This window comes from Streptomyces sp. CNZ287, from assembly GCF_007827615.1.
Genome location: NZ_VISV01000014.1, coordinates 57672 through 114408, shown reverse-complemented (window position 1 = coordinate 114408; position 56737 = coordinate 57672). Strand labels below are relative to the sequence as shown.

Here is a 56737-nt window from a genome sequence, read left to right as displayed (position 1 = left end):
GTGACCGGCAGACCGGCGGGGGCGCCGTCCTTCTCCTTCGACAGGGTCTTGTCCGCGGGCGTGTCGCCGTTGGCGATGTCGAAGTGCTCGGGACGGACGCCGACGGTGACCGTGCGGTCGCCCTTGTCGGAGGCGGCGGACAGGGCCTCGCGGCTGACGGGCACGACGCTGTTGCCGAACTTGACGCCGCCGTCGGTGATCGGCACCTCGACGAGGTTCATCGCGGGGGAGCCGATGAAGCCGGCGACGAACAGGTTCTCCGGCTTGTCGTACATCTCCCGCGGCGTGGCGACCTGCTGGAGCAGGCCGTCCTTGAGCACCGCGACCCGGTCGCCCATGGTCATGGCCTCGACCTGGTCGTGGGTGACGTACACGGTGGTGACGCCGAGGCGGCGCTGCAGGCCGGCGATCTGCGTACGGGTCTGGACGCGGAGCTTGGCGTCGAGGTTCGACAGCGGCTCGTCCATGAGGAACACCTGCGGCTCGCGGACGATCGCGCGGCCCATCGCGACACGCTGCCGCTGACCACCGGAGAGCGCCTTCGGCTTGCGGCCGAGGTACTCGGTGAGGTCGAGGATCTTGGCGGCGTCCTCGACCTTCTGCCGGATCTCGGTCTTCGGCACGCCGGCGATCTTGAGCGCGAAGCCCATGTTGTCGGCGACGGTCATATGCGGGTAGAGCGCGTAGTTCTGGAACACCATGGCGATGTCCCGGTCCTTCGGGGGCAGGTGGGTGACGTCGCGGTCGCCGATGTGGATGGTGCCGGAGTTCACGTCCTCCAGGCCCGCGAGCATCCGCAGGGAGGTGGACTTGCCGCAGCCGGACGGGCCGACCAGGACGAGGAACTCGCCGTCCGCGATGGAGATCTCCAGCTCGCTGACCGCGGGCTTTTCCGAGCCCGGGTAGACCCGGGTGGCCTTGTCGAACGAAACCGTTGCCATGGTGTTTCCCTTCACCGGCAGGAACGTGCCGGACGATCCGAGTAAAGGATGTGGTCCAGTCCACTGAGTGAACCTTGGCGCTGACCGTACCTGCCGGTCAGGCCCCTTGTCACCACCTGGAAGGTCCCGAAAGCGCATCACCGCGCCACGCGGCGCCCCGGTTACACTTCACGGGCGCGCCTCCTTAGCTCAGCCGGTCAGAGCAACGCTCTTGTAAAGCGTAGGTCGTCGGTTCGAATCCGACAGGGGGCTCCAGAGGGGACCTGACCTGCACGTGTCCGCTCGTCTGCCCGCGGCGAAATGGGGAGGCGGCGGCACCGTCCCGCGTGCGACTCTGGTACGCCGATGAGTTCCGGCGTGCCCGCCGGTCTGTCTTGGTGGAACGACCGAGACATCCAGTCCGCGGCCCCCGGCTGCGAGGTGACTGTGATCAGGAACCCCAGCGAGGAGCTGTCATGCGAGTGGCGATAGCGAAACGTTTCTCCGCAGACGAAGCGGCGGAAGGCCGGACGCCGACCGTGGTGCGGCTGCTGGTGCTGGCGACGTTCGTGGTGATCCTCAACGAGACCATCATGATCAACGCGATCCCGCGGCTGATGGAGTCCATGGACGTCACCGAGCAGGCGGCGCAGTGGGTGTCCACCGCGTTCATGCTCACCATGGCCACCGTGATCCCCGTCACGGGCTGGTTCCTCCAGCGGGTCACCACCCGGCGCGCGTACGCCGTCGCCATGAGCACGTTCCTCGCCGGCACCGTCGTGTCGGCCGTCGCCCCGACCTTCGCCGTGCTGCTGGCCGGCCGGATCGTGCAGGCCGCCGGGACCGCCGTGATGATGCCGCTGCTCATGACCACCCTGATGGCGGTGGTGCCCTCGGAGCACCTCGGCAAGGTGATGGGCCACGTCACCCTGGCGATGTCCACCGCCCCCGCGCTGGGCCCGACCGTGTCCGGGGTGATCCTCCAGGCCGGCTCGTGGCGGCTGCTGTTCGTCGTGGTGCTGCCGATCGCCGCGCTGGTGACCGTCTTCGGGCTGCGCAAGCTGGAGAACATCGGCGAGCCGCAGGTCAGCTCCATCGACTGGGTCAGCGTCGGAGTGGCGACCCTCGGCTTCGGCGGCCTGGTGTACGGGCTGAGCCTCATCGGCGAGCACGACCGCAGGAGCACCGGCATCGGCATCGCCGTGGCCGGCCTCGTGGCCGTCGGCCTCTTCGCCTTCCGCCAGCTCCGGCTCCAGCGCAAGGGCACCCCGCTGATGGACCTGCGGACCCTGCGGTACGGGGCCTTCACCCGGTCGCTCGCCGTCATGTCCGTCGGCTTCCTGGCGATGATGGGGTCGATGATCCTGCTCCCCCTGTACCTGCAGAACGTCCGCGGCCTCAGCCCGCTGGAGACCGGCCTGCTGGTCATGCCGGGCGGTCTGGCGATGGGTCTGCTGGGCCCGACGGTGGGCAAGGTGTTCGACCGCTTCGGCAGCCGCGGTCTGGTGGTGCCGGGCTCGGCCGGCATCGCGGCGGCCCTCTTCGGCTACAGCCAGATCTCCATGACGACGCCGTACGGGCTCATCCTCGCGCTGCACGTGATCCTCATGATCAGCCTGGCGGCGACCTTCACCCCGGTCTTCACCCTCGGCATGGGCGCGCTGCCCCCGCACCTCTACTCCTACGGCAGCTCCATCCTCGGCACCCTCCAGCAGGTCGCGGCGGCCTTCGGGACGGCGCTGGTCGTGACGGTGATGTCGTCCCGCGCCACGAGCCTGGTGGACGCCGGCATGGCCCCGGTCCCCGCCCAGGTCAGCGGCATGAAGCTGGCCTTCGGCGTGGCGGCGGCCCTGGCTGTGGCGATGATCGCCCTGGCCGCGACCCTCCCGCGCCGGGTGGAGACCCCGTCCGAGGACGACGCCGCCCCCGGCACCGAGCCGGAGAAGGCCCCCGCCCCGGACGACCGGGTCCCCGCCTGACGAGCACCCCGCCTGCGCCGGCCGGCGACAAGGTCCGTCGGCCGGCGCAGGCGTGCTCTGCCCGGCGGGTGGGGAGTTCCCGTCCTGGGGAGGGGCGGGAACCCGGCAGGGGCGCCGGTGCGTCGCTCTTCTTGCGGGACGTGACGTACCCGGGGATGGGGTGGTTGGGGTGGATCCGGTTTCTGTGGGGTTACTCGTGGCGCTCGCCGGTGGGGCCGGCGGCGAGATGGGGCGGGACGCCTGGGCGGGGCTCGTACGGTTGGTGCGGATGCCGTTCCGGCGCGACGGCGGGGACGACGCCGGGGGCAGTTCCGCGGAGGCGGAGCTGACGCGGCTCGCCGAGGAGCCGGCGGACGAGGCGCGCGCGCAGGCGCTGAGTACGGCGCTGGCCGTACGGGCCGCGCTGGACGGGGAGTTCCGGGCCGCGCTGCAGACCTGGCACGAGGAACTGCCGCCGCTGCCGGGAGACGGCGCCGACTCGGTGAGCAACAGCGTCAGCGGCCAGGTCTGGTACGGCCCCGTCGTCCAGGGGCGCGACTTCCACGCAGCGGACGGCATTCACATCCAGTCGGGCACCCCGCCACCGGACGCTCCACAGCGGTAGCAGTACGAGTCGGACGATCTGCGGCCCGCCCGACAGCGGCGCCAGGACCGGGCGGACACGGCGACAACCAGATGGCGTCCCACCGCTGATCAACTGCTGACCGCCCGCGTCCGTCGTTCCCGTACGCGCTACGCCTCGCAGATCTCCGGCGCGCGCTCCTTGATCCCCAGCAGGTCGAAGTAGTTCTGCCCGAGCGCGATCCGCCGGAACGCCTCGTCGCCCATCGCCTTGTTGATCCGGCTGGTCACCTCCAGCTCCTCCTTGTAGACCCCGAAGCTCTTGTCCCGCGACGCGACGAAGTCCGTCCCCGGGATCGCCTGCTCCGGATACGCGTCGAAGAGCGCGGCGTACTTCGCCCGCACCCCCGGCTTGCCGAAGTACATGTCCTCCAGCACCCGCCAGCTCAGGTCGAGCGTGAGGTTCGGGTGGCGCTCCAGGAGCCGCGCCATGAGGGCGACGTGCTCGTCCGGGTCCATGGCCGACAGCTCCTTGGAGAGCCCCATGTGCGCCCAGACGATCTTGTTGTGCGGATAGAGCCGCAGCACGCGCTCCATCAGGTGCAGATACCGCGTCGGGTCCCGGTCGTTGCCGAGGTCGGAGTGGATGGTGATCGGCATGTCGCGGCGGCGCAGCTCGGCCATGAACGGCGCCCAGCCGGTGATGTCCGCCTCGTCCGCGGGCTCGTGCTTGTTGGGCAGCAGGGCCTGCTTGATGAGGTTGACCTCGCCCATCCACTGGAACATCCCCGGGAACTCCCTGTCGAGCTGCCGCATCCCGCCCACGACGGTCTCCGGGTGGGCGAGGTCCGGGTACGTCATGGACAGGGCCAGGTCGACGTCCTCCTGCTTGTGCTCGACGACGTTCTCGGCGTTGACGAAGTCGTTCTTGATGCTGGGGAGCACGGGCGTGCCGGGGCAGTCCAGGTAGTAGGTGCAGGGGGAGTCCACCGGCAGCTTCTGCCCGATGCCGAAGACGCCGGCGTGCCGTACGCCGGTGCGCTTGAGGTAGCCGACCACCTCGCGGAACGGGACGGCCTCGCCGCCGAAGGGCCGGAAGTGCAGGTGCCCGTCGACGACCGAGGTGTACGGCTGGGTGCGGCGGTCGAAGCAGTCCTCCCCGGCCGCGGAGGCGGCGGACCCGGCGGTGGGCCCGAGGACGACGACGGCGGCGAGCCAGGTCGTGGCGGTGACGGCGGTCCTGCGACTCACGTACGGCACGCGGATCCCCTTCGGCGGTGGAGCGGGTGGAGCGACGACGAAGGGATTGTGTGATCACCGGGAGGTGAGCGGGAGCCCGCCCCGCCGCGCGGCGGGGCGGATGACCGAAACGGGCTACGACCGCGGGGCGCGCGGTGCGCGTGGGGCGTACGTACGGGGCCGTGCCGTACGTACGCGCGGGGCCGCGGGCGGCAGGGGCGCGGAGCGCGCGCGGGCCGTACGGTACGCGGTCCCGCGCCTCACGTACGGCACCCGCAACCGGCCCGCCCGCGCCCCGCCGCCCTCCTCACGCGCGCGCCGCCGCGTCCGCCAGGACCCGCCCCGCGCCCCGCGCGGCCTGAAGCGCCTCCTCGTGCACCCGCGCGGCCTCCTCGCGCAGCGCCTCCATGCCGGGGGTGCTGGCCGCCAGCGTCAACTCGCGCTCGATCACGGTGAGATCGGCCTGCCACAGGTCGACCAGGACCCGCCGCAGATACGGGGTCGAGTGGTCCCAGCCCGCCCGGGGCGCGCCCGGCTGGTAGCCGCCGCCCTTGCTGGTGACCAGCACGGTGGGCTTCTCCTTGAGCACGGGGGTGGTGGGCCCGGCGGCGTTGATGACCAGGTCGGCCCAGACCTTGAAGTGCTGGGAGACGCCGTAGTTGTAGAGCGGGACGGCGAGCAGGACGGCGTCGGCGCGGTCCAGCTCCGCGGCGAGCGCGGCGGCCAGCTCCATGGCCTGGAGCTGCGCGGGGGTGCGCTCGGGGGCGGGGGTGAAGCCGGCGGTGGTCGCCAGCGCCCAGGCGTCGGCGGGGAGCGGGGCGGTGCCGAGGTGGCGGCGCTCCACCGGGGTGCCGGGGTGGGTGCGGGCCCATTCGGCCTGGACGGTGTCGGCTATCTCGGCCGAGGCGGAGGAGCCGGGGAGGATGCTGGCGTCGATGCGGAAGAGCTTCATAGGGGTTCGTCTCCGTATGCAGGGGGTTGCGCGTGTTGCGCCGGACTCGCGAACCAGCATAAGCGGACTTTACCCCGGTTATATTCCTGACGATACGGTGGCGACCGTGGACGGTGACCTGATCCCCCTGGGGCGACCCCGCGCGGAGCGCGCGGACGCGGCACGAAACCGCAGGCTGCTGCTGGATACGGCCCGCCGGATGATCGCCGAGGAGGGCGCCGAGAACGTGACGATGGACGGCCTCGCGGAGCGGGCCGGGGTGGGGAAGGGCACGGTCTACCGCCGCTTCCGTACGCGGGCGGGGATCTTCGTCGCGCTCCTGGACGAGGAGGAACGCGGCTTCCAGCAGCGCGTGCTCTCCGGCCCGCCGCCGCTGGGCCCGGGGGGCGATCCGGTGGACCGGCTGATCGCGTACGGCCAGGGCCGCATCACGTTCCTGATCGACCACCACGCGGTGGCGCGCGCGGCGCTGGGCAAGAACCGGCCCGTACCGGTGGCGCTGCCGGGGCTGACGCAGGTACACATCCGCCTGCTGCTGGAACAGTCAGGCGTGGCCGCGGACCACCTCGACGCCCTGACCTTGCAACTCACCGGGGCATTGGAGGGCCCGGTGCTGCTCTACGTCGCGACGCCCGCCCCGGAGGAGGGGGAGGCCACGCGCTACCTCGGGGCGCTGGCGGAGGGCTGGAAAGTCCTGGTCACGCGGGTCTGCCGCCCCTGGGCGGAGCCGACCCGCAGCGGCCCGGCCGGTCAGTAGCTGAGGGTGAGGTCGATGTCGATCTCGTACGGGAGCGAGAGCTTCAGCCGGTCCGTGTGAATTCCCGTGAGCATGTAGTTCCGGGTGGCATCGTCCAACTGGTAAACGTGCACGACTGCTTGCTCGCGCTTTCTCTCGACCCGCCAGAAGTGCTGAATGCCCGCCTTCGCGTACTTCAGCGGCTTGGTCTCCCGGTCCCGGTCGACGGATTCGGGCGAGACGACCTCGACGGCGAGGAGCACGTCCTGGGCCTGGAAACTGGTCTGCGCAAGTGTCGTCGCCGCGTCCTCCGGACCACGACGAGGTCGGGCTCGGGCCGCTGCTGCCGGCTGATCACGACCGTCATCTCGCGTAGCACCGCCAGGTCGTCCGGGACTGTACGCAGGAGACTGTTCTCCAGCATGCGAATGGTCACGCTGTGGAAAATGGTCTGCGGCGTCGTGAAAACGAGGCTCCCGTCGATCAGCTCCGTGTGCGGAGGCAGGTCGGGGAGCGTGTCCAGGTCGTCGGCCGTATAGCCGCCGGAAGGCGGCATCGGCCATGCCGGGGTCGTGTGCACCGGCTTCTTCGGTGCCACGCTCATATCAGGTGCTCCCATACGACGGATCCTCGCTCGTACGACCAGCGTATTCATCGGGAACGCGGATCTCGCCCCTCGAACGAGTGACCCACCTTCGCTGCCTTGACGCCGAAGGGGGCGCCGGTCCCGCCGACCGGCGCCCCCGTGCCGGGCCGCCCCCCTCGGGCCCCCGTGCCCGGCTGTCCCCTCCGGCCGCCCCCTCGGGCCGGCGGGGCTGTCAGATGCCGCGGGACGTCAGGATGCGGTCGGCCGCGTTCACCGAGTCGACCAGGGGGTGCAGGGCCACCGCCCGGAGGGCCTTCGCGCGGCTGCCCGTGTCCGCCGCCGCGATCGTGGCGCGCTCCACGTCCTTCAGCGTCAGCATGAGGCCCAACTGGTCCGCCGCCGCCGGGCGCGTCGGGAACGGGTGGGCGCCCTGGGCGTCCACGCGGCAGGGGACCTCGATGACCGCCTCCGCGTCCAGACCCGGGATCGTGGTGCGGTTGGGGACGTTGAGGATCAGGGTGGCGTGCTCGTCGCGGGAGATGGCGCGCATCAGGGCCAGCGCGACCCGGTCGTAGCCGCCGCCGTCGAGGTCGCACGTGTCGCGCTGCCAGCCGCCGGTGCTCTCCCGGCTCTCCGCCATGTACGTCGCCTCGCGCTCCTTGCGCGTGCGCTCCCACACCGCCGCCGCCTCGCCCGGGTCGGCGGCCGCCGCGGCGTAGAACGCCGCCTGCTGCTCGCGCAGGAACTCGCCGCGGGTCGCGGGCGCGTCGCGCAGGGCGGCGATGGCCTCGCGGTTGAAGTAGTAGTAGTGCAGGTACTCGTTGGGCAGCGAGCCCAGCGCCTGCAGCCACTCGGCGCCGAAGAGCTTGCCCTCCTCGAAGGACTCCAGCGTGGCCGGGTCGGCGAGCAGCGCCGGGAGGCGGTCCTCGCCGTCGACGAGGATGCGGCGCAGCCAGCCGAGGTGGTTGAGGCCCACGTAGTCGAGCTCGGTGCGATCCGGGTCGACGCCCAGGGCGCGGGCGGCGCGGCGGGCCATGCCGACGGGGGAGTCGCAGATGCCGATGACGCGGTCGCCGAGGAGGCGCTGCATGGCCTCGGTGACCATGCCCGCGGGGTTGGTGAAGTTGATGACCCAGGCGTTCGGGGCGACGGCCGCGACCCGCTCGGCGATGTGCATGGCGGCGGGTACGGAGCGCAGCCCGTACAGGACGCCGCCGGCGCCGACGGTCTCCTGGCCGAGCAACCCCTCGGTGAGCGCGGCGCGTTCGTCACGGCTGCGGCCCTCAAGGCCGCCGGCGCGGATGGCGGAGAAGACGAAGTCCGTGTCGCGCAGGGCGTCGTCGAGATCGGTGGTGGTACGGACCGCCGGCGGCCGGGCGCCTCTGGCCTCCCCGTCCGCCGCGTGCTGCGCGAGGACGGCGCCGATGGCTTCCAGGCGCCGCGGCTCCGTGTCGTACAGGACGAACTCGGTGCACCGCCCCGACTCGTCACCGCTGTCTTCGAGCAGGGCCCGGAACACCAGCGGCACGCGGAACCCGCCACCGCCCAGCACTGTCAGCCTCATCCGATTACTCCTTGGGTGCAGATCACGGGCTTGCACCGAGACGGGATGTATGCCCGCGGTCGGGTGCCGCCATCTCTTGCGTGTCGCGTTGTCAGTGGGGATGCGTAGGTTGTCGTCATGTCACGGTTCCGGCTTGGTCCGACGCGTGCGCAGGAGGTGCTGCTCACCGAGCACTGCCGGCATGCGCGATCCGTCTGGAACCTGGCCGTGGAGCAGCACTCCTGGTGGACGCCCCGGAGGGGACCGGCGCCCGGATTCGCGGCGCAGGCACGGCAGTTGACCGAGGCGGGGGCAGCGAGTCCGTGGCTGGCGGCCGGGTCGCAGATGGTGCAGCAGCAGGCGCTGCGGGACTTCGCGCAGGCGATGACCGACTCCTTCGCCGGTACGCATGGCAGGCCGACCTGGCGCAAGGCAGGGGTGCACCAGGGGTTTCGGATCGTCGCGGTCCAGCCCCGGGACGTGCGCAGACTGTCGCGCAGGGTGGGCGCGGTGCGGGTCCCGGAGAATCGCGAGAGCCAAGCGACCTTCGCCTGCCGCCGATGCGGGCATCGCGGCCATGCCGACGTCAACGCCGCGGTCAACATCCGTCATGCCGCGGTCGACACCGGCACAGCCGCCGGGCGGGCGGTGGTGCTGCGCGGGGAGGGTACTACCCGGGGAGCCGGGCCTGTGAGCCGCGAACCTCAACGCGATCTCCTCCTTTCCGGGTGAGACGAGCGGCGATCCACGCCGGCCGGGGTGATGGACGTCAAACCGTGACTACCTCCACACCGGCCTCACCGAAGGCGGCGAGGGTCACCGGGTCCGATGACGTGTTCGTGATGAGCATGTGCACGTCCTCGGGGCCGCAGATGCGGACGAGCCCCGAGTCGCCGGGGAACTTGCCCGCACTGGCGAGGAGCACCACCTGCCGGGACGCCTTGATCATGGCGCGCTTGACCGGGACCTCGACGTGGGTGCTGTCCAGCACGCTGCCGTCGGGGAGGATGCCGCTGGCGCCGAGGAAGAGGCGGCCGACGTAGAGCTCACGGAGGTTGGACTCGGTGAGTACGCCGACGACCGAGCGGTAGTTCCGCCGGACCTCGCCGCCGAGCAGGATCAGGGTGACCGCGTGGTCGTCGCGGAGTTCCTCGTAGACCGCGAGATTGCTGGTGACGATCGTCACAGGGCGGCCGCGCAGCCGCTGGGCCAGGGCCAGCGTGGTGGTGCCGATGTCGAGTAGCACCACGTCGCCGTCCTCGATCAGCTCGGCGGCGCGGGCGGCGACCGCCTCCCGGCCGCCGGGGTCGTCGTCCGCGACCTCGGCGAAGGGTCTCTCGTCGTCCGCGCGGGCCGCCACGGCGCCGCCGTAGACCCGGGTGAGGCGGCCGGCGCGGCCCAGTTCGGTGAGGTCGCGGCGGGCCGTGGCCTCGCTGACGCCGAGCCGCTTGGCGATGTCCCGTACGGGCAGCACGCCCTCGTCGCCGAGGATGCTGAGCAGCTTCTCGTGGCGCGTCTCTCGCAGCATGGACCGCAATGTACTCCACGTGAGCGAGTTTGCGCGAGTGTGAGTGACCTCTTGCAAATTCCGTCGCGGCGGTGCAAGGTGTCGCTCAATGTGAACCACGAGCAGGAAGGACACGCCGTTGAGCACACCCTCGGCGGTCCGCACAGCGATCGACCCGCTGGCGGGCACACGCGCTCCCGGCGATCCTGAGCACGACGTTCTCCTCACCGGCACCGTGTTCATGGACATCGTCTTCACCGGACTCGAAGGCGCGCCCGTGCGCGGCAGCGAGAACTGGGCCCGCGGCATGGGCTCGAGCCCGGGCGGCATCGCGAACATGGCCACCGCGCTCGCCCGCCTCGGGCTGCGCACCACGCTCAGCGCGAGCTTCGGCACCGACCTCTACGGCGACTACTGCTGGGAGAGCCTCTCCGAGAGCGAAGGCGTCGACCTCAGCCCGTCGCGGCGGCTGGCCGGCTGGCACTCGCCGGTCACGGTCTCCATGGCGTACGAGGGCGAGCGCACCATGGTGACGCACGAGCACCCCGCGCCGCCCCCCGTCTGCGCCACGCTCCCGCGCGCCCGCTCCGTCGTGGCCTCGCTGGAGGCGGGCCGGGACGAGGAGTGGGTACGGCAGGCGCACGCGCAGGGCTCCCGCGTCTTCTCCGACGTCGGCTGGGACGAGACCGGCCGCTGGGACCTCAACGCGCTGACCGGGCTCCGCTACAGCCACGCCTTCCTGCCCAACGCCGCCGAGGCGATGCAGTACACCCGCACCGAATCCCCGGAGCAGGCGGTACGCGCGCTCGCCGAGCTGGTGCCGATCGCCGTGGTGACCAAGGGCCCCGACGGCGCCGTCGCCGTCGACGGCGTCAGCGGCGAGACCGCCGACGTCCCCGGCCTCCTCGTGGACGCCCTCGACCCCACCGGTGCCGGCGACGTGTTCGTCGCCGGCTTCATGACCGGAACACTGGCGGGCTGGCCGCTCGCCGACCGGCTCGCCTTCGCCAACCTCACCGCCGCGCTGTCCGTACAGCACTTCGGCGGCTCGCTCTCCGCGCCCGACTGGACGGAGGTGGCCGCGTGGTGGATCGAGGCCGCCGCCCGTGCCAAGGCGGGCGACGCGGACGCCGCCGAGGTGGCCCGGCGGTACGACTTCCTGGACGGCCTGGTCCCGGCCCTGGCGCGGCAGCGGCCGCGCCGGCGGGCCATCCCGACCATCGGCTTCCGGGACGAGTAGAACGAAGGAGTTCTGATGGGATTGCGCAACAAGGGCGGCGGTAGACGGCGGACCAAGGCACTCGTGCCCGCCGCGCTCGCCGCGGGACTTGCCGTGATAGCCGCCGGCTGCGTGCCCGGCACCGACGGCTCCGGCGCCGTCGATGGCGGGGGCGCCGGCGGCGCGGGCGGCGTACCGGACCCGGCGAAGGCGGGGAACGTGACGCTGACCGTATGGGACCAGGAGGTCCGCGGCGGCACCAACGCCGAGCTGGAGCAGCTCAACAAGGAGTTCCAGGAGAAGTACCCGAACGTCAAGATCAAGCGGGTCTCCCGGAGCTTCGACGACCTCAAGACGACGCTGAAGCTCGCCCTGTCGGGCAACAAGCCGCCGGACATCGTCCAGGCCAACCAGGGCTACCCCGACATGGTCGCCTTCGTGCAGGCCGGGCTCCTCATGCCGCTCGACAACTACGCGGGCGTCTACGACTGGAACACGCGCTATCCCAACACCCTGCTGAACCTCAACCGGGTCTCCGCCGACGGCAAGCAGTTCGGCACCGGCAGGCTCTACGGCATCTCCCAGACCGGCGAGTTCATCGGCGTCTACTACAACAAGGAGAAGCTGGCCGACGCGGGCATCGAGCCGCCGAAGACCTGGAAGGAGTTCACGGACAGCCTCGCCACCCTCAAGGACGAGGGCGAACTGCCCATCCAGTTCGGCAACCTCGACCAGTGGCCCGCCATCCACAACTTCGGCGTGCTCCATGACCAGCACGGCGCCGCCGAGGCGCGCGACACCGTCCTCGGCCGCGGTGACGGCTTCGACAACGCGTACACGAAGGACGCCGCCGCCGAACTCGCCGACTGGATCGACAAGGGCTACCTGCCCAAGGACGCCAACGGCCGCGGCTACGACGACTCCTACAAGCAGTTCGCCGACGGCGAGGGCGGCTACCTGATCGCCGGCACCTGGCTGCAGGCCGACCTGAAGAAGCCCATGGGCGACAATCTCGGCGTCATGGCGCCGCCGCCCGCCAGCGAGGGCGGCAACCCGACCACCACCGGCGGCCAGGGCCTGTCGTGGTCCGTCACGTCCAAGTCCGCGCACCCCGACGTCGCCGCCGCGTACCTCGACTTCATCACCGACGAGCACGCCGCGGACGTCATGACGGAGAACGGCGTCCTGCCGGCCGTACCCGGCAAGGCGGCCGACGAAGTCGACCCCGACAGCCCCGACGGCCAGATGATCGCCGCCTGGAAGCGGCTCAACGCCGACGACGCTCTCGTCCCGTACCTGGACTACTCGACGCCGACGTTCTACGACACCGTCTCCGCGGGACTCCAGGACCTCATCGCCGGCAAGACGTCGCCCGACGGCTTCGCGAAGAAGCTCCAGGACGACTACGGGCCGTTCATGGAGAAGCAGCGCGGCGACGGCGCCGGCTCCGAGCCTGCGGGGTCGTGATGAAGTCCCTCACCGCCGGCTACGGCCGCCGCGCGCCGGGCGAACCACGCGCGGTCGGATACCTGTACGTCCTGCCCGCGCTCGTCATCTACGCGCTCTTCCTGCTCGTCCCCTTCGGGCAGTCCGTCTGGCTGTCGTTCCTCCACTGGGACGGCCTCACCCGGGCCACCTCCGCCGGGTTCTCCAATTACTCCGACATATTCACCGACCCGTCGCTGCGCGCCCCCTTCGGGCACGCACTCGTGCTGCTGATCTTCTACTCGCTGCTCCCTGTCTGCATCGGCCTGCTGCTCGCGGCCGCCATGTCGCGCATACGCATACGCGGCATGACGTTCTTCCGCACCGTGCTGTTCCTGCCGCAGGTGCTGGCGATGGTCGTCGTCGGCGTCGCGTGGCAGTCCATCCTCGCGCCCGACGGGCTCCTCAACGACGTCCTGCGCGCCGTGGGCCTGGACTCCCTGGCCCGGCCCTGGCTCGGCGACTACGACTGGGCGCTGCCCGCCGTCGGCATCGTCGGCACCTGGGTCATGACCGGTCTCTGTCTCGTCCTCTTCCTCGCGGGTGCCCAGCGCATCCCCAAGGAGCTGTACGAGGCCGCACGGCTGGACGGCGCGGGCGCGTTCCGCGAGTTCTTCGCCGTCACGCTGCCGGCGCTGCGCGCCGAGATAGCCGTCGCGCTGACCCTGACGATCGTCGCCGGACTGCGCAACTTCGACCTCATCTACGTCATGACGAGCGGCGGGCCCGGCGAGGCCACCTCCGTACCGGCGTACGAGGTCTACCACCGCGCCTTCGAGCTGAACCAGGTCGGTTCCGCCGCCGCCGTGGGCGTCGCGCTCACCGTGCTGATCTTCACCCTGACCGTCACGGTCTCCCGGCTCGTCGAAGGGCGGCGCTCATGAGCACCAAGATCGAACGCACCTTCACGTACGGCATCCTGTCGATCTTCGCCGTCATCTCCCTGACGCCCGTCATCGGCATCCTGTCGACCGCGTTCGGCGAGAAGGGCTCGCTCAACACCGGCTTCTCGCTGCCCGAGTCCGGCCTGAGCTGGAGCAACTTCTCCGACGCCTGGAGCCAGGGCAACTTCGGCAAGTACCTCGGAAACTCGATCCTGGTGGCCGTGGTCGTGGTCACCGTCGCGACCGTCCTGTCGATCCTGGCCGCGTACGCCTTCGGGGTGATGCGCTTCCCCGGCTCCAACGTCCTCTTCTACGTGTTCGTCATCGGCCTCACGCTGCCGCAGGAAGCGCTGGTCGTACCGCTCTACTTCGACCTGCGGCACTACGAGATCACCGACACGTACTGGGCGCTGATCCTGCCGCAGACCGCGCAGTCCCTCGCGTTCGGCGTGTTCTGGATGCGGACCTACTTCCGCAACAGCGCACAATCCGTCATGGAAGCGGCCCGCGTCGACGGCGCGAACAGCTTCACGACGCTGTGGCGGATCCTCGTCCCCATGGGGCGGCCGGCGATCACCACCATGATCGTCATCACCTTCATGTGGACCTGGAACGAGTTCCTCATGGCGCTGGTCATGATCAGTGAAGAAGGACTGCGCACCGTACCGCTGGGACTGGCCTTCTTCCAGGGACAGCAGACCTCCGACACCTCGCTGCTCGCCGCCGCGGCCGTGCTCATCGCACTGCCCGTCGTGGTCGTCTACATAGCGCTGCAGCGGCGGTTCATCGAGGGAATGCTCACCGGAGCAGTGAAGGAGTAAGAGAGTTGGGAGTGGCAGTGCCGAAGCCGAAGCCGTACGACGTGGTGACCATGGGGCGCGTCGGAGTGGACATCTATCCGCTCCAGACCGGCGTCGGCCTCGCGGAGGTCAGCACCTTCGGCAAATACCTCGGCGGGAGCGCCACCAACGTCGCCGTCGCCGCCGCCCGCTACGGGCACGGCGCGGCGGTGATCACGAAGACGGGCGCCGACCCCTTCGGCACCTTCATCCGCGACGCGCTGCGCGGATACGGGGTCGGCACCGACTTCGTCGGCACCTCACCGGCACTGCCCACACCCGTCACGTTCTGCGAGATCTTCCCGCCGGACGACTTCCCGCTCTACTTCTACCGCTACCCCAAGGCACCGGACCTGGACCTCGCGGTGGACGAGCTGGACATGGACGCCGTACGGGCCGCCCGCGTCTTCTGGATGACCGGCACCGGACTGAGCGAAGAACCCTCCAGGACCGCGACGCTCGCGGCGCTCGAAGCCCGGGGCCGGACGGCACACACCGTCTTCGACCTCGACTGGCGCCCCATGTTCTGGCCCGAGGGGGCGGGCGCGTCCGCAGACGGACTCGCCCGCGGGCTGTACCGGCAGGCGCTGGCCCACGCCACGGTCGCCGTCGGCAACCTGGAGGAGTGCGCGGTCGCGACGGGGGAGCGGGAACCGCGCGCCGCCGCGCGGGCCCTGCTGGCGACGGGCGTCGAACTCGCCGTCGTCAAACAGGGCCCCCGCGGCGTCCTCGCCGTCCACCGCGACGGCGCGGAAGCGGAAGTACCCCCCGTGCCCGTCGAGGTCGTCAACGGCCTCGGCGCCGGCGACGCCTTCGGCGGCGCCCTCATCCACGGCATGCTGGAAGGCTGGCAACTGGACCGCACCATCGCCTTCGCCAACGCCGCCGGAGCCCACGTGGCGGGTGAACTCGCGTGCTCCGACGCGATGCCCACGGCGGCACAGGTGGAGGCCAGGCTGCGCGCGGCGGAGACCCGGGCGTGACCCCACCCCGCCCCCCACGCCCCCCGCCTCCCCGACGCACCCGCCCCAGGGCAGGCAGCCCCAGTGACAGCACGCGCACGCAGCGTACGCGGCGTTCACGGTCGAGCAGTGCGACGATCGAAGTCCGCACCGCAGCCACGACCGCACCCACGCGCGTACGCGCCCACTCCCCGGAGACCCAGGCATGACCGTTGACAAGACCGGCGACCTCACCGCCACCCGCGTCCACCACCCCGAGGCCATCGCCGCCGCGGCAGCGGCCCGCCGCCCCGCGGCCTCGCCCCTCGGCGACGGCGACCCGGGCCGGGCCATGATCATCGCCGCCGACCACCCCGCACGCGGCGCCAACGCCGTCGGCGGCGACGCCCACGCCATGGCCGACCGCGGGCTCCTCCTCGAACGGCTCTGCCTCGCCCTCGAACGCCCCGGCGTCACCGGCGTCCTCGCCACCGCCGACATCCTCGAAGACCTCCTCCTCCTCGGCGTCCTCGACGGCAAGTCCGTCTTCGGCTCCATGAACCGGGGCGGCCTCGCCGGCTCCTCCTTCGAGATAGACGACCGCTTCACCGGCTACGACGCGGAGACCATCGCCGCCATGGGCTTCGACGGCGGCAAGATGCTCACCCGCATCGCCCTCGACGACCCCGCCACCGCGGCCACCCTCGAATCCAGCGCCCGCGCCGTCGACGCCCTCGCCGACCGGCGGCTCATCGCCATGGTCGAGCCCTTCCTCTCCCGCTGGCAGGACGGCCGCGTACGCAACGACCTCTCCCCCGACGCCGTCGTCACCTCCGTCTCGATCGCCTCGGGACTCGGCCGGCGCAGCGCCTACACCTGGCTCAAGCTGCCCGTCGTCCCCGACATGGAGCGCGTCGTCGCCGCCACCACCCTGCCCGTGCTCCTCCTCGGCGGCGACACCGGCGGCGCCGAAGGACAGCGCGCCGTCTTCGACGCCTGGCGCGGCGCGCTGCGGCTGCCCGGCGTGCAGGGGCTCGTCGTGGGCCGCTCGCTGCTCTACCCCGCCGACGGCGACGTCAGCGGGGCCGTCGACCGGGCGGTGAGCCTGCTGTGACCCACACCGACGAGACCGACGACAGGCTGTACGTCCCCGGCGGCGCCGCCGCCTCCGGCCCGTACCGCACCGCCATCACCCCCACGACCGCCGGCTGGGGCTACTCCGGCCTGCGCATCCTCGAACTCGCCCCCGGCCGGAGCCACACCCTCGCCACCGGCGACGCCGAGCACCTCGTCCTCCCCCTGGCCGGCGGCTGCACCGTCGAAGCCGACGGCACGCGCCTCGACCTCACCGGCCGCGCCGGCGTCTTCGGCGACCCCACCGACTTCGCCTACGTCCCCCGCGACACCGACGTCCGCATCAGCAGCCCCGGCGGCGGCCGCTTCGCGCTCCCCTCCGCCCGCTGCGAACGGCGCCTGCCCGTACGCTACGGGCCGGCCGCCGGCGTACCCGTCGAACTCCGCGGCGCCGGCACCTGCAGCCGCCAGGTCCACAACTACTGCCTCCCCCAGACCTTCGACGCCGACCGGCTCCTCGTCTGCGAGGTCCTCACCCCCGGCGGCAACTGGTCCTCCTACCCGCCGCACAAGCACGACGAGGCGCGCCCCGGCGAGGAGAGCGAGCTGGAGGAGATCTACTACTTCGAGGTCGCCGAAGGCCCCCACGGCGGCCCCGGCATGGCCTACCAGCGCGTCTACGGCACCGCGGACCGCCCGCTGGACGTGCTCGCCGAGGTACGCAGCGGCGACACCGTGCTCATCCCGCACGGCTGGCACGGCCCCTCCATGGCCGTCCCCGGCTACGACCTCTACTACCTGAACGTCATGGCCGGCCCCGGTGCCGAACGGGCCTGGCTCATCTGCGACGACCCGGCACACGGCTGGATCCGCAGCACCTGGGACGACCAGGACACCGACCCGAGGCTGCCGTTCGGAGGAGGGACGCGATGAGCGACGCGACGACCACGGAGCACATGGAGACCGTCAGGCTCACCACCGCCCAGGCGCTGGTGCGCTTCCTGGCCAACCAGTACAGCGAACGCGACGGCGTCGAACGCCGGCTCATCCCCGGCATGTGGGGCATCTTCGGCCACGGCAACGTCGCCGGCGTCGGCCAGGCGCTGCTCCAGGCCGCCCGTACCGGAGAAGCGGACCTCCCGTACCACCTGGCGCGGAACGAGCAGGCCATGGTCCACTCGGCCACCGCGTACGCCAAGATGGCGGGCCGCCTCCAGACCTACGCCTGCACCTCCTCCATCGGCCCCGGCGCCACCAACATGGTCACCGGTGCCGCCCTCGCCACCACCAACCGCCTGCCGGTCCTCCTCCTCCCCGGCGACGTCTTCGCCACCCGCGCCGCCGACCCCGTGCTCCAGCAACTCGAGGACCCGCGCAACGGCGACGTGACCGTCAACGACGCGCTCCGCCCCGTCTCCGCCTACTTCGACCGCGTCGACCGGCCCGAGCAGCTCATCCCCGCCGCACTCGCCGCGATGCGGGTGCTCACCGACCCCGCCGAGACCGGCGCGGTCACCCTCGCGCTGCCGCAGGACGTGCAGGCCGAGGCGTACGACTGGCCCGTGGCGTTCCTGCGCCGCCGCGTCTGGCACGTGCCCCGCCCCGCACCCGAACCCGCGGCGCTGGCCCGCGCCGTCGCGCTGCTCCGCGGCGCCCGCCGGCCGCTGCTCGTCGCCGGCGGCGGCGCGGTGTACTCCGAGGCGTGGGAGGAACTGCGGGCCTTCGCGCTCCGCACCGGCATCCCCGTCGCCGACACCCACGCCGGCAAGGGCGCCGTGCCCTGGGACCACCCCTGCGCCGTCGGCGCGCTCGGCTCCACCGGCACCGCCGCCGCCAACGCGCTGGCCGCCGAGGCCGACGTGGTCCTCGGCGTCGGCACCCGCTACAGCGACTTCACCACCGCGAGCCGCACCGTCTTCGCCCGCCCCGACGTGGCGTTCGTCAACCTCAACGTCGCCCGCCTCGACGCCGTCAAGCACGCCGCCGAGCCGCTGGTCGCGGACGCCCGCGCGGGCCTCGAAGCGCTCGACGCCGCACTCGCCGACTGGCAGGCCGACGACGCCCACCGGGCGCGCGTACGCGAACTCGCCGACGCCTGGCGCCGCACCACCGACGCCGTCTACCACCCCGAGCGCGGCCACGGCACGCCGCCCGCGCAGACGGAGATCCTCGGCGCCGTCAACGACCTGGCCGGCGACGGCGACGTCGTCATCAACGCCGCCGGCTCCATGCCCGGCGACCTCCAGGCCCTCTGGCGGGCCCGGGACCCGAAGGCGTACCACGTCGAATACGCCTACTCCACCATGGGCTACGAGATCGCCGCGGGACTCGGCGTGAAGCTCGCCGCCCCCGAGCGCGAGGTCGTCGTCCTCGTCGGCGACGGCTCGTACCTGATGCTCTCCCAGGAGATCGTCACGGCGGTCTCCGAGGGGCTGAAGCTGATCGTCGTCCTCGTCGACAACGGCGGCTTCGCGTCCATCGGCGCGCTGTCGGAGTCGCTCGGCTCGCAGCGCTTCGGCACCCGGTACGCGGGACGCAACCCCGACACCGGCGAGCTGGACGGCGGGCCGCTGCCGGTGGACCTGGCGGCGAACGCGGCGAGCCTCGGCGCGGACGTGCTGCGGGCGACGACGGTGGCGGAGTTCCGGGACGCCTTCGTCCGGGCCAAGGAGGCGGAGCGCACCACGGTGGTGCACGTCGTCACCGACCTGACCGGGCCCAACCCGCCGAGTTCCGCGTGGTGGGACGTGCCGGTCAGCGAGGTCTCCGAGCTGGAGTCCACGCGCAAGGCGTACGAGGAGTACCGCGACGGCAAGCGCGCCCAACGCCCGTACCTCTGACAGCTCAGCAACCCCCGTACTTCCCCGGCAAGTTAAGCGAGACCCTCATGCACACGATCGAGCACTGGATCGCCGGCGGCGCCGCCGCGTCCGTTTCGGCTGCCTCCCGCACCGCCCCCGTCTACGACCCCGCTACCGGCCGCGAGCAGGCCCGCGTCCTGCTCGCCGAGGCCGCCGACGTCGACGCCGCGGTGAACGCCGCCGCCAAGGCGTACGACACCTGGCGCGACAGCTCGCTCTCCCAGCGGATGCGCGTCATGTTCGCCTTCCGCGAGCTGCTGGTCCGGCACGAGGACGAGCTGGCCCGCGTCATCTCCGCCCAGCACGGCAAGATCATCTCCGACGCCCGCGGCGAGATCGTCCGCGGCCGGGAGGTCGTCGAGTACGCCTGCGGGATAGCCGACGCCCTCAAGGGCGGCTACTCCGACCAGTACTCGCGCGGCGTCGACGTCCTCTCCTTCCGTGAGCCGCTGGGCGTCTGCGCGGGCATCACCCCGTTCAACTTCCCCGCGATGGTGCCCCTGTGGATGCACCCCATCGCCATCGCCACCGGCAACACCTTCGTGCTCAAGCCCAGCGAGCGCGACCCGTCCGCCTCCAACCTGATCGCCCGGCTCTACGCGGACGCCGGGCTGCCCGACGGCGTCTTCAACGTCGTCCACGGCGACAAGACCGCCGTCGACGCCCTCCTCGACCACCCCGGCATCGCCGCCGTCTCCTTCGTCGGCTCCACGCCCATCGCCACGTACGTGCACGAGCGCGGCACCGCCGCGGGCAAGCGCGTCCAGGCGCTCGGCGGCGCGAAGAACCACGCCGTCGTGCTGCCGGACGCGGACCTGGAGTACGCCTCCGACCAGCTCGTCGCCGCCGCCTACGGCTCCGCGGGCGAGCGCTGCATGGCGATCTCCGTCGCCGTCGCGGTCGGGGACGCGGCGGATCCGCTGGTCGAGGTGCTGGAGCGGAAGGCGCGCGCGGTGCGCGTCGGCCCCGGCGACGACCCGGCCAGCGAGATGGGCCCGCTCGTCACCCGCGCCGCACAGGAGCGCGTCAGCGGGGCCGTCGCCTCGGCGGCGGCGCAGGGCGCGACGGTCGTGGTCGACGGCCGGGACCTGAAGGTCGCCGGGCACGAGGAGGGGTTCTTCACCGGACCGACGCTGCTGGACCACGTCAGCGCGGCGATGGACGCGTACCGCACGGAGATCTTCGGCCCGGTGCTCGCGGTGATCCGCGTCGCCACCCTGGACGAGGCGATCGCGCTCATCAACGCCAACCCGTACGGCAACGGCACCGCGCTCTTCACCGGCGACGGCGGCGCGGCCCGGCGCTTCCAGCGCGGGGTGCACGTCGGGATGGTCGGCATCAACGTGCCGGTGCCGGTGCCGATGGCCGCGTACTCCTTCGGCGGCTGGAAGGACTCGCTCATCGGCGACAGCCCCGTGCACGGCCCGGAGGGCGTGCGCTTCTACACCCGCCCGAAGGTCGTCACGACCCGCTGGCCGGCAGGCGGCAACCCGGCGGCCCGCGGCGCGGCGTTCGCGTTCCCGACCGCCAACTGACCCGCCCCGCAGCCCGTTACGAGCCACGACCACCGAGAGGCCGCACCCTCATGACGAACGCACCCGGAGCCCCGCGCCCCGCCGCCGGCAACCTGTGCCTGGGCTCCGCCCCCTGCTCCTGGGGGGTCTGGTTCCCCGAGGAGGAGCACCAGGTCCCGTACACCCGCTTCCTCGACGAGCTGGCCGGGACCGGCTACAAGTGGCTGGAGCTGGGCCCGTACGGCTACCTGCCCACCGACCCGCAGCGCCTCGCCGGCGAACTCGCCGAGCGCGGCCTCCAGGTCTCCGGCGGCACGATCTTCGGCGCCCTGCACCGCCCCGCCGAGTGGGACGAGACGCTGGCCGACGTCCGCCGCGTCGCCGAGCTGACCGCCGCCACCGGCGCCCACCACCTCGTGCTCATCCCGCCGCTGTACCGCGACGAGAAGACCGGTGACTTCACCGAGCCGCCGGAGCTGACGGCCGCGCAGTGGACGGCGCTCGGCAAGGCCGCCGACGACCTGGGCAGGATCCTCCTGGACGACTACGACGTCCGCCTGGTCGTCCACCCGCACGCCGACAGCCACATCCAGACGCAGCCGGAGATCGAGCGCTTCCTGAACGCCACCGACTCCCGCTACGCCAACCTCTGCCTGGACACCGGCCACGTCGCGTACGGCGGTGGCGACAACCTCGACCTCATCCGCCGCTACGCCGAGCGCATCGGCTACGTCCACATCAAGCAGATGGACCCGGTGATCATCGAGCAGGTCCGGGCCGAGAACCTGTCGTTCAGCGAGGCGGTCAGCCGCGGCGTGGCCGTGGAGCCGCCCGCGGGCGTGCCGAACCCGGGGGACATCGTCGAGGCGCTGTCGGGGCTGGACGCGGAGCTGTTCGTGGTCGTCGAGCAGGACCTGTGGCCGTGCGAGCCCGACGTGCCGCTGCCGATCGCGGTCCGGACCCGCGACTACCTGGCGGGTGTCGGCCTGAGCGGCACGCGCCGCCCCCGCTGAAAAGGCCCGCTGAGAACCAGTACCGAGGAGCAAGAAGTCATGACCGTACGCATCGGAGTCGTCGGCACCGGCGCCATCGGCCGCGAGCACATCGAGCGCATCAGCCGCGTCATCAGCGGTGCCCGCGTGAGCGCCGTCGCCGACATCGACGCGGCGCTGGCGGAGAAGGCGGCGGCGGAGGCGGGCGGTGCGCGGGTCGCCGACGCCGCCGACATCGCGGGCTCGCTGATCGCCGCGGACGACGTGGACGCGGTGCTGGTGTCGTCCTGGCACGCCGCGCACGCCGAGCACGTGCTGGCCGCGATCGCCGCGGGCAAGCCGGTGCTCTGCGAGAAGCCGCTGGCGACCACGGCGGAGGACGCGCTGCGCGTGCTGGCCGCGGAGGAGGCGTTCGGGCGGCGGCTGGTGCAGGTCGGGTTCATGCGCCGCTACGACCCGGGCTACCGGGAGCTGAAGCGCGTCATCGCCGACGGCGGCATCGGCCGGCCGCTGATGATGCACTGCGCGCACCGCAACCGGTCGGCGCCCGAGCGGTACACGACCGAGATGGCGGCGCAGGACACGGGCGTGCACGAGATCGACGCGGCCCGCTGGCTGCTGGACGACGAGATCGTGTCGGCGCAGGTCATCCTGGGGCGCGCCACGGAGCGCCGGTTCCCGCACCTGCGGGACCCGCAGTTCATGCTCTTCGAGACGGCCGGCGGGGTCCGTATCGACCTGGAGGTCTTCGTCAACTGCCAGTACGGGTACGACATCCAGTGCGAGACGGTCGGCGAGACGGGCCTGATCCGGCTGCCGGACCCGGCGCGCGCCCAGGTGCGTGCGGCGGCGCGGGTGGGCACGGAGATCGACCAGGAGTGGGGCGGGCGCTTCGCGGAGGCGTTCGACGTGGAGGTGCAGGCGTGGGTCGACTCGGTGGCCGCGGGCGCGGCCACGGGCCCGAGCGCCTGGGACGGTTACGCCGCCACGGCGGTCGCGGCGGCGACGGTCGAGGCGCAGCGGACGGGCGCGGTGGTGGACGTGGACCTCGTGGAGCGCCCGGCGTTCTACGCCTGACGGATACGCCCGCCCGGTTCTCCGGGCCGGGGCACCGTCCCCGGCCCGCCGCGCTTCCCGCGGCCCCGGCCCCACCGCGGGGGGAGGGGCCGGGCCGTGGGAACCCCTTCTCCGTTCGGCACGTCTCCTTGGGGCAGCAGGTGTGTCCAAAGGGGGATACGGATGTCACTGGGGGAGCCGCCGCTGCTGAGCCGCCCGCCGTGGGTGGGCGTGACGACGACGCTGGGGCAGATGGCGTACGCGCTGGGGGCGTTGCCCGCGGCGTTGATGGCGCTGATGATCCCGCTCTTCCGCGGCGAGAGGGAGTACTGCGGGCCGCCGGACCACACGGGCCCGTGCGACCGCATCCAGGAGATGAGCGCCGCCTCGGCGGCGGGGCTGGGCCTGGGGGTGCTGACGCTGCTGGTGGCGGGCGCGGTCGCGCAGTCGGTGGGGCGGCGGCTGGCGGAGACGGGGCGGGAGCGGCGGGGGGTGGCGCTGGTGCTGGGGATGCTGGCGGTGCCGGCGGTGACGTACGCGATGCTGGCGTACGGGTACACGACGGCCTGACGGCGGCGGCCTGCGGGGTGACTCCCGGCCGCGTACGCCCACCGCGTAGGGCGGGAAGGCGGTCGATGCCCGCCGTCAGGCGTCGTCGCCGGCGAGGACGTCGTCCGCGTCCACGATCCGGTACGCGTACCCCTGCTCGGCGAGGAACCGCTGCCGGTGGGCGGCGAAGTCCTGGTCGATGGTGTCGCGGGCGACGAGCGAGTAGAACCGTGCCTCGTGCCCGTCTTCCTTGGGCCGCAGCACGCGGCCGAGCCGCTGCGCCTCCTCCTGCCGGGAGCCGAAGGTGCCGGAGACCTGGATGGCGACCGTCGCCTCCGGCAGGTCGACGGAGAAGTTCGCGACTTTCGACACCACGAGGACGCTTATCTCGCCGCTGCGGAAGGCGTCGAAGAGCTTCTCCCGCCGGGCGTTGGTCGTCTCGCCCTTGATGACGGGCGCGTCGAGGTGCTCGCCCAGCTCGTCGAGCTGGTCGATGTACTGGCCGATGACGAGCGTCTGTTCGCCCGTGTGCCGGGCGACGAGCGCTTCGGCGATCTTGCGCTTGGTGTCGGTCGTGGCGCAGAAGCGGTACTTCTCCTCGGCCTCCGCGGTGGCGTAGGCGAGCCGTTCGGCGTCGGTGAGGTTCACCCGCACCTCGACGCAGTCGGCGGGCGCGATGTAGCCCTGCGCCTCGATCTCCTTCCACGGGGCGTCGAAGCGCTTGGGGCCGATGAGCGAGAAGACGTCGGACTCGCGGCCGTCCTCGCGTACGAGCGTGGCCGTGAGCCCGAGCCGGCGGCGGGCCTGGAGGTCGGCGGTGAACTTGAAGACGGGCGCGGGCAGCAGGTGCACCTCGTCGTAGACGATGAGGCCCCAGTCGCGGGAGTCGAAGAGCTCCAGGTGCGGGTAGACGCCTTTGCGGCGGGTGGTCAGCACCTGGTACGTGGCGATCGTGACGGGCCGGATCTCCTTGCGGGCGCCGCTGTACTCGCCGATCTCGTGCTCGGTGAGCGACGTGCGGCGCAGCAGTTCGCTCTTCCACTGCCGGGCGGCGACGGTGTTCGTGACGAGGATCAGCGTGGTGGCCTGCGCCTCGGCCATGGCCCCGGCGCCGACGAGGGTCTTGCCGGCCCCGCAGGGCAGCACGACGACGCCGGAGCCGCCGTGCCAGAAGCCCTCGACGGCCTGTTTCTGGTACGGGCGCAGCCCCCAGCCCTCCTCGACCAGCGCGATGGGGTGGGCTTCCCCGTCCACGTACCCCGCGAGGTCCTCGGCGGGCCAGCCGAGCTTCAGCAGCGCCTGCTTGATCTGCCCGCGCTCGGAGGGGTGGACGGCGACGGTGTCGTCGTCGAGCCGGGCGCCGACCAGGGGCTGGATCCGCTTGGACCGCAGGATCTCCTCCAGCACCGGCCGGTCGGTGGTGGACAGCACGAGGCCGTGGGCGGGGTCCTTGGTGAGGGTCAGCCGCCCGTAGCGCGCCATGGTCTCGGCGATGTCGACGAGGAGCGCGTGCGGCACGGGGTAGCGGGAGTAGGTGACGAGGGCGTCGACGACCTGCTCGGCGTCGTGTCCCGCGGCGCGCGCGTTCCACAGGCCGAGGGGGGTGACGCGGTAGGTGTGGATGTGCTCGGGGGCGCGCTCCAGCTCGGCGAAGGGCGCGATGGCGCGCCGGCACTCCCCCGCCAGCTCGTGGTCCACTTCCAGCAGGAGCGTCTTGTCCGACTGCACGATCAGGCAGGACATGCGGACCTCCTCCCACTGCTGCCGCTGCTGCCGCGCCCGGTCCGGGGACCCCCGGGGCCCGGGGGATACGCGGGAAACAGGGAAGTCTACCTCGCGGCGGCGACACCGTGCGGCGCGCGCCGGCGGCCTGTGCCACGGGCCACGGGCGGCCGGACGGGCGGGGGGCCGGGCCTCAGCTCATGGCCTTCTTCACCAGTTCGGTGACGGTCTTCTCGTGGGCGGGCGTCAGGTCGGTAAGGGCGAAGGAGGTGGGCCACATGGTGCCGTCGTCGAGGTGGGCGGCGTCGTTGAAGCCGAGGGTGAGGTAGCGCGAGCCGAACTTCTCCGCGGCCTGCACGAAGCAGACGATCTTTCCGCCCTTGCCGTTCCTGGCGCCGGCGGCGTACGCGGGCATCCCGTACCAGAGCCGCGGCGACAGATCGGGAGCCGCTTCGGTGATGAGGGTGTGCAGCCTCCCGGCGAGGACCCGGTCGGACTCGGGCATCTCGGCGATCTTCTCCAGCAGCTCTGCCACCGGGTCGGCCCTGGGGCCGCCGCGCCTGGTCTTCCTGATCTCCTTGGCGCGCTCCTTCATGGCCGCGATCTCCGCCTCGGTGAAGCCTTCGCCGGACTCGCCGCCGTCGGCCGTGGCTGCCTTCTTCGCGTCCGCCATAGCAGTACCTTTCTCGGGTCCGACTGGTCCTGATCTCAGCCTACGGAGAATCGGCGGCGACGCCTCCTCCGTGACCGGCCACGCGGACGACCGCCGGGACGACGTCGAAGGAGGCCGGCCGTGGCACGCAGCCGCCGTCTGATTCCGACCCCCCGAGCGGGTCTGCGATGCGGCTGGAGCCGTGGGGCGGGAACACGCTCTTCTTCCTGGACCGGCACCCCCTGCGCGGACCGGGGACGAGGATGCACGGGCTGCCGGTGGACTACCTGGTCGCGGTCCGCAACGGGATGATGCTGACGAAGCTGGCGCGGATCGCGGTACGGGAGTACGGGGCGGTGCGTGGCCCGGACGGGGTGGGGCGCCGTCCGGGCGTGGCGGGTGCCGGGCCGGCGGGCGTCAGGCGGGGGTGACCGGTTCCTGGAGTTCGGTGACCCAGTCGGCGTGGGACTCGGGGACTTCGAGGTACAGCTCGCGGGCGTAGCCGGTGGAGCGGTAGCCGTTCTCGTCGATCCAGGCGCCGAGGGCCTGGACGGTCGGCAGCACGGCGTCCATGTCGCCGTGGTGGACGACGGTGGCCGCGGTGCCGAGCGGCGGGAGGTCGGTGACCGTGAAGTCGTACGCCGGCGAGGGCTCGACGCCGACCTGGAGCCCCGCGTGGACGGTGAGGGTGCCGTCGGGCGCGTCCTCGTACCAGGCGACGCCGGGGCCCGTGACCGTGACCCCCGCGGCGTCGAGGCGGCGGCACAGCTCGTCGTAGAGCGGCTGGATCACCGGACCGATGTCGGCGGGCTCGAAGCTCGCGGCGCTGCCGCTCAGCTCGGCGACCCGGACGGCGGGGACGGACTTCAGGACGACGTCGGTGGCGGACATGCGGCCCTCGCTCTCGATCGTACGGAGCCGCGCCTCCACCCCGGCGAGCCGCCGTACCGCGTCCGCGGCGGCGGTCTCCAGCTCCGCGCGGCGCAGCCGCAGCATGCCGCGCAGCTCCTCGGCGGTCGGCTTCTCGTCCAGTATCGAACCGATCTGGCCGAGGCTGAAGCCGAGGTCCCTGAGCGCGACGACGCGGTTGAGGCGGCTGAGCTGGGCGGCCTCGTAGCTGCGGTAGCCGCTGTGCGGGTCGACGCGGGCGGGGCGCAGCAGGCCGAGGGCGTCGTAGTGGCGCAGCATGCGGACCGAGACGCGGCCGTGGCGGGCGAACTCTCCGATGGTGAACATGACGTACTCCAGTGGAGGGGCTGACACGGTGTGAGGGTCAAGGCACGCCCGGGTGCTGCCGCGCGGTGCTTCAGGTGGGATCGTCGGCGAGTTCCGCGGCGCCGGTGATGCGGTGGAGGGGGTAGCTGCGTACCTCGTCGGCGGTGTGGTCGTACGCGGTGACGTAGCCGCCTTCGACGCGGACGGGGGCGATGACGCGCTGGCTGGCGGCGCCGTCGGCGTTGACGTAGCCGATCCAGACGGCGGCGTTGCCGAGGACGGCGGCCTGGAGGACGGCGAGGGTCTCGGCGGAGGGGGTGCGGGGGAGGCCGCCGGGGGCTTGCGTCTGGGGTGCGTCCGGGGCCCGCGGGGTTTCCGCGGCCCGGGGGTCCTGCGGGGTCTGGGGGGCGCGGAGGGGGGCGGTGGCGGCGCGGTCTCCGGCCCGTACGGCGCGGACGGCCGCCGCGAGGAGGGCGGTGTCCGGGGCGGGCGGGCCGTCGGGGACGGGCGCGGGCGGCGTACGGGGCGGGGTGCGGTGGGCGGCGGCGCGGGCGACGAGGACGGCGCCGTCGGGCGACTCGGCGGCGGGGGCGTAGCCCATCTCGCGGAGCCGGGCCAGCAGCACGTCGGGCGGGGTGGGGGAGACGAGGACGGTGGGCGCGAGGTGGCGCAGCCGCAGTTCCGCGGCGCGCCGGTCGGCGACGATCTCGGCGAGGAGCGCGTCGTCGTCGCAGCGCAGATACGCGCCGGCGGCGCCGATCCGCAGCCGGCCGTGCTTGCGGGCGACGTCGTCGATGAGGTAGCTGAGCGGCTGCGGCACGGGGGTGCGGGAGTGGGCGGTGAGGAAGTCGTGCAGCTCGGCGGCGGACCGCCCGGCGTCGAGGGCGCGGCGTACGGAGCTCTGCGTGAAGCGGTAGACGGTGGCGCCGCCCTTGGACTCGACCTCGGCGAGCACGCCGAGCACGGCGGCGAGTTCGCGCTTGAGGGGGCCGGGGGCGATGGCGGTGAGGTCCGCCTGGAGGAGCACGTGGTCGACGGGCGGGGGGAGGAGCGGCGCGAGCGCGCGGGCGGCCCGGAGGGCGGCGGCGCGGGCTTCCGCGGGGGTGGCGGGGGCGGGGTGCCGCGGGGCTTCGGTGGGGAGTCCGGCGGCGGGCGTGGCGCCGGCGGCGGGCGTGGCGCCGGTGGCGGGTGTGGCGGGGGCGTCGGTGCTGGTGGCGAGGGGTGGAGCGGGGTGATTGTCGGAGGGGCGGCCTACCCTTGGGCGGGTGCGTGGGGGAGGTGGGGGTGCGGCGTCGGCGGTGTCCGCTTCCGGTGCGGCCGGCGGTGGGCCCTCCTCTTCCGGGGGGCTCAGCAGGGCGCGGCCGTGGGTGGCCAGGGCGCCGCGGCCCGTGACGCCCAGGAGTTCGGCCTCCTCCAGCGTCCAGCGGGCCAGCCGCGTGCGCAGGTCCTCCTCCTCGCCCTCCGCCGCGCCTCCGCCGCGCGGGGGGCGTTCCCAGCGGAGGCGGGCCACCACAGAGTCCGGCGTCGCCGCCGTGCCCTCCGGGAGCCCCGCGAGCAGCCCCAGCACCGCGCGGCGCACCTCCGGTGCCGCGCCGCGGTCCAGGCCCTCGCCGAGTGCCGAGAGCGCCCGGCCCTTGCCGTCCCGGCCGCCGACCAGCCCCGGCGTCCGCGTCGCCGCCAGCCACGCCGCCGCCAGCTCCGCCCACCGCTCGGCCGCCGGCAGCGCCTGCCACTCGTCGTACGCCGGCGTCGGCGCGTACCGCTCGTCGGTCTCCCCGTCCGAGGCCAGCAGCCCGGCCCCGTAGGCCAGTTCCACCCAGAACGCCGCCTGCGGCTCCGCGACGTCCAGCGCTGTCGCCGTCCGCTTCAGGTCCCGTACGGCCAGGCCGCCGGCCCGCAGCACCGGCGGGCTCGCCGTCGCCCACTGGCCGAGCAGTTCCTCGACCGTCTCGACGGCTACCGCCGCCTGCCCGGCTGCCGTCGCGTCGACGACCCGCATCCCGTACGTCCCGGCCGCCACCGGCTCCGGCGGCACCGCCGCCACGCTGCGGTGCGCCCGCCCGTCGCACAGGTGCAGCGCCACCTCGCGCGGTAGCAGCACGCTGCCCGGCGCGGTCGGCAGCAGCAGCCCCCGGTCCAGCAGCCACCGCACGTGTGCGGGCGGCTGCGCCGACACCGTGCCGTACGGCGGGCCCCACGTCAGCCGCCCCAGTACCGTCACGGCCTCCGGCGGCGCCTGGTCCAGCAGGTCCGCCATCCGCCGGGGGTCGGAGAAGAGCGCGGTCAGCGACTCCGCGGCCGAGACGGGGTCGTGTGTCGCCGGCAGTCCCGCGTTCGCCAGTACCTGCTGTAGTCGCCCCGGCGACATCCCCGTCGCCACCTCCGCGGCGGCGGGCCCCAGGCCGGTGGCCGACCCGGACGCCTGCGGCGTCAGCAGCTCCCGCGCCGTACGCACCAGCCGCAGCCGCTGTTCGTCCCCCCACACCAGCGCCTGCGCCCGCAGTTCGGCGACGGCGCGCGGCAGCGCGGCCACGGTGTCGTGCTCGTCGCCCATCAGCCCGGCCAGCACGTCGTACGGGCACGGGTCGGGCGCGACCGCGAGCGCCTGGGCGGTCTGCTGCGTGAACCGGTCGAGCCGTTCCAGCGCGCGGACGACGGAGGCGCGGGTGCCGGCGCGGGTGGCGAGCTGGGTCAGGTCGCCCGGTACGGGGGTGAGCAGATCGGGCCGGGCGCGGAGCAGCCCGGCCAGCGCGGTGTCCGGTCGGCCGCGGAGCTCCTCGGCGAGGGTCCGGGCGGGGTTGCCGGTCGTCATCCGCTCCACAGTAGTCCTCGCCGGACGTACGGCACCGGACGGAGCCGGCGTTGGCGGTGCGCGGCACCGCCTCCGGCGGGAGGCGGCGACCGTACGGCGGGGGTCGGACGGGCCCTAGAAGGTCGGGTCCGCGCCCATCGTGTCCAGCACCGGCGGTGCCGGTTCGATCGGCTTCGGCATCACCGCCGCCTCCGAGTGGCCGCCGCAGCCGTACGCGAGCGAGACCACGTGGCCGTCCGCCGGGGAGAACTCGTTCGCGCACACGCCGAAGGCGCGGCGCAGCGAGCCCGCGATCGGCATGAGGAAGCCGCAGCTCACGCAGGACGCGGGCGCGGCCTGCGCCATCGGCGTCTTGGGGCCGTACTCGTCCTCCCAGCGGTCCGCGGCGGTGTGCAGCCCGTAGCGGGAGAGCACCCGGTGGCGGGTCATGCCGAGTTCGTCGGCGAGGGCGCCGATCTCCGCACGCCGCGGTACGCCGCCGGGCGGCGCCGCCGCGGCGACCGGGCGTGCCTCCATCCCGGCGCCTTCCGCGCCCTCCGCGGCGGCCTCGCCGGCCACGGCCCGCTCCTCGGCCTCGGCCGGCTCCAGCTCCTCGTCGCCCACCGCGAGGCCCGGCTCCAGCCGCAGGTCCTGGTCCTCCGTCGGCAGCAGGTCGCCGGGGCCCAGGTCGCCGGGGCGCAGCCGCTCATGCCACGGCACCCACTCCGGCGCCAGCAGCGCGTCAGGGCCCGGCAGCAGCACCGTTTCGTCAAGCGTGACCGTCCGCGCGCGGGACGCCCTCGCAACGGTCACCGCCCAGCGCCAGCCGCGGTAGCCGGGCAGCCGGCACTCGAAGAGGTGGGTCACCACACGCGTGTCGTCGGCGGTGACGCCGATGTGCTCGCCGACCTGCTCCGCGCCCGCGGCCTCCTCGGCCGCCGCACGGGCGAGGTCGACGGCGTCGGCGCACTGCTGGTCGGGGGTGACGCGGCTGCGCACCGCGGCACCGCGCACGGCGGTCGTCTTGGCGGGGCTGTTCGCAGGGCTCATCTGGCTCACAGTCTTTCGGTACGGACGGCCGGTCGGGCGGGGGAGCCGAGGGAGCGGACAGGGGGCCGCGTCAACGCTCGTATCCTCACGACACACAGAGGCGCGTCGTTCACCCTACCTGGCGCGCGCCGGGTCCGTACGCCCACCGGCCGCCATGGGCCCCCGCCGCGCCCCTGCGCCCCCGGCCGGCCTGCCCCGTGCCCCGTACGGACCACCCGCGGCACCCCGGATGACCGCATGCGCCCCCGCCGGGTTCTCGCCCTACGGTCCCGCATGCGGGCACTATGGCGAGGTGGTCGAAGACCGGACGGCTCCCGTGGCCGGCCCGCTGCAGCAGGCGGGCCGGGCGGTCGGCCGTGCCGTGCGGCGGCCGGTGGTCGGCGCGGGGCGGCGGATCCGGCGGGCCACGGACGCGCAGGGAGCGGGGGAGTCGGGCCTCGGGCGGCTGATGGAGCTGCACATGGTCAACGCCGCCGGGGACATGATGATCACCATCGCGCTGGCGTCGACGGTGTTCTTCTCCGTGCCCACGGACGAGGCCCGCGGCCGGGTCGCGCTCTACCTGGCCATCACGATGGCGCCCTTCGCCGTGCTCGCCCCCGTCGTCGGCCCGCTGCTGGACCGCATCCCGCACGGCCGCCGCGCCGCGATGGCCGGCACGATGCTGGCGCGGCTGCTGCTGGCGCTGGTGCTGTCGGGGGCGGTGAAGACCGGTGACCTGAGCCTCTATCCGGCGGCCCTCGGGGTGCTGGTGTGCTCCAAGTCGTACGGGGTGGTGCGCTCGGCCGTCGTGCCGCGGCTGCTGCCGCGGCGCATCTCGCTGGTGAAGGCAAACAGCCGGGTGACGCTCGCCGGGCTGCTCGCCACCGGCATCGCCGCACCGGTCGGCGGGCTGCTGCACTTCATCGGCCCCGGCTTCCCGCTCTACGGGGCGATGGTCATCTTCGGCTTCGGCGTCTTCCTGGCGTTCCGGATGCCGCACGCGGTGGACTCGGCGCGCGGCGAGGGCAAGGCGCGGTTGGCGTCGGGCGAGGAGGGCCGGCTGCGGACGCCGCAGAAGCCGGGGCTGCGCTCCGTGGGACCCTCGGTGCTGCACGCGCTCCAGGCCAACTCCGCGCTGCGGGTGCTGTCGGGGCTGATGACGCTCTTCCTGGCCTTCCTCCTGCGCGACAACCCGCCCGGCGGGCTGCGCCCGGAGCTGGCGCTCGGCATGGCGGCGGTCGCCGCCGGCACGGGCAACGCGCTGGGCTCGGTCATCGGCTCCTGGCTGCGCTCGCGCGGACCGGAGAAGCTGATCGCCCTGCTGCTCACCCTCGCCCTGACGACGACGGTGCTGGCGGCGGTCTTCTACTCGCTGCCGCTGCTGATCTGCGTCGCGGCGATGGCGGGGTTCGCGCAGTCGCTGGCGAAGCTGTCGCTGGACGCGCTGATCCAGCGGGACGTACCGGAGTATGTGCGCACGTCGGCGTTCGCGCGCTCCGAGACGGTGATCCAGTTGTCGTGGGTCGCGGGCGGCGCGATCGGCATCCTGCTGCCGCTGAACGGGGTCGGCGGCATGGCCGCGGGCGCGGCCGTCGTCGCGGTCGGGCTTGCGGCGACCGTACGAGGGCTGCTCACCGCGGCCCGGCACGGCACGCCGCACCCGCGCGTGGCCTGACCGGGGCCGGCAGGTAGCCTGCCCGCATGACCAAAGCGCCCGCCACCACCGTGTTCTCCCGTGCCCGCGGCCTCCGCAGCCGCCGCGGCGCGGTGGCTCTCGGTGCCGTCGTCGTCTCCGCCTTCGCCCTGTCCGCGTGCGAGAAGCCGACGCCGGTGGCGCAGATCACGGTGGACGACCGGACGGCGAGCGCGGAGGCGCAGTGCTACGACGACGGCAAGGACATCTCCAACGAGGAGCTGGAGTCCTGCATCTCGGAGCGCGCGGAGAAGTCGATCACGGTGGACAGCGGCGACCGGGTCAGGATCGGCGTGGAGCCGGAGATCGCGGACAACGGGTGGGTGCTCTTCGTGGACGGCCGGCCGGTGACGTCGCAGCCGAGCAAGCACACGTATGTGACGTACAGCGGGGACCAGTTCTTCGAGGCGCAGTCCCAGCCGGGGCAGCCGCCGGTGCAGAGCGACAAGGCGAAGGTCGGGATCGTGGAGATCGACGACGAGGGCAACTACAAGGGCGCGTGGAGCTTCGACCTGAAGCGGAAGCAGTACTGACGGCCGGGCGGCGGTGATGCCCGGCGGCGGCGCGGGGGAGCCCGGCGGCGGACGTGTTCTGTCGGCGGGGCGGCCTACCCTTGGGCGGGTGCGTGGGAGTGGTGCGGTGCCGGGCGGAGACGCGGTGTCCGGTGCGCGGGTGCTGGTGGTGGTCGCCGTTGCCGCCGAGGCCGAGGCCGTCGAGCGGGGCGGGCGGGGGTACGACGTCGTGATCGGCGGCGTGGGGCCCGCTGCCGCCGCCGCGGGGGCCGCCGGCGCGCTGGCCGCGGCGCCCGTTCCGTACGACCTCGTCATCGCCGCCGGGATCGGCGGCGGCTTCGCGGGCGTCGCCCCCGTGGGCGGGGTGGTCGTGGCGGACGAGATCGTGGCCGCCGACCTGGGTGCGGAGACACCGGACGGGTTCGTGCCCGTCACCGAGCTGGGCTTCGGTGCCGTCGCCCACCGGCCGCCGCCGGCCGCGGCGCGGGCCGCGGCGGAGGCGGCCGGCGCGGTGCTGGGTACGGTGCTGACCGTGTCCACCGTCACCGGCTCCGCCGGGCGCGCCGCCGAGCTGCGCCGCCGCCATCCGCGCGCCGCGGCCGAGGCGATGGAGGGCTTCGGCGTCGCCGAGGCCGCCACCCGGCACGGCGTCCCGGTCCTGGAGATCCGCGCGGTGTCCAACGCCGTGGGCCCCCGCGACCGCGCCGCCTGGCGCATCCCGGAGGCGCTGAACGCCCTCACGGCCGCCTTCGCGGCCCTCCCCGCCTTCGGTGAACTCCCGGACGTCGCCGCCGTGCCCGACCTCGCGGCCCGGCCCGACCTCGCCGAGGGCGACGCACCGGCCGCCGACGTGGCCCCCGCCGATCCCGCCGCCGGCCCGGCCGCCCACCCCGCTCGACCCGACGGAGAGGAGCCCCGATGACCTCGCCGGGCACCCCGAGCGACCAGCCGCTCCGGATCGCCTACTCCCCCTGCCCCAACGACACCTTCGTCTTCCACGCCTGGGCCCACGGCCTCGTCCCCGGCGCCCCGCCCCTCGACGTCACCTTCGCCGACATCCACCTCACCAACGGCATGGCCGAGCGCGGCGAGTCCGACGTCCTCAAGGTCTCCTACGCCGTCCTCCCCTACGTCCTCGACCGCTACGCCCTCCTGCCCTGCGGCGGCGCCCTCGGCCGGGCCTGCGGGCCCCTGGTGCTCACCGCCGGCGCGCAGCGCCCCGCCGACCTCGCCGGCCGCACCGTCGCCGTGCCCAGCGAGCGGTCGACGGCCTACCTGCTCTTCCGGCTCTGGGCCGCGGCGGAAGTGCCGGGCGGGGTCGGCGAGGTCGTCGTCATGCCGTTCCACGAGATCATGCCCGCCGTCCGCGACGGCAAGGTCGACGCCGGGCTCGTGATTCACGAGGCCCGCTTCACCTATCAGGGTTACGGCCTCCACCGCCTCGCCGACATGGGCGAGCACTGGGAGGCCACCACCGGCCTGCCCATCCCCCTCGGCGCCATCGTCGCCCGCCGCGCCCTCGGCGCGGACACGCTGCACGCGCTCGCCGCCGCCGCCCGCACCTCGGTGCGGATGGCGTGGGAGGACCCGGAGGCGTCGCGGGCGTACGTGCGGGAGCACGCGCAGGAGCTGGACCCCGCGGTGGCGGACCAGCACATCGGCCTGTACGTCAACGAGTTCACCGCCGACCTCGGCGAGGACGGCTATGCGGCCGTGCGCGGTCTGCTCACCCGGGCGGCGGCGGAGGGCCTGGTGCCGCCCGTCGCCCCGGACGCGCTGGCGTTCCCGTAGCAGCCGCTACGGGCCGAAGGCGCCGGCGCGTCCGTCCCCGCCGCCCCCTCAGACGTCCAGCTGATCGGCGACGGCCCGGAGCATCCCGGCGATCTTGCGGCCGTGTGCCTTGTCCGGGTACCGGCCGCGTTCGAGCTGCTGCGTCACGCTCTCCAGCAGCGTCGTCAGATCCTGCACGATCGACGCCAGCTCGTCCGGCTTGCGCCGCTGCGCGGCCGCGACCGACGGGGTGGGGTCCAGCAGCGTCACGGACAGCGCCTGGTCGCCGCGCTGCCCGGCCACCACGCCGAACTCGACGCGCTGACCCGGCCGGAGCGTCTCCACCCCGTCCGGCAGCACCGACGAGTGCACGAAGACGTCACCGCCGTCGTCGCGGGAGAGGAAGCCGAAGCCCTTCTCGCTGTTGAACCACTTGACTTTGCCGGTAGGCACGTGTCGTCGCCCTGTCTTCGTTTTCGTACTCGCTGCCGTGAAAGAGCAGGAGAGCGGGTCCAGTGACCCGCCACCTCAAGGCTAATGGTCCCCCGCCCGGTGACAAGATGTCGCCGGGTGCTTCCTCAGCGCACAATCCGGCCTCCGGGCGCGCCGCCTACCCTGGTTGCGTGAACACCGGAACCTCCCGCCCCGGGGATCTCCTCGTCCGCGCCGGGGCGATCGTCTTCCTCGTCGGCGCACTCGGCACCTTCGTCACTTTCGTCCCGTTCTTCATCGGAACGGACCCGCTGCCGACGGCCGCGTATCTCGTGTCGATGCTGATGGGCGTCGGCTTCGGGCTCGCGCTTGCCGGGCTCTTCCGCTCCGCGTCGGCGTCCCGGCGCGAGGCCCGGCAGGCGGCGCCGTAGCGCGGACCCTGCCGCGGAGCCGCGGCGGCGCAGACATCCGGCGGACGGCGCAGAGGCGGGCGGCCCCTCGCGTACGGGCGCCTCAGCCGCCCGCCGCCCCCGCCCGGTGCTCCGCCAGCCACCCCGGGAACGCCGTCAGGTCCGGCAGCACGACATCCGCCCCCGCCGCCCGCAGCTCCGCCGCCGGGCACGGCCCCGTGGCCACCGCCACCGACAGCACCCGCGCCGCCCGCGCCCCCGCGACGTCGCCGACGTGGTCGCCGACGTACGCCGACGCCCCGTACTCGGTGAGCGCCTCCGCCTTCGCGTCCGCCCACAGCCCGCCGACCACCGCGTCCGGGGCCAGGCCCAGGTGGTCGATGTGCAGCTTCGCCAGCGGCCGGCTCTTGGCGGTGACCACGAGCGCCCGGCCGCCCGCCGCCTGCACCGCCGCGATCGCCGCGGCGGCGCCGGGCAGGGCTGCGGTGGGGGTTATGCCGTGGTCGGGGTAGAGGGCGCGGTAGCGGTCGCCGAGGGCGGCCACGCGGTCGGCGGGGAACCAGTTCGCCAGCTCGCTCTCCACCGGCGGGCCGAGGCGGGAGGTCACGAGGTCGGTGTCGACGTACACGCCGGTCTCGGCGACGATCGCCTCGTACACCGCCTTGATCCCCGGCCGGGAGTCGATGAGGGTCATGTCCAGGTCGAAGCCGACCGTGAAAGACGGCGGCGGGGAATGAGTACGCACCCCTCGATTCTGCCTGCCGCCGATTCCGTCAGGACAGGAGGATGGCCCGCGGCCGTTCGCCGGGGGACGCGCCCACGGTCGCGGCGCTCTCCCCGGGGCCCACGCCCGCAGGCGTCCCCTCCGTTCCGTACGCGCGGACCTACTTCCGCAGCCGCCGGCGCGCCCGCCACAGCAGGAAGAGCGTCGAGGCGACCGCCGCCAACCGGACCAGCGTGGGCAGCATGTCCGAGAACTCCTGCCCCAGGGTCCCCTCCTTCAGCGGCTCGCCCCACCGCTCCTGAGCCCGCCCCCACAGCCACACCAGCCCGGCGGCCCCCACCGTGCCCGGCACCCCGAGCGCGGCCCACTTCTTCTCCGTCATCGACAGCCGCCGCGAGGTGTACACCAGGGCCCAGCCGACGACCGACGCCATCCACTGGTCGAGCGCGGCGCCGCCCAGCAGCGCGCCCATCGCCAGCACCTCCATCAGCCCGGCGCTGCGCAGGAGTTCGCGGGTGGCCGTGGAGCGGCGGCTCGGGGACGAGGGTTCCTCGTCCTCGTACGCCTCCTCTTCCCCGGCCTCCGCGGCCTCCCGCCGGGCCTGCTTGGCCTTGGCGGCGCGGGCCGCGCGCGCGGCGTTCGCCTCCCTGGCGGCCTTCGCGGCGCGGGCGGCCCGGCCCATGGCGCCGGTGCCGCCGCCCTTCTGCGCGCCCTTCTCCTCCTCGTCGCCGTCCTGCTGGTCCGGCCGCTGGAAGAGCTCCGGGAGTTCGATGCCGCCGGTGAACCCCGGCACGTTGTCGGCGCCGCTGCCGGCGCCGGGCATCGGTCCTGCGAACGGCGCGGGCTCCACGCGCCACCAGTCGGGATCGGCGTGCGTGGGGTCGAGTTCGTCCTCGCCCGCGAGGTGCGGCGGGGCCGCGGCGGTGGGCGGCGGCTCGGCGGGCGGGGTGAAGTCCCCGGGCGCCGTCCCGGGCACCTCGGGCGCGGCCCGCTCCGGCTCCCGGCCGCCCGGACTGCCGCCCGCCTCGCCGCCGCCGGCACGTGGCCGGGGCAGCCGCCCCAGCCACCGCTCGGACCCGCCGACCCGCGGCCGGGGCAGCCGCGATGCCAGCCCGCCGCCACCGCCCGGCGGCTCCCCGGGCTGCACCGCCACCTCCGGCACCGCGGAGGCGGGGTCCCGCTTGGCGGCCTCGACGATGTCGCCTGGACTGCCGAACCGGGCGAGCACCTGCTTCACCGCGGACACGCTGTGCGCGCCCTCGGCGGCGCGCACCTTGTCGATGCTGGCCCGCAGTTCGTTGACCAGCCGCATGCGCTGCCCGGAGGGCAGGGCACGCTGCTGCGCGATGTCGCCGACGCGGCTCAGGTAGTCGTATACGAGCTGGTCGCTCTCGATGCCCACCGAATCCCCTACGGCCGTGCGCTGTTGACCAGTCGACCGTACCGCGCGCGCGGCCGGCCCCTCGCCCCCGCGCACACCGCCCGGGGCACCGCCGCGGGCGCGGTGGCCGGTGCGGCGCGCGGACGCGGCGGGGGACCGCATACGCTGCGGCGGACCGGCACCTCCCGCGACAAGGAGCCTCAGTGGACCCCCTGGACCCCCTGGACCCCGTGGCCGACCCGACCGCCCGGCTGCGTACCGCGGCGCTCGACGCCTGGGCGGCCTCGCCCGCGCGTTTCCGGGAGGACGCCAACGCGGAGGAAGACCTGGCGCTCGGCGGCTACCGCGACCGCCTGGTGGTCGAGCTGGCCCAGAACGCGGCGGACGCCGCCGCCCGCGAAGGCGCGGCGGGCCGCCTGAGGCTGACGCTGACGGAGGCCGCCTCCGGCGGCGGTCCCGGCGGGCCGGCCGAGGACGCCGGAGAAGCGCGGCCGGTCGACGAGGGCGCCGGCCGGGAATGGGTGCTGACCGTCGTCAACACCGGGGCGCCCCTCGACGCCGCCGGAATCGAGTCGTTGTCGACGCTGCGGGCCTCCGCCAAGCGCGGCGAGGACACCGAGGAGGCCGTCGGGCGGTTCGGCGTGGGCTTCTCCGCCGTGCTGGCCGTCAGCGACGCGCCCGCGGTCGCCTCCCGCGGCGGCGCCCGCGTGCGGTGGTCGCTGGCGGAGGCGCGGGAGCTGGTCCGTACGACCGCCGAGCGCAACCCCGCGCTCGCCGACGAAGCCGCCCGCCGCGACGGCCACGTCCCCCTCCTCCGCCTCCCCCTGCCCCTCGCGGAGGCCGACGCCCCGGCCGTACCCGAGGGGTACGACACCGCCGTCCGCCTGCCGCTGCGCGACGCGGCCGCCGCCGCTCTGGCCCGCCGGCTGCTCGGCGGCATCGACGACGCCCTGCTGCTCGCCCTGCCGGGCCTCGCCGAGGTCGTCGTGGAGACGCCCGAGGGCGTACGCACGCTGCGCCGCCGCGAGGACGGCCCGTACACGGTCGTCGAGGACACGGGCCGTACGGACGGTGACACCGCGGCCGAACCCGCGACCGCCCCCCGCCCCGCCGCCACCCGCTACCGCACCCGCACCGCCGCGGGGCGGCTCGACCCCCACCTCCTCGCCGACCGCCCCGTGGAGGAACGCCTCCGCCCCACCTGGACCGTCACCTGGGCCGTCCCCGTGGACGGCGACGGCGCGCCCGCCGCGCCCGTCACCGCCCCCGTGCTCCACGCCCCCACCCCCACCGACGAACCCCTCGGCGTCCCCGCCCTGCTCATCGCCTCCTTCCCGCTCGAACCCACCCGCCGCCACCTCGCCCCGGGGCCGCTCACCGCCTACCTCGTCGACCGCGCCGCCGACGCCTACGCCGGCCTCCTCGCCGACTGGGCCCCGCTGAGCCCCGGCACCATCGACCTCGTCCCCGGCCCCCTCGGCCGCGGCGAGCTGGACGGCGCCCTGCGCGCCGGCATCCTGCGGCTCCTGCCCGACGTCGCGTTCCTGCCCCCCGCCGCACCCGAGGAGGGCGCCACACCGCAGCCGCTGCGCCCCCGCGACGCGCTCCTCGCCGAGGGCGCGGGCGCCGAGACGGTGCGCCGGCTCGGCGACGTCTTCCCGCACCTGCTGCCCGCCGGTCTGGAGCGCCGCGGCGAACTGCGCACCCTCGGCGTCTCCCGCGTCCCGCTGGGCGAGCTGGTCGAGCGGCTGGCGAGCGTGGAGCGCCCCGCCGCCTGGTGGCACGGCCTCTACGGCTCCCTCGCCGGCACCGATCCGGAGGAGCTGGGCGGCCTGCCGGTGCCCCTCGCCGACGGCCGCGTCGTCGTCGGCCCGCGGCAGGTGCTGCTGCCGGCCGGCGACACCGGCGGCACGGGGGACAGCGGCACCGGCGGGCGGTCCGCCCGGCTCGCCCGGCTCGGGCTGCGCGTCGCCGACCCGGTCGCCGCCCACCCCGTGCTGGAACGGCTCGGCGCCGTCCCGGCCACGCCGCGCGCCGTGCTGACGACGCCGCAGGTGCGGGCGGCGGTGGCGGGGTCGCTGGACGCGGGGGAGGTGTGGTTCGACGAGGGGCCCGAGCAGGGCGCGCCGGGTCCGGAGGAGCTGGCGGACATCGTCCTCGGGCTGGTCCGCGACGCGCACCTGGCGCCGGGCGACGAACCGTGGCTGGCCGCCCTCGCGCTGCCCGACGAGGACGGCGACCCCGCTCCCGCCGGGGAACTCGTCTACCCCGGCAGCCCGTTCGCCGCCGTCATCCGACCGGGTGAACTGGCGTACTGCGCCGCGGACCTGGTCGAGCGGTGGGGGGAGGAGCCGCTGACGGCGGTGGGGGTGCAGGCGGACTTCGTGCTCGTACGCGCCGAGGACGTCGTCCTCGACCCCGACGAGCTGGAGCCCCGCGACACCCCCTACCCCGAAGCGGACGACGCCGGGCTGCTCGACGCGGTCGACGTGTGGTGCGAGGACGTCCTCGACCAACTCCCGGAGACCCCCGTCCCGCCGGTGCTCACCGAACTGGTGGGCGTACGGGACCTGGAGCTCGTGGACGACGCGCACTGGCCGCAGGCCCTCGCGCTGCTGTCCCGCCCGCCGCTGCGCGAGGCGCTGACGCGCTCGGCGCGCGTCCTGCTGCCGAACGGCGAGGCGTATCCCGTGCGCCCGTACACCGCCTGGTGGCTGCGCGGCAACCCCGTACTCGACGGCCGCCCGCCCGCGGGACTCCGCGCCGCGGGCGGCGACCCGCTGCTCACCGGGCTGTACGAGGCGGCCGACGCCTCCGCCGTCGGCGACGAACAGGTCCTGCGCGCCCTGGGCGTACGCACGTCCGCCGCCGCGCTCCTCGGCGAACCGGGCGGCGCCGCGGAACTCCTCGCCCGCCTCGCCGACCCCGCCCACGACGTCGCCCCGGGGCAACTCCACGCCCTGTACACCCTCCTCGCCGATCTCGACCCCGCGGACGTCACCCTCCCGGACGACCTCCGCGCGGTCCGCGACGGCACCACGGAGGTGGTACCGGCCGGCGAAGCCCTCGTCGCGGACGCCCCCGACCTGGTGCCGCTGGCCACCGCGCAACCGCTGCTCCCGGTCGCCCCGGGGCAGGCGGCGGCGCTGGGGGAGCTGCTCCAGGTGCGGCGGCTGACGGAGGCGTACGAGGCCCCGGTGGAGACGGCGGGCGAGACCCGCGAGGTCCCGCGGCCCGTACGGGACCTGCTCGGTCCTGACACCCCGGCGACGTACGAGGAACACGGGCACCTGACCGCCGGCGGCACCGAACTCGACTGGCGCCGCACCCCCGACGGCACCGTCCACGCGGCGACGATGGAGGGCCTGGCGGCCGGTCTGGCGTGGGCGACGGGCCAGTGGCAGCGGCGGTTCGAGGCGGCGGCGCTGCTGGAGGACCCGACGCGGACGCGGGAGCTGGCGGAGGCCCGCTGGTTCGACTGAGGAGGGGCGGCACGCGGCGAAAGGGGCCGCGTGCACGGAACAGGGGCCGGGTGAACGGAACAAGCGGTCACCAGGCCCCCGCGGAACCTCTTCGGTGCCGATGCCCCCCGTGCCTACGCCGCCGGAGCCAGCTCCTCCGCCCGCTGCGACGGCACGAACGCGACGTGCTTGCGCCCCCGCCGCAGGTCTATCCGCAGCCGCAGCCCGCCGACGCGGGCCAGCACCAGACCCACCGTGACGGCCGCGAGCACGGATATCACCCCGCAGGTCAGGAACCCGATCCGGGCGCCGAACGTGTCCGTCGCCCAGCCGACGAGCGGCCCGCCGATCGGCGTGCCGCCGACGAACACCATGACGAACAGGCTCATCACCCGGCCGCGCATGGCCTCGTTGGTGGCGAGCTGGACGTTGGCGTTCGCGGTCGTGTTGAAGAACAGCCCGGCCGCGCCCACCGGCACCAGCAGCGCCGCGAAGAGCCAGAACGCCGGCGATACCGCCGCGACGATCTCCAGCACGCCGAACGCCAGCGCCGCGAGCACCGTCAGCCGCATCCTGCTCACCCCGCGCCGCGCCGCGAACAGCGCGCCGCCGAGGGAGCCGGCGGCCATCAGCGAGTTCAGCAGCCCGTACGTGCCGGCGTCGCCGTGGAAGACCTCGTCCACGTACGCCGTGAGCCAGATCGGGAAGTTGTAGCCGAACGTGCCGATGAAGCCGACCAATACGATCGGCCACAGCAGCTCGGGCCGCCCGGCGACGTACTTCAGGCCCTCGCGCAACTGCCCCTTGCCGCGCGGCGCGCGCTCGACGCGGTGCAGCTCCGCGGTGCGCATGAGCAGCAGCCCGGTGAGGGGGGCGATGAAGGAGAGCCCGTTCAGCAGGAACGCCCAGCCGCTGCCCACGGCGGTGATGAGGACGCCGGCGACGGCGGGCCCGAGGAGGCGGGCCGTCTGGAAGTTGGCGGCGTTGAGGCTGACGGCGTTCTGCATCTGCTCCTTGCCGACCAGCTCGGCGACGAACACCTGCCGCGCCGGGTTGTCGACGACGGTGGCGAGGCCGAGCAGGAATGCCATCAGGTAGACGTGCCAGACCGTCACGGCTCCGCTCAGCGTGAGTGCCGCGAGCGCGAGGCCGATGAGGCCCATGGCCGCCTGGGTGGCGAGGAGCAGCTTGCGCTTCGGCAGCCGGTCGGCGAGGACGCCGCCGTAGAGGCCGAACAGCAGCATGGGCAGGAACTGCAGCGCGGTCGTGATGCCGACGGCGGTGGCGGACCCGGTGAGGCTGAGCACCAGCCAGTCCTGGGCGATGCGCTGCATCCAGGTACCGGTGTTGGAGACCACCTGGCCGCCGGCGAAGAGCCGGTAGTTGCGGATCCTCAGCGAGCTGAAGGTGCCGCGTCTGCTGCTCTCCTCTTCTTCTTCGTAGTCATCGGGTGCGGGTGCGGGTGCGGAGTCTGCTCCGGGTCCCGTACTCAAGGCGTTCTCCTCCGGTCATCGTCGTGCGTCAGCGTGGTGCGGCCTCCGGCATCGGCAAGTGGGCGAGCTTTTCGAGCACCGGCGCGGCGTCGCGCAGGGCGGCCCACTCCTCCTCGGACAGACCGCCGGCCAGCTCGGCCAGCCAGGCGTTGCGCTTGCGGCGGCTCTCCTCGAGCATCGCCTCGGCCTGCTCGGTCTGGCTGACGACCTTCTGCCGCCGGTCCTCCGGGTGCGGCTCCAGCCGGACCAGCCCCTTGGTCTCCAGCATGGCCACGATGCGCGTCATCGACGGCGGCTGGACATGCTCCTTGCGCGCCAGCTCACCGGGGCCGAGCGGACCGCAGCGGAAGAGCGTGCCGAGCACCGACATCTCGGTCGGGCTCAGCGACTCGTCCACGCGCTGGTGCCGCAGGCGGCGGGTCAGCCGCATGATCGCGGAGCGGAGCGAGTTCACCGCGGCGGCGTTCTCCTCCTGGGACAGGTCAAGCATGGTCATTAGCGTACCTCATTACTTTAGCTAAGTAAAGCTCGGAAGCCGAGACAGAGGAGGTTACGGCCTGGTGGTGCGGCCCATCCGAAAGGATGACCGCTTACGGGAAAGCCCGCCCCCCGGTACACGCGAAGGGCGGACCCTGAGCGGCATGGGGACACCACCCCGGCGGCGCCGCACGGTCAGTTGAGGCCCAGCCAGCGTTCGATGGGTTCCAGGGCGAAGTAGACGACGAACACCGCCGACGTCACCCACAGCGCCGGACGGACGCTCGCCGGGCGGCCCACCGCCGTGCGGAGGAGGGTGTGGGCCAGGAAGCCCATGCCGATGCCGACCGTGATGCTGTAGCTGAAGGGCATCAGGACGATGGTGAGGAAGGCGGGGGCCGCGATCGTCGTGTCGGACCAGTCGATGCTGCGGATGGTGGCCGACAGGATCAGGAAGCCGACCACCACCAGCGCCGGGGTCGCCGCCTGCGAGGGGACGATCGTCACCAGCGGGGTGAAGACCAGCGCCAGCAGGAACAGTCCGCCCGTGACGAGGTTCGCGAGGCCGGTACGCGCGCCCTCGCCGACGCCCGCGGTGGACTCGGCGAAGGCCGTGCTCGCCGAGGCGGAGGCGGCGCCGCCCAGGGCGACGGCGGCGCCGTCGGCCATGAGGACCCGGTTCATCTCCGGGAGGCGACACCACGGCGTTGATGCCGAGGCCGGCGGCGCAGGCGACGGGGACGTTGCCGAGGACGCCCATGAGGAGCGTGGTCACCGCCGCGACCAGCACGGTGGCCGTGACCAGTTCGCCGTGGTCCAGCTTGTGGCCGAACTTGTCCTTCGCCGAGCCCAGGATGATCGGGTTCAGCACGATGATGTACGCCATGGCGAAGAACGTCGCCAGCCCGCCCCGCAGCTCCTGCGTGACGGACGAGCCGCGCCGCGAGATGTGGAAGTAGGCGTCGAGCGGGGAGGAGGGCCGGGGCGGGGGTCCGTCCCCGGGGGCCGTGCCGGTGGTCTTCGCGTCGGGGGGCATGCGTGACCTTCGTGCGGAACAGCGGCCGGACTTCGGCGCCCACTCAGTATGCCGCCGTGATCGGCCCCGTACTCTGGTCGACATGGGCAAGAAGGCGTACAGGCACCCGGCGCCGGAGCCGTTCGAGGGCGACATCACGGCGGTGACCGTCGGCGGCACCGTGCTGTGGCTGGTGCTCTTCGTGGTCCAGTTGCCGTTCCTCGGCTGGCTGGACGACCACGACCGCATGTGGTGGCTGTGGACCTGCCTGGCGGGCGCCGGTCTCGGTGTCCTGGGCCTCTGGTACGTACGCCGCCGCGAGGCCGCGCTTGCGCGGGGTGGCGACGCGGGCGCCCGGTCGAACACGTAACGTCGTACGCATGACGCAGCGGGTCGAGACGGCCGCCGACGGCGGCGAGGGGCCGGAGCCCGGCGGCGGGCCGGGCGGGGCGGGCGGGAAACCTGACGGAGCCGGCGGGACGGCGCGGGCGGAACCCGGCGGGACGGCGGGCGGAGATCCTGGCGGTCAGCCCGGGGAGCCCGGCGGTCAGCCGGACCGGGCGGGGGCGAACGGGGCGGGCGGGACCGCCGTCGCGCTGCGGCACGACGGACTCACCGCCGCCGAGGTCGCCGAGCGCGTCGCCCGCGGCGAGGTCAACGACGTTCCCGTGCGCTCCTCCCGCTCCACCGCCGACATCGTCCGCGCCAACGTCCTCACCCGCTTCAACGCCATCATCGGCGTCCTGTGGGTCATCATGCTCGTCGTCGCGCCCATCCAGGACAGCCTCTTCGGCTTCGTGATCCTCGCGAACACCGGCATCGGCATCATCCAGGAGCTGCGCGCCAAGAAGACCCTCGACAACCTCGCCGTCATCGGCGAGGCCAGGCCGCAGGTGCGCCGCGACGGCCGCACCGCCGAGATCCCCACCGCCGAGATCGTCCTCGGCGACCTCGTCGAGCTGGGCCCGGGCGACAAGGTCGTCGTCGACGGCGAGGTGCTGGAGTCCGACAGCCTGGAGGTCGACGAGTCCCTGCTCACCGGCGAGGCCGACCCCGTCATCAAGCAGCCGGGCGACAAGGTGCTCTCCGGCAGCTTCGTCGTCGCCGGCGGCGGCGCGTTCACGGCGACGAAGGTGGGGCGCGAGGCGTACGCCGTGCAGTTGGCGGAGGAGGCGTCGCGCTTCACGCTCGTCCACTCCGAGCTGCGCAGCGGCATCAGCACGATCCTCAAGTACGTGACGTACATGATGATCCCGGCCGCCATCGGCCTGGTCATCAGCCAGCTCGTGGTCGAGAACAACAGCCCGCAGGACGCCATCCGCCGCATGGTCGGCGGCATCGTGCCGATGGTGCCCGAGGGCCTTGTGCTGCTGACCTCGGTGGCGTTCGCCATAGGGGTCATCCGGCTCGGCCGCAAGCAGTGCCTCGTACAGGAGCTGCCCGCGATCGAGGGGCTCGCGCGGGTCGACGTCGTCTGCCTCGACAAGACCGGCACCCTCACCGAGGGCGGTATGGACGTCACCGAGCTGCGGCCGCTGGGCGGCGCGGCGGAGGCGGACGTACGGCGGGTGCTGGGCGCGCTCGGCTCGTCGGACCCGCGGCCGAACGCCAGCCTCCAGGCCATCATCGAGGCGTACCCGGACACCGAGGAACTGCGCTGCACGGGGGCGCTGCCGTTCTCCTCGGCGCGCAAGTACAGCGGGGCGGCGTTCAGCGGGGACGGGGCAGGTGCGGGTACGTGGCTGCTGGGCGCCCCCGACGTGCTGCTGCCCGCCGGCGACCCCTCCCTCGCCGAGATCGACGACCTCAACGCCGAGGGCCTGCGCGTGCTGCTGCTCGCCCGCGCCCAACGGGAGCTGGACGACCCGGAGGTGGCGCGCGGCGTCGAGCCGACGGCGCTGGTCGTCCTGGAGCAGCGGCTGCGCCCGGACGCCGCCGACACCCTCGGCTACTTCGCGGAGGAGCGCGTCGAGACGAAGATCATCTCGGGTGACAACGCGGTCTCCGTGGGCGCGGTGGCCGCGAAGCTCGGCATGGCGCGCGCGGACCGTACGGTCGACGCGCGCACCCTGCCGGCCGACCGCGACGAGATGGCCGAGGTCCTCGACGACAACGCGGTCTTCGGCCGCGTCAACCCGCAGCAGAAGCGCGACATGGTCGCCGCGCTCAAGTCCCGCGGCCACGACGTGGCGATGACGGGCGACGGCGTCAACGACGTGCTGGCGCTGAAGGACGCGGACATCGGCGTGTCCATGGGCTCGGGCTCGGAGGCGTCGAAGGCCGTCGCGCAGATCGTCCTGCTGAACAACAGCTTCTCCACCCTTCCCTCGGTGGTCGCCGAAGGCCGCCGGGTCATCGGCAACATCGAGCGGGTCGCGAACCTGTTCCTGGTCAAGACCGTCTACTCGGTGCTGCTCGCGCTGCTCGTCGTCGCCACGCAGGTGCCGTACCCCTTCCTGCCGCGGCATCTGACGCTGCTGTCGACGCTGACGATCGGCGTGCCGGCGTTCTTCCTGGCGCTGGCGCCGAACAAGGAGCGGGCGCGGCCGCACTTCGTGCGCCGGGTGATGCGGTACGCGATCCCGGCGGGGCTGATCGCCGGGACGGCGACGTTCGTGACGTACATGCTGGCGCGGGCCCACTACTCGGGGCCGGGGGCGCTGGACGCGGAGACGTCGGCGGCGACGCTGACGCTCTTCCTGATCGCGATGTGGGTGCTGGTGATCATCGCGCGGCCGTACACCTGGTGGCGGGTGGGGCTGGTCGGGACGATGGCGCTGGGGTTCGTGATCGTGCTGGTCACGCCGTGGCTGCAGAAGTTCTTCGCGCTGAAGCTGGTGGGCGCGGAGATGCCGTGGACGGCGGTGGGGATCGCGGTCGCGTCGGCGGTGCTGCTGGAGTTCGCGTGGCGGTGGGTGACGCGCCGTTTCCCGGACTGAGGCGGGCGTGACGGCCGGCGGTACGGGCGCGGGGGTGCCCGGTGCGGACGGGCCGCTTCCGGGGGAGCCGGGTGCCGGGGAGCCGGGTGCGCTGAGGCTGTTCGCCGCGGTGGTCCCGCCCCCGGAGGTGCTGGGGGAGCTGGCGGAGGCGGTGCGCCGGCTGCGGCGGCTCCCCGGCGCGGAGCGGCTGCGCTGGGTGCCGCGGGAGGGGTGGCACATCACGGTGGCGTTCTACGGGGAGGTGCCGGCCGGTTCCGTCGCGGAGCTGGAGGAGCGGCTGGCCCGCGCGGCTCGGCGCCGGGGGCCGGTCGGGCTGCGGCTGGCGGGGGGCGGGCGGTTCTCCGACACGGTGCTGTGGGCGGGGGCGGCGGGCGACGTCGAGGAGCTGGGCCGGCTCGCGGCGGGCGCCGCGGCGGCGGGACACCGCACGGCGGGGGTGCCGCTGGCGGCGAAGCGGGGCGGGGGTGCGGCCCGGGGGCGGGAGCGCCGCTACCGCCCGCACCTGACGCTGGCCCGCCAGCGTCACCGAGCGGGTACGGACCTGACCCCGTTCACGGAGTCGCTGCGCGACTTCACCACCCCCCACCGCAACCTGACCACCCTCACCCTGATCCAGAGCCACCCCCCACCCCCGGGCCACCCCTGCGCCCAGCCCCGCTACGAACCCGTGGCGACCTGGCCTCTGGGGGCGTAGCCCTTCAGTCCCGGGGAAAATCGCCGGTCGTCAGCTTGAGCCCGACGGGGGTCTCGGTGAGATCGATGTCCATCCCGAAGTCGAGGGTCGTCTCTACGCGGTACTCCCCGTCCTTGGGCATCAGGTGCAGGTGGCACTTGCCGGTGTACGGGTCGACGATCAGGTAGACCGGCACCTCTGCGGTGGCGTAAACGGCCTTCTTCGGCCCGTAGTCATTGCTGGCGGTGCTCTTGGAGATCACCTCGCCCACGAGTTCGACATCCTGAGGGCGCCAGCGGCCCTTGTCATCCTTGGCGGCGCCTGTTGTCAAGGCGATGACGTCCGAGGCGAAGCCGTTGAGGTCTCCCGGGTAGTCGATCCGCACGTCCGACTTCAGCCTCCGCCGGGGGTATCGGGCACGCAACTGGTCCAGGATGTCGTAGATCGTGTCCCAATGCGTGTCTCGCTGCGGCGACATGTAGACGGCCCCCTCGACGATCTCGACCTTGTATCCCTCGGGGACAGGCATCCGCTCCACTCGCTCGAACAACTTGTCGAGGGTGAGCTCGTCGCTCTCGTCGGCCATCTCGATCCTGTCGGTTTCGACGACGGTCATCGTGGCGCTCCTCCCCGCTGCTGCTTGATCGCATGCAGCCGCGCAGTACAACGATACTCACGGTGAGTCGTTACGGCCCGCTACCACCGGCCCGGGCCCGCCGCCCCGCGGGGGGCGGCGGGCCCGTAAGCTCGTACGCGTGAACGCCAAGACCCGCATCCGCGTCGTCAGCGCCACGCTCGTGCTGATCTTCGCCGTCGTCGCCATCGCCGCCGCCTTCGGCGGCTGACGCGCCCGCCTACGGAACGCTCACCACGCGAATGCCTCCGGGGACGGACCCGGGCCCGGGAAGATCTCGTCGAGCGACGCCAGCAGCCCGTCCGGCAGCGTCAGGTCCAGCGCCGGCAGCGCCGACGTGAGCTGCCCGATCGTGCGCGGGCCCACGATCGGGCCCGTCACGCCCGGCCGCGTCAGCAGCCACGCCAGGGCCACCTCCGCCGGGTCCAGGCCATGCTCGGCGACCAGGTCCTCGTACGCCTGCACCCGCTCGCGCACCGCGCCGCGCGCCAGCGCCGCCGACGACCGTGCGCCGCCGCCCTCGCGCTCCTTGCGCAGCGCGCCGCCCAGCAGCCCGCCGCCCAGCGGGGACCACGGGATGATGCCGAGGCCGTAGCTCTCGGCGGCCGGGATGACCTCCATCTCGGCGCGCCGCTCGTAGAGGTTGTAGAGGCACTGCTCGCTCACCAGGCCCAGCGAGTGCCGCCGCCGCGCGGCCTCGTTGGCCTGCGCGATGTGCCAGCCCGCGTGGTTGGACGAGCCGACGTAGAGGATCTTGCCCTGCTGTACGAGGACATCGACGGCCTGCCAGATCTCGTCCCAGGGCGTGTGCCGGTCGACGTGGTGGAACTGGTAGAGGTCGATGTGGTCCGTCTGCAGCCGCTTGAGGCTGGCGTCGACCGCGCGGCGGATGTTGAGCGCCGAGAGCCGGTCGTGGTTGGGCCAGGTGGTGTCGCTGTCGGCCGCCATCGAGCCGTAGACCTTGGTGGCGAGCACGACCTTGTCGCGGCGGCTGCCGCCCTGCGCGAGCCAGGTGCCGACGATCTCCTCGGTACGGCCCTTGTTCTCGCCCCAGCCGTAGACGTTGGCGGTGTCGAAGAAGTTGACGCCCGCGTCGAGGGCGGCGTCCATCATGGCGTGGCTCGCGGCCTCGTCGGCGTGCGGCCCGAAGTTCATGGTGCCGAGCACGAGCCGGCTGACCTTGAGTCCCGTACGTCCCAACTGCGTGTACCTCATGAGGATCAAGCCAACTCCTTCGAGCGCGCTCGAAGCAAGCACCACGCGCGCGCATCCGGCCCCCGTACCGCCGCGGGCGCATGGCAGGCTTGGCGCCATGCGCGCCCACCGCCTGCCGACCGCCGCCGCCCTCCTGACCGCGGCGGCGGTGGCGACCTCCGCCGCGTACGCCCCGCCCGCCGCGGCGCAGGACGACGTGATCCTCACCGACCCGCGGATCACCGAGTCCAGCGGCCTCGCCGCCAGCCGGCAGCACGAGAACGTGTACTGGACGCACAACGACTCCGACGACGGCCCGTACATCTACGCCGTCGACGGCGGGACCGGCGAGACGCTGGCGACGATCACGCTGCGGGGCATAGGGGAGCCGCGCGACGTGGAGGCCATCTCGCTCGGGCCCGGCAACCAGCTCTACGTCGGCGACATCGGCGACAACATGGACGGCTCCTGGTCGTACGTGTGGATCTACCGCTTCCCCGAGCCGAGGCAACTCCAGGACGCGACCGTGGACGCGGTGCAGTACGAGGCGCAGTACGAGGACGGGCCGCGGGACGCGGAGGCGCTGATGGTGCACCCGAAGACGGGGCGGGTGTACCTCGTGAGCAAGAAGCAGAACGGGGGCGCGGCGCTGTACGCGGGACCCGAGGAGTTGTCGCCGGGCTCGATGAACATCTTCGAGCGGGTCGTGCCGGTCAACCTGTGGGTGACGGACGGGGCGTTCTCGCCCGACGGCACGCGGCTGGCGCTGCGCAGCTACGTCGGCGGGCGGATGTACCGCTTCGAGAACGGCAAGCCGGAGGAGGACGGCCGTCTCGACGTGCCGCTGCAGCGGCAGGGCGAGTCGATGACGTACACGGCGGACGGGTCGGCGATCGTCTTCGGGAGCGAGGGCGAGCAGAGCGATCTGATCTGGCGGGAAGTCGAGGGGGGCGGCTCGTCGTCGGAGCCGGGCGGGTCGGGTGACGGTTCTGGTGACGACTCCGGGGACGGCGCGAGTGGTGCGGGGGACGACGAGGACCGCGACCCGGTGAAGACGGTGCTGCTGGTGGGCGGGGGCATCGGCGCGGTGCTGCTGCTGCGCCGCGTGCTGTCGAAGCGCCCGCGGCCGGACTGAGCGAAGACCTGAGCGGGACCGGAGCGGCGGCGGAGCGCGACCTGAGCGGGGGTGCGGGGCGGGCGGGCCCGCCCGGCTCAGACCGTTTCCCCCTCGCGGCACTCCTCGTCGAAGACCCGCGCACCCGCGGGCGGCGGTGTCCAGCCCGTCTTGCGGCGGTGCTCGATCAGCACCTCCAGGCCGTCGAGCATCCGGTCCATCGCGAACGTGAACGTCTCCTCGTCCAGTGCGGAGAAGGAGTCGTCCGCGAGTGAGGCGATCCGCGGATAGCGCCCGGACTCCATGGCCGATTCCAGCGCGGGAGACTGCGCCTCCCAGAACTCCTGGTCGCTGATCCCCGTCCGCGCCTCCGCCTGCTTGGCGTTGACGTGCACCCGGGCGAGGCCGGCGGCGGTGGAGTCGAGCGAGGTGATGAAGCCGACCTTCTCCTGGTCGGTGAGGAGCAGCCCGTCGAAGACGCTGAGGGCCAGCTCGAAGGAGTCCAGACCGTTGGGGCCGAGGACGGGCCGGCCCTGGTCGACGTGGAGCAGCCAGGGGTGTGCGAGGTAGTGCTCCCAGAACGAGTGGGCCAGCTCCCGCATCCGGTCCCGCCAGGTCGGCTGGCTGCGGAGGTGTTCGGCGTCCTCCGGCTCGATCGAGCCGACGCCGTCGAGCATCAGGTCCAGCAGCTCGGCCTTGCCCGGCACGTGCCGGTACAGCGACATGGTGCCCACGCCCAGATGCCCGGCGATCTTGCGCATCGAGACCGCCTCCAGCCCTTCGGCGTCCGCGATGCCGATCGCGGTGAAGACGATCCGGTCCACCGAGATGCCGGGTTTCGGACCGCGCTTGGCGCGCTCGTCGATGCCCCAGAGCAGGGCCATGCTGCGGCTGAGGTCGCCGCTGCCGCTGTGTTCCGTTGCCGCCATGCGGCCGAGTCTAGCTGCGGACTTGCCCTCTGCGTACACCGTATGCGTAAATGAGTACGGCGTACTCAGATAGGGGAGGAAGAGCGTGAAGGCAAGCTCGGCCGACGCCGTCGTGGCGGACGGCGTGCAGAAGCGCTACGGAGAGAAGCGGGCCCTCGACGGCTTCGACCTGACCGTGCCGTACGGCACGGTGTACGGCCTGCTCGGCCCCAACGGCGCCGGTAAGACGACGGCGGTGCGGATCCTGTCCACCCTCATCCGGCTCGACGGCGGACAGGCCCTCGTCGGCGGGCACGATGTGATGAAGGAGCCGGTCAAGGTGCGCCGGCGGATCGGCCTCGCCGGGCAGTACGCGGCGGTGGACGAGGTGCTGACCGGCCGGCAGAACCTGGAGATGTTCGCCCGGCTGTTCCACCTCGGCTCCCGCCGCGCCCGCGAGCGCGCGGCGGAGCTGCTGGAGCAGTTCGGGCTCACCGAGGCCGCGGACAAGGGCGCCAAGGAGTACAGCGGCGGCATGCGCCGCCGGCTCGACCTGGCGTCGAGCATGATCCTCGCACCGGACGTGCTCTTCATGGACGAGCCGACGACCGGCCTCGACCCGCGTAGCCGCGGCGAGGTCTGGGAGGCGGTGCGGGACCTGGTCGCCGGCGGCACGACGGTGCTGCTGACGACGCAGTATCTGGACGAGGCCGACAAGCTCGCCGACCGTATCGCCGTCATCGACGACGGCCGGACGATCGCGGACGACACCCCGGCCGCGCTGAAGAACACGGTCGGCGGGGACCGTATCGAGGTCGTCGTCGGCTCGGCGGAGGAGATCCCGGACGCGGTGCGGGCCGTCGCCCGGGTCTCGGGCGCCGACCCGGCCGTCGACCTGGAGGAGCTGCGGGTGCACGGCGCGGTGACCGACCGGGTCGCGGCGCTGACGGAGGTGGCGCGCACGCTGCAGGACGAGGGGGTGGCGGTGGACGACATAGCGCTGCGGCGGCCCACGCTCGACGACGTGTTCCTGAGCCTGACGGGGCACACCGCGGCGGAGAAGGAGCCGGCGGAGGCCGACAAGAAGGACTCGGACAAGAAGGACTCGGACAAGAAGAAGGCCGACAAGAAGAACGCCGGCAGGAAAGAGGAGGTCACGGCCGCATGAGCACCGTCACCGACACCGCGGCGGCGGAGAAGCGCCCCCGGCCCTCCGCCCGCGAGCAGGCCCCCGGCGGGGCGGTGAAGTGGGCGATCGCCGACTGCTGGACGGTCGTACGCCGCGGCCTGCTGCACTACCGCCGGCAGCCGTCGAACATCGCCTGGCAGCTCGGCTTCCCGGTCGTCTCCGTGCTGCTCTTCGTCTACGTCTTCGGCAGCGCGATGGAGGGCGGCGCGGACGCCTACAAGTCGTATGCGATGCCCGGCATGTTCGCGATGACCATGGCCTTCGGGTTCATGAACACGGCCATGCTGATCGCCATCGACAAGGAGCACGGGATCACCGACCGCTTCCGCTCCATGCCGATGTCCCCGTCGGCCGTGGTGAGCGGCCGGGGCGTCTCCGACCTCATCGGCGCCGCGCTGGACCTGGCGGTGATGGCGGCGATCGCGCTGGTCATCGGCTGGCGCTCGGACGGCTCGGTGCTGGAGACCGCGGCGGCCTTCGCGCTGCTGATGTGGCTGCGCTTCGCCCTGATCTGGGTCGGGGTGGTGCTGGGTCTGCTGACGCCCAACCAGGAGGCGGCGGGCAACCTCTTCGCGGTCGCGTTCCCGTTCGGCATGGTCTCCAGCGTCTTCGCCTCACCGGCGGACATGCCGGGCTGGCTGGGCGCGATAGCGATGTGGAACCCGGTGTCCTCCACGGCCAACGCGGTGCGCGAGCTGTTCGGCAACCCGGGGCGGCTGGGCGACTCGTGGATCGAGCAGCACGCGATGCTGATGGCGCTGGTGTGGCCGGTGGTGATCACGGCGGTGTTCCTGCCGCTGGCGGTGCGGAAGTACCAGCGGCTGTCGCACTGAGCGGACGGCGGCAGTCACCGTGAGGCGCGTACGCGCACGGGCCCGGCACGCGGAAGCGCGCCGGGCCCGTAGCGGGACGAGTGAAGCTCAGATCCGCTCGATCACGTGGTCGATGCAGCGGGTCAGGGCCTCGACGTCGGCGGGGTCGACCGCGGGGTACATCGCGATCCGGAGCTGGTTGCGCCCCAGCTTGCGGTACGGCTCGGTGTCCACGATGCCGTTGGCGCGCAGCGTCTTGGCGACGGCGGCGGCGTCCACGTCGTCGGAGAAGTCGATCGTGCCGACGACCGCGGACCGCTGCGCCGGGTCGGCGACGAACGGAGTGGCGGCCTTCGCCTCCTCGGCCCAGTTGTAGAGCGTGCGGGCGGAGGCGGCGGTGCGGCGTACGGCCCAGTCCAGACCGCCCTGGCCGTTGATCCAGTCGAGCTGCTCGGCGAGGAGGAAGAGGGTGGTGAGGGCGGGGGTGTTGTACGTCTGGTTCTTGCGGGAGTTGTCGATCGCCGTGGGCAGCGAGAAGAACTCCGGCACGTGCCGCCCGGAGGCATGGACGCGCGCGGCCCGCTCAAGGGCGGCCGGGGAGAACGCGGCGATCCACAGCCCGCCGTCGGAGGCGAAGGACTTCTGCGGCGCGAAATAGTAGACGTCGGTCTCCGCCACGTCCACCGGCAGCCCGCCGGCCCCGGACGTCGCGTCGACGAGCACGAGCGCCCCGTCGTCGGCCCCCTCGACCCGGCGCAGCGGCATGGCGACACCGGTGGAGGTCTCGTTGTGCGTCAGCGCGTACACGTCGACCCCGGCCTCGGCCCGCGCCTCGGGGTGCGTACCGGGCTCGGACGAGACGACGGTCGGCTCGTCCAGCCACGGGGCGAGCTTGGCGGCCTTGGCGAACTTCGAGGAGAACTCGCCGAAGGACAGGTGCTGCGACTTGCGCTCGATCAGCCCGTGGGTGGCGACGTCCCAGAACGCGGTGGCCCCGCCGTTCCCGAGAACCACCTCGTACCCCTCGGGCAACGAGAACAGCGCACGCACCCCGTCACGCACCCGCCCGACGAGGTCCCGCACGGGAGCCTGCCGGTGAGACGTACCGAGAAGAGAGGAACCGGTGGCGGCCAGCGCCTCGAGCGCCTCGGTGCGCACCTTGGACGGGCCCGACCCGAAGCGTCCGTCGGCGGGCTTGATGTCATCAGGAATCACGATCTCAGCCACCCCCGAAGCCTACGGCCCGATCACCCGGCAACGACGCTCCCGTCCACTCCCTGAGACGAGAACACCCACGTACTGGGCGGCCCCGCCGGTGAGTGGCCAAGGGGGGCTGGGGTGGGAGACGGGTCAGAGCGGCCCCCTCCGGCAACTCTGCCGGGCATCACCCGCCGACGAACGCTCCGCGGGAGATAGCCGTGCTCCTCCCCGTACGGGTGGATCAGATCGGGAACAGCCGTCCGCCGGGGCCACCCGCGACAGCGGTGGTCCCGGCGGGTGGGGTGGGGTCAGCCCAGGGTGAGGGTGGGCGGGGTCGGGTTGGTGTCCGTCCAGGTGCCGTTGAAGCCGAAGGTGACCGAGCCGCCGTCCGGGACGGTGCCGTTGTAGGGGGCGTTCGTGCAGGTGACCCTCGTGCCGGACTGCTGGCAGGTGGCGTTCCAGGCGTTGGTCACCCGCTGGCCCGCCGTGTAGTCCCAGGAGACCGACCAGCCGGACAGCGAGTCGCCGTCGCAGCTCACCGTCACCGCCGCGGTGAAGCCGCCGTTCCACTGCTGGGGTACGGCGTAGGCCGCGGTGCAGCCGTCGCCGGGGCCGGGGCCCGGCCCCGGGTCGCCGCCGAGGGCCTCGACCACCGCGTTGTATGCCTGTTTCGGCTGGTAGCTGTCGTTCCAGAGGGTCGCCGAGCCCTCGCCCGGGAAGACGTCCGGCACCCAGGAGTACTTGTCCGGGAAGCCCCATACCGTGACTCCGGTGCACCGGGTGACGGCCAGGCAGGCGTCGATGACGTTCGCGTAGTACTGCGACTGGGTGGCTTCCTTCTCCGAGCTGACCGGGAGCTGTATCCGTACGTCCAGCTCCGTGATCGCCACGTCGACGCCCAGGTCGGCGAAGCGCTGCATGTTCTGCCGCAGGTCGTTCGGGAAGCCGTACTGGATCGCCAGGTGGCCCTGGATGCCGACGCAGTCGATCGGTACGCCCTGGGCCTTCAGGTCGCGTACCAGGTTGTACATCGCGGTGCTCTTCGCGTTGACGCCCTCGATGTTGTAGTCGTTGATGCACAGCTTCGCGCCCGGGTCCGCCGCCTTCGCGGCGCGCAGCGCGTGCGCGACGAAGTCGGTGCCCATGGCGTTGTAGAAGGGGCTGTTGCGGAACGTGCCGTCCTCGTTGAACGGTTCGTTGACGACGTCCCAGGCGTCGATGTCGCCCGCGTAGTGCCCGGCGACCTGCGTGACGTGGTTCTCCATCGCCGTACGGACCTCGCCGCTCGGCAGGCTGGAGACCCAGCCGGGGAGCTGGTTGTGCCAGACGAGGGTGTGGCCGCGGATCGACTGGCCGTTCTGCTGTGCGAAGTCGACGATCCGGTCGCCGGGGCCGAAGTTGAACTGGCCGCGGGACGACTCCACGGTGTCCCACTTCATCTCGTTCTCAGCCGTGACCTGGCCGAACTCGCTGCCCAGGATCCCGGTGTACTGGGTGTCGGAGAAGTGCGCCGTCGCGGCGGCGGAGCCGATGAACTTGCCGTGGGCCTGCGCCAGCTCGTTCAGCGAGGCGGCGGCGGTCGCGGACGGGCCGGCGGCGCCGGCGGCTTCGGCGGGGGCCGCCTGCGCGGGGGCGGCGGTGCCGAGGCCGTACAGGCAGAGGGCGCCGGCGAGGGCGGCCAGCAGGGCCCTGGGCCTGCTGCGGAGTCTTCGCATGTTCCCCTTCTTCCCCCGCGGGCGGGCGCGGGCGGTGGTGGAGTGGGTGGCGCCGGATCCGTGCGTGCGGGTGGTGGGACGGGATCGAAACATTCGGGACTGGTTTCGAATCTTTCTGGGATCGGACGTTAGAGGCGCGAGT

48 protein-coding genes, 1 tRNA gene and 3 pseudogenes (1 of these 52 running past the window's edge) are annotated in these 56737 nt (G+C 73.2%); 30 read left to right on the top strand and 22 right to left on the bottom strand.

Translation table 11 applies throughout. The features are described from left to right. Positions 1-941 carry the 5' portion of a sn-glycerol-3-phosphate ABC transporter ATP-binding protein UgpC gene (locus tag FB457_RS23800; protein WP_145783186.1) on the bottom strand. The gene continues 196 nt to the left of window position 1, outside the view, so the window shows 941 of its 1137 coding nt (coding positions 1-941); its start codon is at positions 939-941; the stop codon falls past the left edge of the window. A 178-nt stretch (positions 942-1119) separates the two neighbouring features. Here FB457_RS23800 and FB457_RS23795 point away from each other — a divergent pair. From FB457_RS23795 to FB457_RS23785, 3 genes are all read left to right on the top strand, one after another. Further along, positions 1120-1196 (top strand) — tRNA-Thr (locus tag FB457_RS23795). Between the two features lie 200 nt (positions 1197-1396). Further along, positions 1397-2899, top strand: coding sequence for an MDR family MFS transporter (locus tag FB457_RS23790; RefSeq protein WP_047016393.1), 1503 nt, complete (start codon positions 1397-1399; stop codon positions 2897-2899). 184 nt (positions 2900-3083) lie between these two features. Next, entirely contained in the window at positions 3084-3503 is a 420-nt protein-coding gene (locus FB457_RS23785) for a hypothetical protein (RefSeq protein ID WP_486589118.1), read from the top strand. A 128-nt stretch (positions 3504-3631) separates the two neighbouring features. Here the strand turns inward: FB457_RS23785 and FB457_RS23780 are convergent, their stop codons facing one another. Continuing rightward, entirely contained in the window at positions 3632-4720 is a 1089-nt protein-coding gene (locus FB457_RS23780; protein WP_047016391.1) for an amidohydrolase family protein, read from the bottom strand. Positions 4721-5006: 286 nt separating this feature from the next. Beyond that, positions 5007-5651 (bottom strand): FMN-dependent NADH-azoreductase, encoded by a 645-nt coding sequence (locus FB457_RS23775; protein WP_047016390.1) that lies wholly within the window; start codon positions 5649-5651, stop codon positions 5007-5009. A 97-nt stretch (positions 5652-5748) separates the two neighbouring features. Between FB457_RS23775 and FB457_RS23770 the strand changes: the two genes are divergently transcribed. Further along, the gene (locus FB457_RS23770) at positions 5749-6408 is read left to right on the top strand and encodes a TetR family transcriptional regulator (RefSeq protein ID WP_145783185.1); all 660 of its coding nucleotides are present in this window, start codon (positions 5749-5751) and stop codon (positions 6406-6408) included. Here FB457_RS23770 and FB457_RS23765 read toward each other — a convergent pair. After that, positions 6402-6991 (bottom strand): annotated as a pseudogene (locus FB457_RS23765) (Uma2 family endonuclease). The gene FB457_RS23770 and the pseudogene FB457_RS23765 overlap by 7 nt on opposite strands. A 214-nt stretch (positions 6992-7205) precedes the next feature. Next, entirely contained in the window at positions 7206-8537 is a 1332-nt protein-coding gene (locus FB457_RS23760; RefSeq protein ID WP_186462037.1) for a family 4 glycosyl hydrolase, read from the bottom strand. Between the two features lie 117 nt (positions 8538-8654). On the opposite strand from FB457_RS23760, the gene FB457_RS23755 reads away from it, so the two are divergent. Next, complete coding sequence (locus tag FB457_RS23755) at positions 8655-9248, top strand: zinc ribbon domain-containing protein (RefSeq protein ID WP_078898272.1); 594 nt, start codon at positions 8655-8657, stop codon at positions 9246-9248. Between the two features lie 37 nt (positions 9249-9285). Here FB457_RS23755 and FB457_RS23750 read toward each other — a convergent pair whose 3' ends face one another. Next, on the bottom strand, positions 9286-10044 hold the full coding sequence (locus tag FB457_RS23750) for a DeoR/GlpR family DNA-binding transcription regulator (RefSeq protein ID WP_047016386.1): 759 nt from the start codon (positions 10042-10044) through the stop codon (positions 9286-9288). Between the two features lie 118 nt (positions 10045-10162). Between FB457_RS23750 and FB457_RS23745 the strand changes: the two genes are divergently transcribed. From FB457_RS23745 to FB457_RS23690, 12 genes are all read left to right on the top strand, one after another. Then, on the top strand, positions 10163-11263 hold the full coding sequence (locus FB457_RS23745) for a carbohydrate kinase family protein (RefSeq protein ID WP_145783183.1): 1101 nt from the start codon (positions 10163-10165) through the stop codon (positions 11261-11263). Between the two features lie 15 nt (positions 11264-11278). Further along, positions 11279-12709 carry a type 2 periplasmic-binding domain-containing protein gene (locus FB457_RS23740; protein WP_486589117.1) on the top strand — a complete coding sequence of 477 codons (1431 nt, stop codon included), beginning with the start codon at positions 11279-11281 and terminating at the stop codon, positions 12707-12709. Then, positions 12709-13611 (top strand): carbohydrate ABC transporter permease, encoded by a 903-nt coding sequence (locus FB457_RS23735; RefSeq protein ID WP_047016384.1) that lies wholly within the window; start codon positions 12709-12711, stop codon positions 13609-13611. Before FB457_RS23740 ends, FB457_RS23735 begins: the two co-directional genes overlap by 1 nt. Then, entirely contained in the window at positions 13608-14432 is an 825-nt protein-coding gene (locus tag FB457_RS23730; protein WP_047016383.1) for a carbohydrate ABC transporter permease, read from the top strand. Before FB457_RS23735 ends, FB457_RS23730 begins: the two co-directional genes overlap by 4 nt. An 11-nt stretch (positions 14433-14443) precedes the next feature. After that, entirely contained in the window at positions 14444-15433 is a 990-nt protein-coding gene (gene iolC, locus FB457_RS23725) for a 5-dehydro-2-deoxygluconokinase (protein ID WP_301540170.1), read from the top strand. 184 nt (positions 15434-15617) lie between these two features. Continuing rightward, positions 15618-16505, top strand: a complete 888-nt coding sequence (locus FB457_RS23720; RefSeq protein WP_125935482.1) for a Cgl0159 family (beta/alpha)8-fold protein — start codon at positions 15618-15620, stop codon at positions 16503-16505. Next, the gene (gene iolB / locus FB457_RS23715) at positions 16502-17398 is read left to right on the top strand and encodes a 5-deoxy-glucuronate isomerase (protein WP_047016381.1); all 897 of its coding nucleotides are present in this window, start codon (positions 16502-16504) and stop codon (positions 17396-17398) included. The genes FB457_RS23720 and iolB overlap by 4 nt, the downstream gene beginning before the upstream one ends. A 23-nt stretch (positions 17399-17421) precedes the next feature. Then, positions 17422-19305 carry a 3D-(3,5/4)-trihydroxycyclohexane-1,2-dione acylhydrolase (decyclizing) gene (gene iolD / locus FB457_RS23710; RefSeq protein ID WP_145783264.1) on the top strand — a complete coding sequence of 628 codons (1884 nt, stop codon included), beginning with the start codon at positions 17422-17424 and terminating at the stop codon, positions 19303-19305. 47 nt (positions 19306-19352) lie between these two features. Continuing rightward, complete coding sequence (locus FB457_RS23705; protein ID WP_047016380.1) at positions 19353-20861, top strand: CoA-acylating methylmalonate-semialdehyde dehydrogenase; 1509 nt, start codon at positions 19353-19355, stop codon at positions 20859-20861. Between the two features lie 50 nt (positions 20862-20911). After that, complete coding sequence (locus FB457_RS23700) at positions 20912-21853, top strand: TIM barrel protein (RefSeq protein WP_047016379.1); 942 nt, start codon at positions 20912-20914, stop codon at positions 21851-21853. Positions 21854-21892: 39 nt separating this feature from the next. Then, on the top strand, positions 21893-22909 hold the full coding sequence (locus FB457_RS23695) for a Gfo/Idh/MocA family protein (protein WP_047016378.1): 1017 nt from the start codon (positions 21893-21895) through the stop codon (positions 22907-22909). Positions 22910-23071: 162 nt separating this feature from the next. Further along, positions 23072-23458 carry a hypothetical protein gene (locus tag FB457_RS23690; protein ID WP_047016377.1) on the top strand — a complete coding sequence of 129 codons (387 nt, stop codon included), beginning with the start codon at positions 23072-23074 and terminating at the stop codon, positions 23456-23458. A 75-nt stretch (positions 23459-23533) separates the two neighbouring features. Here the strand turns inward: FB457_RS23690 and FB457_RS23685 are convergent, their stop codons facing one another. Then, positions 23534-25180 carry a DNA repair helicase XPB gene (locus FB457_RS23685; protein WP_047016376.1) on the bottom strand — a complete coding sequence of 549 codons (1647 nt, stop codon included), beginning with the start codon at positions 25178-25180 and terminating at the stop codon, positions 23534-23536. Positions 25181-25352: 172 nt separating this feature from the next. Next, a complete protein-coding gene (locus FB457_RS23680) occupies positions 25353-25832 on the bottom strand; it encodes a DUF1801 domain-containing protein (RefSeq protein ID WP_047016375.1) in 480 nt (159 codons plus the stop codon). A gap of 164 nt (positions 25833-25996) precedes the next feature. On the opposite strand from FB457_RS23680, the pseudogene FB457_RS23675 reads away from it, so the two are divergent. Continuing rightward, a pseudogene (locus FB457_RS23675) lies at positions 25997-26242 on the top strand (SRPBCC family protein); the annotation flags it as partial. Here the strand turns inward: FB457_RS23675 and FB457_RS23670 are convergent. From FB457_RS23670 to FB457_RS23660, 3 genes are all read right to left on the bottom strand, one after another. Further along, positions 26229-27047 carry a MerR family transcriptional regulator gene (locus FB457_RS23670; RefSeq protein WP_047016374.1) on the bottom strand — a complete coding sequence of 273 codons (819 nt, stop codon included), beginning with the start codon at positions 27045-27047 and terminating at the stop codon, positions 26229-26231. The pseudogene FB457_RS23675 and the gene FB457_RS23670 sit on opposite strands and share 14 nt — an antisense overlap. 70 nt (positions 27048-27117) lie before the next feature. After that, the gene (locus tag FB457_RS23665; protein WP_145783181.1) at positions 27118-29838 is read right to left on the bottom strand and encodes a helicase-associated domain-containing protein; all 2721 of its coding nucleotides are present in this window, start codon (positions 29836-29838) and stop codon (positions 27118-27120) included. A gap of 114 nt (positions 29839-29952) precedes the next feature. Next, positions 29953-30867 (bottom strand): DUF3027 domain-containing protein, encoded by a 915-nt coding sequence (locus tag FB457_RS23660; protein WP_047016372.1) that lies wholly within the window; start codon positions 30865-30867, stop codon positions 29953-29955. A gap of 229 nt (positions 30868-31096) precedes the next feature. Between FB457_RS23660 and FB457_RS23655 the strand changes: the two genes are divergently transcribed. The 4 genes from FB457_RS23655 (at position 31097) to FB457_RS23640 (ending at position 34845) form a co-directional block, all read left to right on the top strand. Further along, complete coding sequence (locus FB457_RS23655; RefSeq protein WP_486589116.1) at positions 31097-32524, top strand: MFS transporter; 1428 nt, start codon at positions 31097-31099, stop codon at positions 32522-32524. A 26-nt stretch (positions 32525-32550) separates the two neighbouring features. Beyond that, on the top strand, positions 32551-33075 hold the full coding sequence (locus FB457_RS23650) for a hypothetical protein (RefSeq protein ID WP_047016370.1): 525 nt from the start codon (positions 32551-32553) through the stop codon (positions 33073-33075). A gap of 88 nt (positions 33076-33163) precedes the next feature. Then, positions 33164-33976 (top strand): futalosine hydrolase, encoded by an 813-nt coding sequence (locus FB457_RS23645; RefSeq protein ID WP_486589115.1) that lies wholly within the window; start codon positions 33164-33166, stop codon positions 33974-33976. Beyond that, positions 33973-34845, top strand: a complete 873-nt coding sequence (locus FB457_RS23640) for an MqnA/MqnD/SBP family protein (protein ID WP_145783177.1) — start codon at positions 33973-33975, stop codon at positions 34843-34845. Before FB457_RS23645 ends, FB457_RS23640 begins: the two co-directional genes overlap by 4 nt. Before the next feature lie 48 nt (positions 34846-34893). Here the strand turns inward: FB457_RS23640 and FB457_RS23635 are convergent, their stop codons facing one another. Continuing rightward, entirely contained in the window at positions 34894-35277 is a 384-nt protein-coding gene (locus FB457_RS23635) for a cold-shock protein (RefSeq protein ID WP_018836124.1), read from the bottom strand. Between the two features lie 170 nt (positions 35278-35447). Between FB457_RS23635 and FB457_RS23630 the strand changes: the two genes are divergently transcribed. Further along, entirely contained in the window at positions 35448-35687 is a 240-nt protein-coding gene (locus tag FB457_RS23630) for a hypothetical protein (RefSeq protein ID WP_047016368.1), read from the top strand. An 82-nt stretch (positions 35688-35769) separates the two neighbouring features. Here FB457_RS23630 and FB457_RS23625 read toward each other — a convergent pair whose 3' ends face one another. Together FB457_RS23625 and FB457_RS23620 are read right to left on the bottom strand one after the other, a co-directional pair. Next, a complete protein-coding gene (locus FB457_RS23625) occupies positions 35770-36411 on the bottom strand; it encodes an HAD family hydrolase (protein WP_301540169.1) in 642 nt (213 codons plus the stop codon). A gap of 139 nt (positions 36412-36550) precedes the next feature. Then, positions 36551-37792 carry a hypothetical protein gene (locus FB457_RS23620; RefSeq protein ID WP_145783175.1) on the bottom strand — a complete coding sequence of 414 codons (1242 nt, stop codon included), beginning with the start codon at positions 37790-37792 and terminating at the stop codon, positions 36551-36553. A 182-nt stretch (positions 37793-37974) separates the two neighbouring features. Here FB457_RS23620 and FB457_RS36365 point away from each other — a divergent pair, with 182 nt between their 5' ends. Further along, entirely contained in the window at positions 37975-41253 is a 3279-nt protein-coding gene (locus FB457_RS36365) for a sacsin N-terminal ATP-binding-like domain-containing protein (protein ID WP_145783172.1), read from the top strand. A gap of 113 nt (positions 41254-41366) precedes the next feature. Here the strand turns inward: FB457_RS36365 and FB457_RS23610 are convergent, their stop codons facing one another. From FB457_RS23610 to FB457_RS23600, 3 genes and pseudogenes are all read right to left on the bottom strand, one after another. After that, complete coding sequence (locus FB457_RS23610) at positions 41367-42725, bottom strand: MFS transporter (RefSeq protein WP_047016365.1); 1359 nt, start codon at positions 42723-42725, stop codon at positions 41367-41369. A 28-nt stretch (positions 42726-42753) separates the two neighbouring features. After that, complete coding sequence (locus FB457_RS23605; RefSeq protein ID WP_047020017.1) at positions 42754-43215, bottom strand: MarR family winged helix-turn-helix transcriptional regulator; 462 nt, start codon at positions 43213-43215, stop codon at positions 42754-42756. Between the two features lie 182 nt (positions 43216-43397). Next, a pseudogene (locus FB457_RS23600) lies at positions 43398-44238 on the bottom strand (solute carrier family 23 protein). Positions 44239-44320: 82 nt separating this feature from the next. Between FB457_RS23600 and FB457_RS23595 the strand changes: the two are divergent. From FB457_RS23595 to thpR, 3 genes are all read left to right on the top strand, one after another. After that, entirely contained in the window at positions 44321-44587 is a 267-nt protein-coding gene (locus FB457_RS23595; protein ID WP_047016363.1) for a DUF2530 domain-containing protein, read from the top strand. A 10-nt stretch (positions 44588-44597) separates the two neighbouring features. Next, complete coding sequence (locus tag FB457_RS23590; RefSeq protein ID WP_047016362.1) at positions 44598-47156, top strand: cation-translocating P-type ATPase; 2559 nt, start codon at positions 44598-44600, stop codon at positions 47154-47156. A gap of 91 nt (positions 47157-47247) precedes the next feature. After that, positions 47248-47850: an RNA 2',3'-cyclic phosphodiesterase gene (gene thpR / locus FB457_RS23585; RefSeq protein WP_145783262.1), complete on the top strand. Its 603-nt coding sequence runs from the start codon at positions 47248-47250 to the stop codon at positions 47848-47850. A gap of 4 nt (positions 47851-47854) precedes the next feature. Here the strand turns inward: thpR and FB457_RS23580 are convergent, their stop codons facing one another. Both FB457_RS23580 and FB457_RS23575 read right to left on the bottom strand, forming a co-directional pair. Next, positions 47855-48445, bottom strand: a complete 591-nt coding sequence (locus tag FB457_RS23580) for a Uma2 family endonuclease (protein WP_173534848.1) — start codon at positions 48443-48445, stop codon at positions 47855-47857. Between the two features lie 249 nt (positions 48446-48694). After that, positions 48695-49678, bottom strand: a complete 984-nt coding sequence (locus FB457_RS23575) for an aldo/keto reductase (RefSeq protein WP_047016361.1) — start codon at positions 49676-49678, stop codon at positions 48695-48697. 97 nt (positions 49679-49775) lie between these two features. Here FB457_RS23575 and FB457_RS23570 point away from each other — a divergent pair, with 97 nt between their 5' ends. Further along, positions 49776-50792: a WD40 repeat domain-containing protein gene (locus tag FB457_RS23570; RefSeq protein ID WP_145783170.1), complete on the top strand. Its 1017-nt coding sequence runs from the start codon at positions 49776-49778 to the stop codon at positions 50790-50792. Positions 50793-50869: 77 nt separating this feature from the next. On the opposite strand, the gene FB457_RS23565 is transcribed toward FB457_RS23570, so the two are convergent. Then, positions 50870-51655 (bottom strand): TetR/AcrR family transcriptional regulator, encoded by a 786-nt coding sequence (locus FB457_RS23565; RefSeq protein ID WP_047016359.1) that lies wholly within the window; start codon positions 51653-51655, stop codon positions 50870-50872. A gap of 130 nt (positions 51656-51785) precedes the next feature. Between FB457_RS23565 and FB457_RS23560 the strand changes: the two genes are divergently transcribed. Continuing rightward, entirely contained in the window at positions 51786-52847 is a 1062-nt protein-coding gene (locus tag FB457_RS23560; RefSeq protein ID WP_145783168.1) for an ATP-binding cassette domain-containing protein, read from the top strand. Continuing rightward, positions 52844-53701: an ABC transporter permease gene (locus tag FB457_RS23555; RefSeq protein WP_145783166.1), complete on the top strand. Its 858-nt coding sequence runs from the start codon at positions 52844-52846 to the stop codon at positions 53699-53701. Before FB457_RS23560 ends, FB457_RS23555 begins: the two co-directional genes overlap by 4 nt. 87 nt (positions 53702-53788) lie before the next feature. On the opposite strand, the gene serC is transcribed toward FB457_RS23555, so the two are convergent. Together serC and FB457_RS23545 are read right to left on the bottom strand one after the other, a co-directional pair. Next, positions 53789-54907 carry a phosphoserine transaminase gene (gene serC, locus FB457_RS23550; RefSeq protein ID WP_145783164.1) on the bottom strand — a complete coding sequence of 373 codons (1119 nt, stop codon included), beginning with the start codon at positions 54905-54907 and terminating at the stop codon, positions 53789-53791. A 281-nt stretch (positions 54908-55188) separates the two neighbouring features. After that, on the bottom strand, positions 55189-56595 hold the full coding sequence (locus FB457_RS23545; RefSeq protein ID WP_145783161.1) for a glycoside hydrolase family 10 protein: 1407 nt from the start codon (positions 56593-56595) through the stop codon (positions 55189-55191). Positions 56596-56737 lie beyond the last annotated feature (142 nt).

Excerpts from the sequence above, each read along its gene's own strand:
- FB457_RS23790 (WP_047016393.1), top strand. The coding sequence starts at position 1,397 with ATGCGAGTGGCGATAGCGAAACGTTTCTCCGCAGACGAAGCGGCGGAA.
- FB457_RS23775 (WP_047016390.1), bottom strand. The coding sequence starts at position 5,651 with ATGAAGCTCTTCCGCATCGACGCCAGCATCCTCCCCGGCTCCTCCGCC.
- FB457_RS23760 (WP_186462037.1), bottom strand. The coding sequence starts at position 8,537 with ATGAGGCTGACAGTGCTGGGCGGTGGCGGGTTCCGCGTGCCGCTGGTG.
- FB457_RS23755 (WP_078898272.1), top strand. The coding sequence starts at position 8,655 with ATGTCACGGTTCCGGCTTGGTCCGACGCGTGCGCAGGAGGTGCTGCTC.
- FB457_RS23750 (WP_047016386.1), bottom strand. The coding sequence starts at position 10,044 with ATGCTGCGAGAGACGCGCCACGAGAAGCTGCTCAGCATCCTCGGCGAC.
- FB457_RS23740 (WP_486589117.1), top strand. The coding sequence starts at position 11,279 with ATGGGATTGCGCAACAAGGGCGGCGGTAGACGGCGGACCAAGGCACTC.
- FB457_RS23735 (WP_047016384.1), top strand. The coding sequence starts at position 12,709 with ATGAAGTCCCTCACCGCCGGCTACGGCCGCCGCGCGCCGGGCGAACCA.
- FB457_RS23730 (WP_047016383.1), top strand. The coding sequence starts at position 13,608 with ATGAGCACCAAGATCGAACGCACCTTCACGTACGGCATCCTGTCGATC.
- FB457_RS23720 (WP_125935482.1), top strand. The coding sequence starts at position 15,618 with ATGACCGTTGACAAGACCGGCGACCTCACCGCCACCCGCGTCCACCAC.
- iolD (WP_145783264.1), top strand. The coding sequence starts at position 17,422 with ATGGAGACCGTCAGGCTCACCACCGCCCAGGCGCTGGTGCGCTTCCTG.
- FB457_RS23705 (WP_047016380.1), top strand. The coding sequence starts at position 19,353 with ATGCACACGATCGAGCACTGGATCGCCGGCGGCGCCGCCGCGTCCGTT.
- FB457_RS23700 (WP_047016379.1), top strand. The coding sequence starts at position 20,912 with ATGACGAACGCACCCGGAGCCCCGCGCCCCGCCGCCGGCAACCTGTGC.
- FB457_RS23695 (WP_047016378.1), top strand. The coding sequence starts at position 21,893 with ATGACCGTACGCATCGGAGTCGTCGGCACCGGCGCCATCGGCCGCGAG.
- FB457_RS23690 (WP_047016377.1), top strand. The coding sequence starts at position 23,072 with ATGTCACTGGGGGAGCCGCCGCTGCTGAGCCGCCCGCCGTGGGTGGGC.
- FB457_RS23685 (WP_047016376.1), bottom strand. The coding sequence starts at position 25,180 with ATGTCCTGCCTGATCGTGCAGTCGGACAAGACGCTCCTGCTGGAAGTG.
- FB457_RS23680 (WP_047016375.1), bottom strand. The coding sequence starts at position 25,832 with ATGGCGGACGCGAAGAAGGCAGCCACGGCCGACGGCGGCGAGTCCGGC.
- FB457_RS23670 (WP_047016374.1), bottom strand. The coding sequence starts at position 27,047 with ATGTTCACCATCGGAGAGTTCGCCCGCCACGGCCGCGTCTCGGTCCGC.
- FB457_RS23665 (WP_145783181.1), bottom strand. The coding sequence starts at position 29,838 with ATGACGACCGGCAACCCCGCCCGGACCCTCGCCGAGGAGCTCCGCGGC.
- FB457_RS23660 (WP_047016372.1), bottom strand. The coding sequence starts at position 30,867 with ATGAGCCCTGCGAACAGCCCCGCCAAGACGACCGCCGTGCGCGGTGCC.
- FB457_RS23655 (WP_486589116.1), top strand. The coding sequence starts at position 31,097 with ATGACCGCATGCGCCCCCGCCGGGTTCTCGCCCTACGGTCCCGCATGC.
- FB457_RS23650 (WP_047016370.1), top strand. The coding sequence starts at position 32,551 with ATGACCAAAGCGCCCGCCACCACCGTGTTCTCCCGTGCCCGCGGCCTC.
- FB457_RS23640 (WP_145783177.1), top strand. The coding sequence starts at position 33,973 with ATGACCTCGCCGGGCACCCCGAGCGACCAGCCGCTCCGGATCGCCTAC.
- FB457_RS23605 (WP_047020017.1), bottom strand. The coding sequence starts at position 43,215 with ATGCTTGACCTGTCCCAGGAGGAGAACGCCGCCGCGGTGAACTCGCTC.
- FB457_RS23595 (WP_047016363.1), top strand. The coding sequence starts at position 44,321 with ATGGGCAAGAAGGCGTACAGGCACCCGGCGCCGGAGCCGTTCGAGGGC.
- FB457_RS23590 (WP_047016362.1), top strand. The coding sequence starts at position 44,598 with ATGACGCAGCGGGTCGAGACGGCCGCCGACGGCGGCGAGGGGCCGGAG.
- FB457_RS23580 (WP_173534848.1), bottom strand. The coding sequence starts at position 48,445 with ATGACCGTCGTCGAAACCGACAGGATCGAGATGGCCGACGAGAGCGAC.
- FB457_RS23575 (WP_047016361.1), bottom strand. The coding sequence starts at position 49,678 with ATGAGGTACACGCAGTTGGGACGTACGGGACTCAAGGTCAGCCGGCTC.
- FB457_RS23570 (WP_145783170.1), top strand. The coding sequence starts at position 49,776 with ATGCGCGCCCACCGCCTGCCGACCGCCGCCGCCCTCCTGACCGCGGCG.
- FB457_RS23565 (WP_047016359.1), bottom strand. The coding sequence starts at position 51,655 with ATGGCCCTGCTCTGGGGCATCGACGAGCGCGCCAAGCGCGGTCCGAAA.
- FB457_RS23555 (WP_145783166.1), top strand. The coding sequence starts at position 52,844 with ATGAGCACCGTCACCGACACCGCGGCGGCGGAGAAGCGCCCCCGGCCC.
- FB457_RS23545 (WP_145783161.1), bottom strand. The coding sequence starts at position 56,595 with ATGCGAAGACTCCGCAGCAGGCCCAGGGCCCTGCTGGCCGCCCTCGCC.